The sequence below is a fragment of the uncultured Roseibium sp. genome (genome assembly GCF_947494555.1).
Classification (GTDB): Bacteria; Pseudomonadota; Alphaproteobacteria; order Rhizobiales; family Stappiaceae; genus Roseibium.
In genome coordinates, this window is the sequence record NZ_CANLVF010000003.1 from 861,722 (window position 1) to 907,687 (window position 45,966).

Annotated in this window: 41 protein-coding genes and 2 pseudogenes (1 of these 43 running past the window's edge); 20 read left to right on the forward strand and 23 right to left on the reverse strand. The window is 55.8% G+C overall.

Going from position 1 to position 45,966, the window contains the following annotated elements; genetic code table 11:
* Positions 1-596, forward strand: partial view of a protein-disulfide reductase DsbD domain-containing protein gene (locus tag Q0915_RS18675; RefSeq protein ID WP_298963378.1) — the final stretch only. It extends 1,471 nt beyond the left edge of the window; 596 of the gene's 2,067 nt are visible here — the last part of the coding sequence; its start codon lies beyond the left edge, outside the window; its stop codon occupies positions 594-596.
* On the opposite strand, the gene Q0915_RS18680 is transcribed toward Q0915_RS18675, so the two are convergent.
* Positions 593-1,489 (reverse strand): LysR family transcriptional regulator, encoded by an 897-nt coding sequence (locus Q0915_RS18680; protein WP_298963376.1) that lies wholly within the window; start codon positions 1,487-1,489, stop codon positions 593-595. The genes Q0915_RS18675 and Q0915_RS18680 overlap by 4 nt on opposite strands.
* Before the next feature lie 172 nt (positions 1,490-1,661).
* On the opposite strand from Q0915_RS18680, the gene Q0915_RS18685 reads away from it, so the two are divergent.
* Both Q0915_RS18685 and Q0915_RS18690 read left to right on the forward strand, forming a co-directional pair.
* A complete protein-coding gene (locus Q0915_RS18685) occupies positions 1,662-2,720 on the forward strand; it encodes an SRPBCC family protein (RefSeq protein ID WP_299476901.1) in 1,059 nt (352 codons plus the stop codon).
* A gap of 17 nt (positions 2,721-2,737) precedes the next feature.
* Positions 2,738-4,105, forward strand: coding sequence for a dienelactone hydrolase family protein (locus Q0915_RS18690; protein WP_299476905.1), 1,368 nt, complete (start codon positions 2,738-2,740; stop codon positions 4,103-4,105).
* Positions 4,106-4,701: 596 nt separating this feature from the next.
* On the opposite strand, the gene Q0915_RS18695 is transcribed toward Q0915_RS18690, so the two are convergent.
* A complete protein-coding gene (locus Q0915_RS18695; protein ID WP_366525297.1) occupies positions 4,702-5,241 on the reverse strand; it encodes a Crp/Fnr family transcriptional regulator in 540 nt (179 codons plus the stop codon).
* 56 nt (positions 5,242-5,297) lie between these two features.
* On the opposite strand from Q0915_RS18695, the gene Q0915_RS18700 reads away from it, so the two are divergent.
* The gene (locus Q0915_RS18700; protein WP_298963364.1) at positions 5,298-5,858 is read left to right on the forward strand and encodes a hypothetical protein; all 561 of its coding nucleotides are present in this window, start codon (positions 5,298-5,300) and stop codon (positions 5,856-5,858) included.
* A gap of 65 nt (positions 5,859-5,923) precedes the next feature.
* Here the strand turns inward: Q0915_RS18700 and Q0915_RS18705 are convergent, their stop codons facing one another.
* Positions 5,924-6,127, reverse strand: a complete 204-nt coding sequence (locus Q0915_RS18705; RefSeq protein ID WP_298963361.1) for a heavy-metal-associated domain-containing protein — start codon at positions 6,125-6,127, stop codon at positions 5,924-5,926.
* Between the two features lie 162 nt (positions 6,128-6,289).
* Between Q0915_RS18705 and Q0915_RS18710 the strand changes: the two genes are divergently transcribed.
* From Q0915_RS18710 to Q0915_RS18720, 3 genes are read left to right on the forward strand one after another with little or no spacing between them, the layout of a single operon-like run.
* The gene (locus tag Q0915_RS18710; protein WP_298963356.1) at positions 6,290-8,800 is read left to right on the forward strand and encodes a heavy metal translocating P-type ATPase; all 2,511 of its coding nucleotides are present in this window, start codon (positions 6,290-6,292) and stop codon (positions 8,798-8,800) included.
* Between the two features lie 11 nt (positions 8,801-8,811).
* Positions 8,812-9,204 (forward strand): Cu(I)-responsive transcriptional regulator, encoded by a 393-nt coding sequence (cueR, locus tag Q0915_RS18715; RefSeq protein WP_298963353.1) that lies wholly within the window; start codon positions 8,812-8,814, stop codon positions 9,202-9,204.
* Positions 9,204-9,623 carry a cytochrome c gene (locus Q0915_RS18720; protein WP_298963352.1) on the forward strand — a complete coding sequence of 140 codons (420 nt, stop codon included), beginning with the start codon at positions 9,204-9,206 and terminating at the stop codon, positions 9,621-9,623. The genes cueR and Q0915_RS18720 overlap by 1 nt, the downstream gene beginning before the upstream one ends.
* 49 nt (positions 9,624-9,672) lie before the next feature.
* Here the strand turns inward: Q0915_RS18720 and Q0915_RS18725 are convergent, their stop codons facing one another.
* Positions 9,673-9,828: a hypothetical protein gene (locus Q0915_RS18725; protein ID WP_299476921.1), complete on the reverse strand. Its 156-nt coding sequence runs from the start codon at positions 9,826-9,828 to the stop codon at positions 9,673-9,675.
* Positions 9,829-10,032: 204 nt separating this feature from the next.
* Here Q0915_RS18725 and Q0915_RS18730 point away from each other — a divergent pair, with 204 nt between their 5' ends.
* From Q0915_RS18730 to Q0915_RS18770, 9 genes are all read left to right on the forward strand, one after another.
* Positions 10,033-10,617 carry a cytochrome c gene (locus Q0915_RS18730; RefSeq protein WP_299476925.1) on the forward strand — a complete coding sequence of 195 codons (585 nt, stop codon included), beginning with the start codon at positions 10,033-10,035 and terminating at the stop codon, positions 10,615-10,617.
* A gap of 3 nt (positions 10,618-10,620) precedes the next feature.
* Positions 10,621-11,511, forward strand: coding sequence for a cytochrome c (locus Q0915_RS18735; RefSeq protein WP_299476928.1), 891 nt, complete (start codon positions 10,621-10,623; stop codon positions 11,509-11,511).
* 4 nt (positions 11,512-11,515) lie between these two features.
* Positions 11,516-12,910: a multicopper oxidase family protein gene (locus Q0915_RS18740; protein WP_299476932.1), complete on the forward strand. Its 1,395-nt coding sequence runs from the start codon at positions 11,516-11,518 to the stop codon at positions 12,908-12,910.
* 60 nt (positions 12,911-12,970) lie between these two features.
* Positions 12,971-13,324 carry a hypothetical protein gene (locus tag Q0915_RS18745; RefSeq protein WP_299476935.1) on the forward strand — a complete coding sequence of 118 codons (354 nt, stop codon included), beginning with the start codon at positions 12,971-12,973 and terminating at the stop codon, positions 13,322-13,324.
* A gap of 130 nt (positions 13,325-13,454) precedes the next feature.
* Positions 13,455-13,760, forward strand: a complete 306-nt coding sequence (locus Q0915_RS18750; protein ID WP_299476938.1) for a hypothetical protein — start codon at positions 13,455-13,457, stop codon at positions 13,758-13,760.
* Complete coding sequence (locus Q0915_RS18755; protein ID WP_298963335.1) at positions 13,753-14,217, forward strand: DUF411 domain-containing protein; 465 nt, start codon at positions 13,753-13,755, stop codon at positions 14,215-14,217. Before Q0915_RS18750 ends, Q0915_RS18755 begins: the two co-directional genes overlap by 8 nt.
* A gap of 6 nt (positions 14,218-14,223) precedes the next feature.
* Positions 14,224-14,889, forward strand: coding sequence for a L,D-transpeptidase (locus tag Q0915_RS18760; RefSeq protein WP_299476942.1), 666 nt, complete (start codon positions 14,224-14,226; stop codon positions 14,887-14,889).
* An 8-nt stretch (positions 14,890-14,897) separates the two neighbouring features.
* Positions 14,898-15,377 (forward strand): c-type cytochrome, encoded by a 480-nt coding sequence (locus Q0915_RS18765; protein WP_299477100.1) that lies wholly within the window; start codon positions 14,898-14,900, stop codon positions 15,375-15,377.
* A complete protein-coding gene (locus Q0915_RS18770; RefSeq protein ID WP_299476945.1) occupies positions 15,374-16,120 on the forward strand; it encodes a DsbA family protein in 747 nt (248 codons plus the stop codon). The genes Q0915_RS18765 and Q0915_RS18770 overlap by 4 nt, the downstream gene beginning before the upstream one ends.
* 157 nt (positions 16,121-16,277) lie before the next feature.
* Here the strand turns inward: Q0915_RS18770 and Q0915_RS18775 are convergent, their stop codons facing one another.
* The gene (locus Q0915_RS18775; protein WP_299476948.1) at positions 16,278-16,670 is read right to left on the reverse strand and encodes a DUF302 domain-containing protein; all 393 of its coding nucleotides are present in this window, start codon (positions 16,668-16,670) and stop codon (positions 16,278-16,280) included.
* Positions 16,671-16,808: 138 nt separating this feature from the next.
* Here Q0915_RS18775 and Q0915_RS18780 point away from each other — a divergent pair, with 138 nt between their 5' ends.
* The gene (locus tag Q0915_RS18780) at positions 16,809-18,326 is read left to right on the forward strand and encodes a tetratricopeptide repeat protein (RefSeq protein WP_299476951.1); all 1,518 of its coding nucleotides are present in this window, start codon (positions 16,809-16,811) and stop codon (positions 18,324-18,326) included.
* 190 nt (positions 18,327-18,516) lie between these two features.
* Here the strand turns inward: Q0915_RS18780 and Q0915_RS18785 are convergent, their stop codons facing one another.
* Entirely contained in the window at positions 18,517-19,494 is a 978-nt protein-coding gene (locus Q0915_RS18785; RefSeq protein ID WP_299476954.1) for an NAD(P)-binding domain-containing protein, read from the reverse strand.
* Between Q0915_RS18785 and Q0915_RS18790 the strand changes: the two genes are divergently transcribed.
* Positions 19,483-20,400 (forward strand): LysR family transcriptional regulator, encoded by a 918-nt coding sequence (locus Q0915_RS18790; protein ID WP_299476957.1) that lies wholly within the window; start codon positions 19,483-19,485, stop codon positions 20,398-20,400. The genes Q0915_RS18785 and Q0915_RS18790 overlap by 12 nt on opposite strands.
* A 136-nt stretch (positions 20,401-20,536) precedes the next feature.
* On the opposite strand, the gene Q0915_RS18795 is transcribed toward Q0915_RS18790, so the two are convergent.
* The 6 genes from Q0915_RS18795 to Q0915_RS18820 all read right to left on the reverse strand — a co-directional run bounded on the left by Q0915_RS18795 (position 20,537) and on the right by Q0915_RS18820 (position 28,424).
* Positions 20,537-21,220, reverse strand: a complete 684-nt coding sequence (locus Q0915_RS18795; protein WP_299476959.1) for a hypothetical protein — start codon at positions 21,218-21,220, stop codon at positions 20,537-20,539.
* 179 nt (positions 21,221-21,399) lie between these two features.
* Complete coding sequence (locus tag Q0915_RS18800; RefSeq protein WP_299476961.1) at positions 21,400-21,867, reverse strand: copper-binding protein; 468 nt, start codon at positions 21,865-21,867, stop codon at positions 21,400-21,402.
* 100 nt (positions 21,868-21,967) lie between these two features.
* Positions 21,968-22,333, reverse strand: coding sequence for a copper-binding protein (locus tag Q0915_RS18805; protein WP_299476965.1), 366 nt, complete (start codon positions 22,331-22,333; stop codon positions 21,968-21,970).
* Between the two features lie 38 nt (positions 22,334-22,371).
* Positions 22,372-25,551 carry a CusA/CzcA family heavy metal efflux RND transporter gene (locus Q0915_RS18810; RefSeq protein WP_299476968.1) on the reverse strand — a complete coding sequence of 1,060 codons (3,180 nt, stop codon included), beginning with the start codon at positions 25,549-25,551 and terminating at the stop codon, positions 22,372-22,374.
* On the reverse strand, positions 25,551-27,968 hold the full coding sequence (locus Q0915_RS18815) for an efflux RND transporter periplasmic adaptor subunit (RefSeq protein ID WP_298963312.1): 2,418 nt from the start codon (positions 27,966-27,968) through the stop codon (positions 25,551-25,553). The genes Q0915_RS18810 and Q0915_RS18815 overlap by 1 nt, the downstream gene beginning before the upstream one ends.
* Positions 27,969-28,049: 81 nt before the next feature.
* A complete protein-coding gene (locus Q0915_RS18820; protein WP_298963308.1) occupies positions 28,050-28,424 on the reverse strand; it encodes a hypothetical protein in 375 nt (124 codons plus the stop codon).
* Between the two features lie 697 nt (positions 28,425-29,121).
* Between Q0915_RS18820 and Q0915_RS18825 the strand changes: the two are divergent.
* Positions 29,122-29,405 (forward strand): annotated as a pseudogene (locus Q0915_RS18825) (transposase); the annotation flags it as partial.
* Between the two features lie 877 nt (positions 29,406-30,282).
* Here Q0915_RS18825 and Q0915_RS18830 read toward each other — a convergent pair.
* The 8 genes from Q0915_RS18830 to Q0915_RS18865 all read right to left on the reverse strand — a co-directional run bounded on the left by Q0915_RS18830 (position 30,283) and on the right by Q0915_RS18865 (position 40,091).
* Positions 30,283-31,542, reverse strand: coding sequence for a carbohydrate porin (locus Q0915_RS18830; RefSeq protein ID WP_299476975.1), 1,260 nt, complete (start codon positions 31,540-31,542; stop codon positions 30,283-30,285).
* A gap of 52 nt (positions 31,543-31,594) precedes the next feature.
* Complete coding sequence (locus Q0915_RS18835) at positions 31,595-31,972, reverse strand: hypothetical protein (protein WP_299476979.1); 378 nt, start codon at positions 31,970-31,972, stop codon at positions 31,595-31,597.
* On the reverse strand, positions 31,969-33,633 hold the full coding sequence (locus tag Q0915_RS18840) for a hydrolase (protein ID WP_299476984.1): 1,665 nt from the start codon (positions 33,631-33,633) through the stop codon (positions 31,969-31,971). Before Q0915_RS18840 ends, Q0915_RS18835 begins: the two co-directional genes overlap by 4 nt.
* A 42-nt stretch (positions 33,634-33,675) precedes the next feature.
* Complete coding sequence (locus Q0915_RS18845) at positions 33,676-35,031, reverse strand: amidohydrolase family protein (protein WP_299476987.1); 1,356 nt, start codon at positions 35,029-35,031, stop codon at positions 33,676-33,678.
* A gap of 94 nt (positions 35,032-35,125) precedes the next feature.
* A complete protein-coding gene (locus tag Q0915_RS18850) occupies positions 35,126-35,914 on the reverse strand; it encodes a DUF3299 domain-containing protein (RefSeq protein WP_299476990.1) in 789 nt (262 codons plus the stop codon).
* A gap of 1 nt (position 35,915) precedes the next feature.
* The gene (locus tag Q0915_RS18855) at positions 35,916-37,496 is read right to left on the reverse strand and encodes a hydrolase (RefSeq protein WP_299476993.1); all 1,581 of its coding nucleotides are present in this window, start codon (positions 37,494-37,496) and stop codon (positions 35,916-35,918) included.
* A gap of 91 nt (positions 37,497-37,587) precedes the next feature.
* Entirely contained in the window at positions 37,588-39,132 is a 1,545-nt protein-coding gene (locus tag Q0915_RS18860; RefSeq protein ID WP_299476996.1) for an amidohydrolase family protein, read from the reverse strand.
* An 11-nt stretch (positions 39,133-39,143) separates the two neighbouring features.
* The gene (locus Q0915_RS18865; protein ID WP_299476999.1) at positions 39,144-40,091 is read right to left on the reverse strand and encodes a hypothetical protein; all 948 of its coding nucleotides are present in this window, start codon (positions 40,089-40,091) and stop codon (positions 39,144-39,146) included.
* Between the two features lie 469 nt (positions 40,092-40,560).
* On the opposite strand from Q0915_RS18865, the gene Q0915_RS18870 reads away from it, so the two are divergent.
* The gene (locus Q0915_RS18870; RefSeq protein ID WP_299477002.1) at positions 40,561-40,884 is read left to right on the forward strand and encodes a potassium channel family protein; all 324 of its coding nucleotides are present in this window, start codon (positions 40,561-40,563) and stop codon (positions 40,882-40,884) included.
* 233 nt (positions 40,885-41,117) lie between these two features.
* Here Q0915_RS18870 and Q0915_RS18875 read toward each other — a convergent pair whose 3' ends face one another.
* The 3 genes and pseudogenes from Q0915_RS18875 to Q0915_RS18885 form a co-directional block, all read right to left on the reverse strand.
* Positions 41,118-41,750 carry a tyrosine-type recombinase/integrase gene (locus Q0915_RS18875; protein ID WP_298987165.1) on the reverse strand — a complete coding sequence of 211 codons (633 nt, stop codon included), beginning with the start codon at positions 41,748-41,750 and terminating at the stop codon, positions 41,118-41,120.
* A 342-nt stretch (positions 41,751-42,092) separates the two neighbouring features.
* Positions 42,093-43,019: a DMT family transporter gene (locus Q0915_RS18880; RefSeq protein WP_299477007.1), complete on the reverse strand. Its 927-nt coding sequence runs from the start codon at positions 43,017-43,019 to the stop codon at positions 42,093-42,095.
* Between the two features lie 592 nt (positions 43,020-43,611).
* Positions 43,612-45,966, reverse strand: a pseudogene (locus tag Q0915_RS18885) (hypothetical protein); the annotation flags it as partial.

Here is a 45,966-nt window from a genome sequence, read left to right on the forward strand (position 1 = left end):
TTCTGGGTCTGGCACTTGCGGCGACTGCGGTGTGGCTGCTGTTCGTTATCGCCGGCGTCTCAGGGAAGGTCCTCGCCCTGGTCGTTGCCACAGGGTTGGCGGGCATCGGGGCGGTACTCTGGGCCGGTCGCGGGGACGCAAACGGGTCGGCCTTTGTCGGCACAGCGATCGCAGCGCTCTCGCTTGCTCTCATGGCAAGTCCTGCCATTTTCTCTGCCGGGGGTGGATTTGCGTCCCAGGCTGCGACGGCAAATTTCGCGAATTTCAGCGTTGCGGAACGCGATCGCCTTGTGTCCGCCGGAGATGTCGTGTTCGTGGACGTGACGGCGGACTGGTGCATCACCTGCCAGGTGAACAAGCGCCTCGCTCTCAGCGACGGGAACGTGCGGGCTGCGCTGGAGGCCGAAGGCATCACGCCGCTCCGGGCGGACTGGACCCAGCGCGACGACGCGATCCTGTCTTACCTGACGAGCCAAGGGCGTTACGGCATCCCGTTCAATGCCGTCTATGGGCCGGGCGCGCCTGACGGCATAGTGTTGCCGGAACTGCTAACGCCCGGCGCCGTCCTCGACGCGCTGCAAGAGGCGCGGGGTTAGGCCCCCCGGCCCTCGATCAGGTCCAGCTTGTCGGACACTGCGTCGTAGAGGTACTCCCGGAACCGGCGAAGCCGGACGCTGTCGCGCAGGTCCGGGTGGGTAAGGACCCACAGCGAGGTATGTGGCACGGCGCGGGCGCTGGGAACCCGTCGAAGATCCGGTTCGAGGTCACCCATCATGCAAGGCAGATAGGCCATTCCGAGTCCCCGTTTTGCGAACGCCATCTGCACGAACACGTCGTCGAAGCTGCCCATTACCGGCATGGGTTCCAGCCCGGCGGAATGGACCCATTTCGGATACTCGACCACATCGTCCCAGCCCAACCATTTGGCGTTACGGTTCACGCCACTGAAGACATGCGCATCAATATAGTCGGCTGATGCATACGCACAGGACGCCTGAGTCGCGAGGTTACGCCCAACGAGATAGTTGGGGGGCGAGTTGCCTTGTGACGTGAAGCGCATTGCGATGTCGGCCTCGCGCTTGGAAAGGTCGAGCAGATCCTCGGTCAGTTCCAGGGTCAGGTTGACGAGAGGATTTTGCTTGACGAAGCGCGTGAGGTCGTCGGTCAGCACGCAGACCGCCATCGGCAGGGGCAGGGTGAAGCGCACGTCCCCCGACAGTTCCGAGTCCCGTCCCGCAACCGACCGCTCAGCGGCGTGCATGGTTTCCTCAATCTTCTGCGCGGAGACCACGAGCTCTTCCCCGGACGGCGTAATCAGCAGTCCGTCGGGCGTGCGGTCGAAGAGCCGGGTCTTCAGTGCGAATTCCAGCGCATCCATGCGGCGCGACACTGTCGAATGTGCGACCTTGAGGTTTTCGGAGGCCCCGCGGATCGAACCGGCCCTGGCCACGGCGAGGAAAACCTTCAGGTCATTCCAGTCAACTGACATGCGTTCGGGGTCTCCTCGTCGTCTGAAGTGCAAAAATGGATGAGTCGTCAGTTACATGGTCCTAGCAATATTGACTGTTCCAATTTTCGTCCAGTGTGGCGCAAAAAAGGAACGTGCGGTGCGTTTTCAAGTAAGCTAGCACGATGGCGCAGGTATTAACAGGAGGTTTCCCATGCGCCTGATTTCCACTTTCGAGACGACAGCCGCCGTCATCGCGGTCGTGACAAGCCTGGCCGGCGCTGCGACGGTGACCGCCGCACAGGAGATGCCGCCGCGCGTCGTCGGCGCCGTGTTGGTCGACGAACTGACACTGGCGCCGATGCAGTTCGAGATCGAAGTCGAATTGGCCGCATCGCCCACGGACGTTTTCGCCTTCGTCTCGGACAGCATGAATGTTGGCAAAATCATCGACGGCGTTGCTGGTGTCGAGGTTTCTGGTGACGGCATGATGCGCGACTTGATGTTGGCCGACGGCACGGTGGTGTCGGAAACAATCAAGGTGAGCGACGCCGGCCAGATGTCCTTTGCCTATAGCCTGCCCGCCGAGAACCCGATGGGTCTGTCGAACCACCTGGCCGTGATCCAGGTGCGCGCCGCCGACGAGCGCGGCGGGTCGGTTCTATCCTGGCAGCAGTATTTCGACGGAGAGGCTTCGGCCGACGCGTCGGCGCTCTACCTGGCGGCGGCTCAGCGGTTGGCAGAGCGGTTCGGCGGTTACATCAGCGGAGAGCACAGCGGCTTCGCCGAGGTGACGCTCTCACATACCCGGACTTTCGACGTCCCCGCCACGGTGGTCTGGGCGGAAGTTGCCGAGAACTACGCGAATGCGCACGAATGGGCCAGCGTAATCCAATCGATCGAGTTCGAAGATGCCGATGCCGGCGCGATCGGTGACGTCCGGTCGTGCTTCATCCCGGGTCTCGGGGGCGCCACGCGCGAAGTGATCACGCGATACGACGAAGACAGCTTCACGTATGCCTACACGATCGAAGAAGGAATGCCGCCCTTCGTGACGTCGAACGAGGCGGTCTGGAGCGTGACGCCGGTCGACGAGGACACCTCGGAAGTCAACGTTACGATCACCTTCTCGACCGCGCCGGGCGTGCCGCCGGGGGCCATCGCCTTTGCCAGGTCGAACTTCTTTTTCTTCGCAGGGCTCGGGATCGAGGATCTCAGGTACTTCCTGGAAAACGGTGAGCCGCACCCGCGCGAAATCGCGTCACGCTCTTGATCGGAAAGGCGCAAGCCATGGCATTCCTCAGATCACCACTCACGGCACTCTGCCTTGGCCTTTGTCTGACCGCCGGGGCCCCGACCGGGGCCCTGGCACAAGCAGAGCCGACGACGCTTTCGGTCGAAGCGGGCGGCAAGGAACTGACTGCGCGAGTCATTCGTCGCGCGGCGACCGACAACGCCTCGCTGATCGTCGGATTGCACGGCTACGGAATGAATGAAGGACAGATCGAGACACTCGTGAATGTCGAACCCGCGTCGAGCAACAGCTTTGTTGCGCTCCGGGGGCCGGTCCCTGTGGAGGGCGGAGGACACGCCTGGTTTCCCGTCGATGACAGCCAAGTTTACGCCTTGAGCCAGCCTGCCGACTTCACGACCAACGCTGATATTGTCGCGGACGCGATTGCGGCCCTGACTGCGGAACTCAGTGCGGACCCGCGTCAGGTCTACGTCGTCGGCTTCAGCCAGGGGGCGTCGATGGCGCTCGGACTTGCGCTGACGCACCCCGATCTTGCAGCGGGGTACATCGCGTTCGCTGGTAGCCTTCCGCCTGAAGTGCGGACTGAAGACTGGACTATCAAAAACGGTGCCCCTGTGCTTATCGGCTATGGCACCCGCGACTCGCGGTTCAGCGCTGAGGAGCTTGACGCCACGATCGCGGCGCTGTCGGAGGCGGACCTGTCGGTTGAATTGCAGACCTTCGCCGTCCCCCACGTTGTCAGCGGTGCCGGGCGCCGAGCCATCGCGGCCTGGATCGACGACCGCATCGCCGGACGACCGGTTGCACAAACCCGTCCGCTGCCGCTTGCGGTGACCGCAGCCCCCGATACCGGCGAAGACCCTCAGGCGATCATCGCCGAAGCGCTGGCCGCCGCCGAGGCGCGGGGCGGATATTTCGGGAACCCGGACGGCGATCTCGTGATCTACAAATTCTTCGACTTCAACTGCTCGATCTGCCGGATTGCGCACCGGCAGATGGGTCGTTTCCTTGCGCAAATGCCCGACAATACCCGCGTCGTCGCGGTGGACGTGCCGTTGATCGGGCCAGGTTCACGCGAGGCGACGGCACACACATTCTCGATCGTGTCCCCTGACGATTACAACCGCGCCTACCACGCGTTGATGGTCGGGCGGGGTCAGTTAAACGGCGTGCGGGCCTTGCGCGAACTTGAGAAACTCGGAATCTTGCCAAGTCTGACCGACTCTCAGGAAGCCATCGACGCCTACCAGAACGAAATGCGGATAAACACAGCCGCGATGCGCGCTCTTGGGATACAAGGAACGCCGGGCTTCTATGTCCGGCTTGCAGATGGTCGCGAAGGGGCCTTTACCGGCTGGGATGCTGCCGCGATCGCCGCTTTCATAGGTGCCACACTCGAATAATCAGGCAGCAAGAGAGTCACGTTTCCACGACCGTAACCGTCATTTTCAGAGCGCAAATCAGGTGCACCAAAAGCCTTGCTTGCAATGAGACGACGCTGTGAATCAAAGCGCCAGTGCTTCAAAAAGTGTCTTATTGGGCAGCAGCGTTTATTGGCTTGTTCTGCTCCCAACGCGGGCAAATACCTTGTGGCGCGAGTCTACATCTGCGGATCGTAATAACATTCATAAGCAAAGTGGACCTTTATGCAAAACACTGAAAAAATCCGCTTCCCGCCCAATCCGTGAATTTGCTGCCTTTCGAATAAATGTCAGCTTTCGGGCTCAGGTTGCAATGTGTCGATCGTCCAAAATGGCGGGGCAATGCAGACAGGGGGATATATCTGGTCTGGGGCCGGAAGAGGACATTCGGGTTTTGTCTTTGGGGACTGCGAAAGCGGCCATTGGTGATGAAAACAGTGAAGGTCTGCTTCGAGACCATCCAAGACCTTCGGTGCGGCGCGCTGAACTCGAAACTCGGGTGGCCAACGGACATTTGATGCGAATCGAGCAGATGTCCGCTTCTAATTTCTGTATGTTTAAGTGCGATCGAGTAACGCTTATTTTCTTCGTCGTTTCGACAGTTCACGATAAAGTGCTTCCGGGGAGACACCGATTTCCGCGGCAATGTCCTTGGTCCGTCTTTCAGGAGAAGTGCCGGAATTGACCGCCAGCCAGAAATCGAGGCGATCAGCTACCTTTTTCAAGCTCCGGACTTCCGTGTTTAACCGCGCACGTTGAACGGAATGAGAAAGACTGGCCGCCCAGTTTTCTGCCCAGCTTCGATTTGATGCAAGGCGGTCCTTGAATGCGTCCGTCTCAAGCTGCGCGACGGTGCTTCGGCATCGGGCGATCGCATCGCAATGATAGGTTTCAGAATAGACAGAGGCCTCCGCTAAAACAGCGTCCCGGCCTGCACTTTGCAATACGATTTCGTTCCCCGAAGGGGTGACCCGAACTAGGTCGATTTCACCATCCAGGATCAGAAAAACACTCAACACGTTGTCGCCAGTATGAAAAAGGCAATCGCCCCTCTCACACGATCTGCGGACTGCGTCTGAGAAAACCAGTGAAAGCCAATCGGACATGATTGCTATCATATGTGCCTATGCGCCTTCGGGGTAGACCTTGGAGACCATTACAAGGAGCCAACCTTATGAAAAACCTTCTGATGCTGCCGATTTTCCTGACGCTCACCGCAGGTCAAAGCCTCGCTGAGACGTCAACGCACAGTCACTCTGCGGCGCATCAACACCAAGCTTCACAGATCGGCGCGCCAAGTGAGCCGGGTCAGGGTGCATTTGCTTCGATCCAGGAAATCGTCGAGCTCTTGCTCACAGATCCCGAAACCGAATGGGAACGCGTTGATCTGGAAGCCTTGCGCGGCCATCTGGCCGATATGGACAATGTTACGCTCCGTTCAATCGTTGCCGTGGAACCTCTGGCCAACGGGGCTCGCTTCACGGTTACATCCAAGCAAGGCAGCGTGCGCCAATCCATCAAGAACATGGTTCTGGCACACAGCCATGAAATGTCCGGGACTTTCGGTTGGAACTTGAGCGCGGAAGAGATTCCTGACGGAGCCATTTTGACGGTAACCGGAACAGTCGAAGATGCGCCCAGGATCCAGGGCCTTGGTTTTATCGGTGTCATGACGCTCGGCATGCATCATCAAAGCCATCATCTGGCAATTGCTCGCGGACATAATCCTCACTGAAGCTTGACTGTCTTCAGGCTTGGCATGGGCGCACTCGCCGAACGTTCCCTGTGCAAGTAACCGGATCAATTTGAAACGAGTGTCGTAGGTTCGTAGCCAGCGTCCCGGATAACACGCAAGATGTTATCCGGTTGTCGCAAGCTCGAGATTTCGACGATGCGTTTTTCAAGGTCGCACGCAACGACAGCCGCCGGTTCTGCTGCCAAGACCGCCTTCTCGATCGCCATTACACAATGGCTACAGCTCATATCCGGAATGCAGAGTTTCATGATGTACCTCCTGCCTCAAACCTCGAGGGTTATGGAGGTTCTTGCTAGGGGAAGGTCAACAGGTAGAACTACTTACAGGTTTTTTCGATAATTTCTGTTGACCTTCCAGCGACTGGAAACCCCATGTGAGGAGCAATCATCAACGTCACATTGGACCATGACATGTCCTCGAAACAGAAACTATCCTTGTCCGTTCAGGGGATGTCCTGTGCGTCCTGCGTCGGACGCGTGGAGCGCGGTCTTTCCGAGATTGAAGGGATCACGGACGTCACAGTGAACCTCGCGACTGAAACCGCACATCTGACCGCGGACACCGCTGAGCAGGCTTTGGACGCGATAACCAAACTCGGAAAGATGGGATATCCGGCACGAACGGAAACTCTGGTTCTCAACATAGGGTCGATGTCGTGCGCTTCCTGCGTGGGCCGCGTGGAGAATGCTCTGAAGAACGTGCCGGGCGTTGTCGAGGTGAGTGTCAATCTGGCTTCAGAAACCGCGAGCATCACCTATGCCGAGGGTGCTTCGACGCCTCAGGCGCTAATGGAAGCCTCGGGCGCTGCCGGATATCCGGCGTCACTTGCTGAAGCAGGAGCAACGCGTGTCCGCACTGAAAGGAAGCAAGAGGAAGCGCAGGATCTCTTTCACAAGATGACCGTGGCGGCGGTTTTCGCGTTTCCTGTCTTCATTGTCGAAATGGGCAGCCACGTCATTCCGGGCATGCACCATTGGATCATCGCGACGATTGGGCAGCAAACGAGTTGGGTGCTGCAATTCCTCTTAACCACCATCGTCTTGGCTGGCCCGGGACGAGGTTTTTACTTGAAGGGGTTCCCGGCGCTGCTCAGGGGCGCTCCGGATATGAACAGCCTGGTCGCAGTCGGTACCGGCGCGGCATACCTGTATTCCGTCGTTGCAACGTTCCTTCCATCATTGATCCCGGATGCAGTCAGGGCTGTCTACTTTGAAGCGGCAGCCGTCATCGTGGTCTTGATCCTGCTTGGGCGGTTCCTGGAAGCCCGGGCCAAGGGGAGAACCGGTGCCGCGATTCAAAAACTGCTTGGTCTTCAAGCGAAGACGGCGAGAGTACTGCGGGATGGTGAGCAGATTGAGGTTCCCATCGACGCCCTGGCGATAGGTGACACGATCGTCGTGCGCCCAGGGGAACGTATCGCAGTTGATGGCGATGTGATTGAGGGGTCATCGCATGTCGACGAGAGCATGATTTCCGGCGAGCCTGTTCCAGTTGAAAAGGCAGTTGGTGCTCAAGTCACTGGAGGCACGGTCAATGGATCGGGCGGCCTGCAATACACGGCGACGAGGGTTGGGGCAGACACGACGCTATCGCAAATCATCCGTATGGTGGAGGAAGCTCAGGGTGCAAAACTCCCGATCCAGGGACTGGTCGACAAGATTACCCTTTGGTTTGTTCCGGCTGTGATGATCGTTGCCGCTCTCACCGTTGTCGCATGGCTGATCTTTGGTCCGGAACCGGCGCTCACCTTTGCGCTTGTTGCGGGCGTTTCGGTTCTGATCATTGCCTGTCCGTGCGCCATGGGACTGGCCACACCCACGTCAATCATGGTCGGAACGGGCAGGGCAGCTGAAATGGGTGTCTTGTTCCGGAAAGGCGATGCCCTTCAACAACTGGCGGAAGTCGGTGTTGTTGCGCTCGACAAAACCGGAACAGTCACCGAAGGCCGGCCGGAACTGACCGATATGGTACTGGCGGACGATTTTGACTGCCAGGATGTGCTGGAAATGGTTGCTGCCGTTGAGAGCCGGTCGGAACACCCTGTCGCAGAGGCGATCGTTCGCGCGGCGTCCGTTGAAAACAAGAGACGTCTGGATGCTGAAGACTTTGTGTCGATCACCGGACACGGTGTAAGCGCTCTGGTTTCCGGGAAGAAAGTTCTGGTTGGTGCCGATCGTCTCATGCTCAAGGAAAACGTCGCGATTGGTCATCTGCGGGATCGGGAAGAGGATCTTGCGAGACGCGGCCGGACAGCACTCTTTGCGGCAATTGACGGCCAGGTTGCGGCTGTGATCGGGGTCTCCGATCCGGTCAAACCGTCGAGCCGGGATGCCATCGCTGCCCTTCATGCACAGGGGCTCAAGGTGGCAATGATTACCGGTGACAAACGGGAAACAGCCGAAGCGATCGCAGTGGAAACAGGCATCGACACCATTGTCGCCGGCGTACTGCCGGATGGCAAAGTCGCCGCTTTGAACGACCTTCGCGGCGGTGGAAACAAAATCGCCTTTGTAGGTGACGGTATCAACGATGCACCCGCTTTGGCCCACGCGGATGTCGGGATCGCAATTGGAACTGGAACCGACGTCGCGATTGAATCTGCGGATGTGGTCTTGATGTCGGGCGATTTGCGCGGCGTGGTCAATGCCCATGAGGTGTCAAAACGCACCATGCGCAACATCAAGGAAAACCTCTTTTGGGCCTTCGCATACAACACTGCCCTCATTCCGGTGGCCGCAGGTGTGCTTTACCCCGCTCTCGGGGTCCTTCTTTCTCCGGTTCTGGCAGCGGGCGCGATGGCACTTTCCTCCGTTTTTGTGCTCACCAATGCACTACGGTTGCGGGGCATCAAGCCATCCATGGATGAGAGTCGCGAGCGACATGAGCCGGCGCGGGAACACATCCCGGTAGCGGCGGAATAAGGAAGATGGTGATGAACATAGGAGATGTTTCCCGCAAATCCGGTCTCCCAGCAAAAACGATCCGATACTATGAGGACATCGGCCTCGTCACACCACCACGCAGCGAAAACGGCTACAGAGCATTTCGTGAAACAGAGCTGCACAAGCTTGCGTTCCTTGGAAGAGCTCGTGAGCTCGGTTTTACGATCGAAGATTGCCGGACCCTCCTGGCTCTTTACGAAGACGACGGCCGGGAGAGCTCTCAAGTGAAACGGGTGGCGCAAGACCATCTGCACAAGATCGATGAAAAAATCGGGCAATTGCAATCCATGCGCGGGACCCTTGCGCATCTGATCGACGAATGTGCGGGGGACCATCGCCCGGATTGTCCAATCCTAGAAGATCTCGCAGGAGAACAGAGCTGATGCCACGGAAGCTCTTGCTTTTGATGTGCGTGGTGCTGATTGCGGCCGGAGGATACTTTCTGTTTGAACGATCATCTGATGAGCCGTCGGTGGAACAAGGTCAGGCGATGGTCGAAGTCGTCATCCCGCCGCTGGATGCGACAACGAAACTCGGCGAGCGGCTGTTCAACGAAAGCTGTGCAAGTTGCCATGGCGCGAATGCGGCGGGCCAACAGGGCATCGCTCCACCACTTGTGCACAAGATCTACGAACCGGGTCATCACGCTGACGGTGCGTTTTTTCTTGCCGTCAAGCAGGGTGTTCGGGCACATCATTGGCCATTTGGCGACATGCCACCTGTTGAGGGCTTGACCCAACGGGATGTTGAGCGGATTGTTGCATATATTCGGCTCCTTCAAAGAGCCAACGGCATTCAGTAAAGGTCCAATGAAACGCTTTCTGCCAATATTCTTGACCAGGTTTTTGATGTCAGTTGCCGTGCTGATGCTTGTCGTCGGCGGGGCTACGTTCAATCACCCAGTGGCAGGCCATGATCACTCTGGTCATGAACATGCGGATACGCTCGATCATCATCATGGCACCGGCCAAAGTGATATCGAATACACAGACACGCAGACAGTTCATTGTGGTGCCAACCTTCTTACTTTGACCTGCGAATTTGAACCGATTGCTCCAACCGGTTCCGGTGACCTTGAGCCCGTTGAAGCGGCCTTTGTTATGTCGAAATCGAGTACCGTCGAGCCTCCACCCCCACGCCTCTTCTCCTAGTCCCAGTTCAAAAGCGGTGGCCCAGGTCACCAATAGTCTGGAAACAGGAAAGAGAAACCAATGAAACTGTCCGTAATTTTAGTTTCGGGCGCGCTTGTCGTGACAGGCGCTGCCGCCGCCGTGGCACATGGCGGTGCCACTGGAATCGTGAAAGAACGCATGGACTCCATGGGTGCCATGGGCAAGGTGATCAAGTCGCTGTCTGCAATGATGCGCGGTGAAACCGAATATGACGTGGACGTCGTTCGCAAGGGGGCGGAAATCCTTCAGAGCCATTCCGGCGAAGCGCTGACAAAGCAATTCCCGGAAGGCAGCATTGAAGGTCCTTCGGAAGCCAAGCCCGAGATCTGGTCCAACTGGGAAGAGTTTTCTGGAATTTCCGGACAACTGGAATTGTTCGCAACCGCTCTGGGCGAAGCCGCTGGCAACGGACTTTCTACACCGGGAGCGGGCGGCGGCATGATGGGCCAGGGCAACATGATGGGCGGTCAGAGCGGCATGATGGGTCAGGGCACCATGATGGGCGATCCATCCCACATGCAGAATCCCGAGATGCTCGCCCAAATACCGGTGCAGGGGCTCTTTGCCATGACAGCTCAGACCTGCTCGGCCTGTCATACAAAGTTCCGCATCGAGAAGAAGTAACCCGTGCGGATCTGGCTTGTTGGCGCGTTCTCCGCTCTTGCGATGGCAGGAGCGGGGTTCGTCGGGCTGTATCTCTGGCCAATCGGGAAACCGGTCGAACTCGCGGCTGCGAAAGGTGACCCGCAGCGCGGTGCATATCTCGCCCGCATGTCCGGGTGCATTGCCTGTCACACGGATTTTGAAGGCGGTGGCAAACCGCTTGCCGGAGGGCTGAAACTTCCGACCGACTTTGGCACTTTCTATTCACCGAACCTGACCACCGACAAGGAGAACGGCATAGGCGCCTGGACTATGGAAGACTTTGCCAAAGCGGTGCGCCAAGGTGTCTCACCGGATGGAGACCCCTATTATCCATCTTTTCCATACCCGTTTTATGCCAAGTTGTCCGATCAGGACGTCGCAGATCTATGGGCGGCATTTCAGACTGTTCCTCCGGTAGCTGAAACCTCCAAGGCGCATGTGATGGTCCCACCATTCAACATCCGGTCCGGCCTGAAGATCTGGCGTGGTGCATTTCTTGATCCCAAGCCGTTTCGACCGGAGCCTGACAGGAGCGAGGCGTGGAACCGGGGCAAGTACATCGTTGAGGGTCCTGCCCATTGTGGTGCGTGTCACACGCCTCGAAATCTCCTTGGAGCGAGACAGGCAGATCTGTTTCTGGAAGGTGCAGACAAATTACCCGATGGCGGCAAATCGCCACCCATCACCAGCGCTGCTTTAAAGGAGGGTGGCTGGACGATAAGCTCCTTGTCCTATGCATTGCAGACCGGGGTAATGCCTGACGGCGATGTATTCGGGGGCTCGATGGGAGAGGTTGTGAGGGACGGCACGGCGTTTTTGTCTGAGGAAGACAGAAAAGCAATCGCGACCTACCTGCTGGAGAGAGACGAATAAGACCATGATCAGTAGACGAAGTTTTTTGGCAACCACGGCCGCCGCGACGACGGCCATTGCCGGGCACCCTTTGTTCAGCGTTGCGCATGCGGATGATGGTTTCCTCGAGATCACCGCTGGTCCGACTTTGAAGAAGCTCTATCATGAGGACGCGAAAGCCTCCGATCTTTGGCTCTATAACGGCAAAACCCCGGGTCCGGAAATCAGGGTGACGGTCGGTGAACGCGTGAAGGTGCGCCTCACGAACAATCTTGAAGAGCCGACGTCCATCCACTGGCACGGCATCCGGATCGCCAATGCAATGGACGGTGTTTCTGGTCTCACTCAGGAACCTGTTCAACCGGGCGAGACGTTTGAATATGACTTTGTGGTTCCCGACGCAGGGACATATTGGTATCACGCACACAACAAGAGCTGGAATCAGGTTGCGCGCGGGCTTTATGGTCCCCTCATCGTCGACGAAGCGACTCCGGCCTTCGATCCGGAACATGATCTGACATTAGTAATCGATGACTGGCGTCTTCAAAAGGACGGCAGTCTTAATGTCGCGAGTCTTGGTCATTTGATGGACTGGAGCCATGGTGGCCGGTTCGGAAACTATCTCACGGTCAACGGCAGAAGCCGTCCGAATTTCGAATTGAAGGAAGGGCAAGCCTATCGGCTCCGACTGATTAACGCTGCCAACGCAAGGATCTTTTCGATCGCCCCGGAAAGTTTTGGTGCGTTGGTTTTGGCCTATGATGGTCAACCACTTCCGAAACCTGAAAAACCTGCTTACTCGCCCCTGCTGCTCTCACCGGCGCAGCGAATGGATCTGTTGGTGACACCGGAAAGGGATTTCGCGTTTGAAGAGCTATCGGGCGACACTCCCTATCCTTTTGCGTTCTTTAAGGTTCAAGGCCGTCAGGACACCAAGAAAGCGTTCCTCCCATTGGTACCGAATCCAATCCCGGAGCCTGACCTCACCAACGCGAAGACATACACAATCGACATGACCGGCGGCGCCATGGGGCGCATGGTCGAGACGGTCTACAATGGCAAGGTCCTGACGGGTGAAGACTTTCCGAGAACCGGACAGCTCTGGGCATTCAATGGTGTCGCAAATCTCGCGGAAGATCCATTTTTCAAGATAAAGCGCGGCGAGAGCGTCATTCTTGAAGTGCTCAACGACACCTCATTTCTGCACGCGATGCATATCCATGGCCATCACTTCAGGGTCATCGAACGGGAAGGCGCGACGATCGATGACGGTCAACCCTGGCGGGATACATTTGCAATTGGCCCAAGTCAAAGCGCCAGGATTGCTTTTGTGGCAGATAATCCGGGCAAGTGGCTGTTTCACTGCCATATGCTGGAACATGCGGCAGCAGGCATGAACACCTGGTTTGAAGTCATTTAATCACTCGTCTGTGTTCGGCGTGTAATGGTGTTCGCGGCGAATTTGGAGTATTGACGCGGTATGCGCAGTGTTTTGATCGCATTGTTGATCATAATATTCTCAGGGGTTCATACGGCCGCTGCATTCGGCGCTGCGCACATGGAACCGGGCGTCATCGCGCATTCGGCTGCGACCGATCATGATCAGACAAAAGCCGCTGACAAAAGCCACTCACACCATATGAAATGCTGTGAAAAGGCCAACAACACGGATACCGATCTAAAACTTTCGGGCTGCGGCGCAGACTGTGTGTCTTTCGTTGCAAGCAGCATGGACGTGCTGTTCACTTCATCGGTCTCACCGGAAAACAGTCGCGTTCTTTTGTTGCTCGCCGTTCTCTCCCTGCCTCAGGACCATCCTCCCAAACGGGTTTGATGCTTCGAGCCGGAGTGCGTTTTTCGCACTTCGGAAAGGTCAATGGTTTGGAAGGACGAATGGTGAATTCCCGAAATTTGCTGAAGTTGTAGGTCGGCACCATTCGCCTTGAGAAATAGGCAAATGCTCAATGCGCATTCAGGAAAATGGAAGCCGGATTCCGGCGGCGGTGCCTCGTGTGAAGGCCAGGACCGCTGACGATAGTCCGGCGAAAAAGCGCGTCAGCGGACATACCCTCTTCATGATGGCCTGTTGTGCCGCGATGGTTGCTGGAACCGCCATCATTTTTGCATCGGCCCCGGCAGGTCAATCACTGACAGAAACGCTGCTTCTAGCCGTGCCCGTTCTAGGGTGCCTCGGCATGCATGTCGTCATGCACCGGTTCATGGGCAGGTCGTGCCACGACGCGGAAAATAAGGATCAGAATAATGACTAAGAAAGCTCTCGCTGCTGTTGCCCTCGCAGGGTTGATTTCACTCTCCGGAACGGCGCTGGCCGAGGAAGACAAAACCGTAACAGTGTTCAAGACGCCCTGGTGCGGATGCTGTCAGGTGTGGACGGACGCCGTTGAAAAGGCCGGGTACCACGTCATCGTGAAAGACATGGAGGATCTGTCCGCGATCAAGAAGCAGGCGGGGGTTCCGGCTGAAATGGAAGGCTGCCATACCGCGGTCATCGGGGATGACCGCAAATATGTGATCGAAGGACATGTGCCCCTTGAGGCAATCGAAAAGATGATGTCGGAACGGCCGGACATCCGCGGAATTGCCGTCCCTGGCATGCCGCAGGGGTCTCTCGGCATGGGGTATGATCCGTCTGCCAGGTACACGGTCTATTCGTTGAGCGCCAAGCCGTCCGAAACGCCGCAACCTTACATGACCACAGGTGAATAGGTCTCCATGATGAACATCTCAAGGAGAACCTTCCTTGCAGGGTCGGCGAGCCTATCCGGGCTCGCCGTCAGCGGTTGCGTCTCTAGTACCTCCGATCCCGAGTTTTATATCCCGTCTCAGGACCCTGCGTATCTGTCCATGTACGGGGCCATGCCGGAGGAACGGTTTCCGCTTCCCGCAATCAATCTGAAAAAGGTGCCCGACCAGTACTATCGACAACAGGTGGATTACTCGACCAGTGAACGGGTCGGAACACTCGTTGTCGATACAAGCAACTATTATCTCTACCTCGTACAGGAGAACGGCAAGGCCATGCGCTATGGCGTGGGGCTGGGCCGGGCCGGGTTTGAATGGTCCGGCCGGGCCAGGATTGCCCGCAAATCCGCCTGGCCCAAGTGGACACCGCCTGACGAGATGATCGAGCGGGAACCGGAACTCGAAAAATGGAGCTGGCGGAACGGCGGGATGCCACCCGGTCTGGAGAACCCACTCGGGGCGAGGGCCCTTTACATCTTTCAGGGCAACCAGGACACGCTCTACCGGCTCCATGGAACCGCAGAATACTGGACGATCGGGTCAGCGGTTTCCAGCGGCTGCGTGCGCCTGATGAACCAGGACATCATTGATCTTCATGGACGGGTTCCGGTTGGAACGCCGATTGTGGTGCTGTGATGGGCAAGGTGTTGAAACGCAGGAATCTGCTGGCAGGAGCCTTGATCCTGGGGGCAAGCGCCGCAGGTCTATATGTGCTCAGCGGCGGTGTCTCGGCGGGGACACAGCTGCGGCCGGATGATGCTGCTCTGACGCGTCTGGGAGGCGAGATTTACGTCCAGAGCTGCGCGTCCTGCCACGGTGCCGCGCTGGAAGGTGAGGAAGACTGGCAATCCGCAAATGCCGACGGGACGCTCAAGGCACCGCCTCACGACGAAACCGGCCACACCTGGCACCACGCCGACGAGTTGCTGTTCCGGATCACAAAATTCGGAACGGCAAAAGGAGCGGGGATCGAGGATTTCCAGTCCAACATGCCCGCTTTCGAAGACAGCTTGAGCGACCGGGAGATCATCGCTGTTCTCTCCTGGATCAAGGCCCAATGGCCAGACGAAATCAGAGAACGGCACGACATGATGAACGAACGGATGAGGAACTTGAACCAATGAAACGTCTGCTTCTGAAACTCTGCATTCTGCTGGTCGCGCCCTTGTCGATGGCAGTGCCTGCGCTCGCCGATACAGCGGAAACGCTCTCCGAGGAGCGGATCAAGGAACTGGCCCTCGAAGCTATTCTGGAAAATCCGGAAATCATCGAGCTGGCAATCCAGCGCCTGCAACAGGTTCAGCTCGAACGGCAGCAGGCTGCGATAGCGGCGACGCTGGAGTCTCGCCGGACCGAACTGGAGCGCGACCCGAATGCACCTGTTCTGGGGAACCCGGATGGGGATGTCACTTTGGTTGAGTTCTTTGACTACAACTGCCCCTATTGCAAACGAGCGAAGCCGATTGTCGCGGCCTTGCTTGAAGCTGACCCGAATATCCGCGTTGTATTCCGGGAGTGGCCTGTCCTGAGCGAAGGCTCGGTTTATGCGGCGCGTGCCGCGTTGGCTGCGCGCCAGCAGGACAAATACGAGGAATTCCACTGGGCTCTGATGGCCTTCAGGGGCCGCGCGGAAGAGGCGTCGGTTCTTGAAATAGCCGAGGACGTCGGCCTCGATATCGATCAGCTTCAGTCCGACATGCAGGCCGACGACGTGGACGATCACATCCGACTGTCCATGCAATTGGCCGAAGGCTTGAACATCACCGGCACCCCATCATTCGTCATCGGCAACACGGTGCTGCCCGGCCTGCCCTCGCAGGAGCAGTTGTCTGCTGCTGTCAGTGAGGCGCGAGCGTTAGGTGACTAAGTCAGTGATCGAGGCTGGGTCGGTTGATTCCGGCCCGGAGCGGACATTGGTGTCAATTGCAGCGAATGACCGGAACGAGCCCAGACTTGCAAATTGCTGCAGAGCACGCGAATGGCCGGTATGGTGAAGCTCGAAGGCTTCACCATTTGACGCGCTTCTATTCTCCGGTTGCAACAGCCGAAAATTTCTCCAAGGCGCTCTTCATCGCCAATACGGCCGGATGATCTGAGGCAAGACCATGGGACGGTGCGATAGCTGTTGGGTCATCATAGGTCGCCCAGGTTTGACCGTTGGCATCTTCAAAGAACAAAATCCGTAGCGGCAGATTTAGAGCCATGGTTTGACCTGTTTGCAATGCGCTCGCCCCGATTTTGGGGCTGCCGAAGATTACGACCGTTGTGGGGCGCAGGTCTTTGTCGACCGAGGCGTTGCCAGCAGCAAAGTCGATCGTGTTGAATACCCGCGCGCCTGCGGTTTCAACGGCGTCGGTCAACCTTTCCACCGAAGTTGCGACGTTGGCGTTGCTCGCCACATTGATGCGTTCTGCCATGGCGGTCCCTGCGGATGTCGCTGCGATAAATGCTAGTATGATCAGTGTTTTCATGTTTGGCTCCTCAGTGCTCAATGTCCGAAGGTTCTTGGACAAGGTACCGTCTAGGCTTCATGAACTGCGGTTTCTGGAGGATTTTTGGAGGAATGCACCCTGAGCCAAAATAAAACACAAATCTGGAACTTTCGTTCTTTTACGCTTAATGAAGCGTCCTTTGAGCTCACGTGTTCCGGAGTTCCGGTTGCAATTGAACCGCAAAGCCTACGCGTTTTGATCTTCCTTATTCGCCATAGGGATCGCGTAGTGTCCAAAGACGACCTGGTTGAAGTGATCTGGCAAGGGCGAGCAATCAGTGACTGGGCAATTTCCGGGGCGATCAAGGCTGTTCGGATTGCACTTGGCGACACTGTCCGCAACGATCGTATCATCAAAACGATCCACGGGCGCGGATTTCGCTTTGTTGCTGACGCCATTTCCAAATCCCCGGAAACGGTATCCGTGCCGAAGCCAACCGTCCTTGTCCGCGCCTTTCGATCCAACGGAGCAGACACGAGCCTCGATTATCTTGCCGATGGTCTGACAGAAGATTTGATACACACCCTGTCTCGACACGATGCGTTGACCGTGTTGTCTTACAACACGACCCAAGCGCTTGGAGATGCAGTGCCGGGGGACATCTACGGCGTCACGCACATCATTGATGGCAGTATCCGAGAAAGTGCTACACGCACCCGTGTGAGCGCAGCCATCTTAGATAGAACCGGGCAGCGGCAAATTTGGTCCGAGCGTTTTGATCTTTCTCAGGAAAGCCTTTTGGCAGGTCATGATTTTATCGCGGATCGATTGCTTGCAGTGATTGCGCCCGATCAATCCCGGCCTGTCGGACAGTGGCGCGGTACCCTCAATTCTCAGGCGTACGACGCCTATCAAAAGGGCCGATACGCGTATTTTCGCTATGAACCTCAGGCCTTTGTCGAAGCGCTGTCGCACTTTGCGAAGGCGGCTGAACTGGACCCAGATTTTGCCAACGCCTACGCGCAGCAGGCCTATTGCCGCACGACGCTCTATGTTTTTGGATTGCCCGGCAGTGACAACACGCTGGATGTAGCAGAGGGTCTTGCGCGCGAGGCCATCAGGCGGGACAACAACGCGGCACTCGGATACGCTCGGCTCGGTTGGGTGCTGGGATATCTTGGACGGCCTCAGGAAACCATCGCCGCCTTCGAGGCTGCATTGGCGCGCGACCCAGGAAACCCCGAGTGCCATCTGGCCTATGGCGAGACCATGAACCGCCTTGCACGCCCGCATGACGCCGGGCCACTTCTGGAGATTGTGTTCTCAAAAGACAGTTTTTTGCCGCCTAGTTGGGAGTTCCCACAGGGCCATCACCACCTTTTGTTGGGAGAGCCAGAGGTGGCCATAAGACACTTTCAATCTGTGCTCGATCGCGTCCGACATTTCGTTCCGGCACGGGTTCAAATGGTGCGCGCGCTTTGGGAGGTGGGTGACGTCGACGGTGCAAAGCGTGGGGTCGCGAGGATCAATGAAATCGTACCCAAATACAGCCTTGCCCACTCAAAGCGCATGTTCCCCTATCCTGTTCAGAAAGAAGCGGATGCGCTGACGGCAGCGCTTTCGGGTGCTGGATTGCGTTAAGTTTTATGAGCGGAGCGGACCTTCGCTTGCGCAACTTCAACGCCCGCTTTGTCCGCATAACGGCCATTCGTTCAGCCCGCAACAAACGTCCGCTTCGAGCCCTTCTTCGACATCCACGAGACACCACCAATGGCTGCTTTGTGTCCGCAATAGTCTGGCCTTCCCGAAGGATGATTTTCGGGTGCTGAGATCACTCGTCCGCCATATACTGAACCAGGGCAGTCAATTGCTTGTCGCCGAAGCCTTTGTCCCAAGCGCCCTTTGTCTGCTCGTAGATGAGTTGCATAAACGCTGTCGGGGCATTTAGGGATCCAAACGTCTTCAAGGCATCTTTTTGCGCCAGAGCATAGACCTTCAATGATGCTTCGGCATTGTCGTAGTCTTCAGTGGGAACAGTCCTGGCAAACAGATCGTGGTAGTCATTGACCAATTTGAGCGTCGCGGGAAGCTGGTCAGAATAAACTTGCATCGGAATACCGGCTTTCTTGCAGACAAGTGCGCCATAGATCATCCCGAACATGAACCCCTGGCGCACAGTGAACAGTCCGGCGAACAGCGCAGCCAAAGCAGATGGTTGCTCGCCGACATTTGCCGATTTACCACCCAAGATTCGGATGATGTCGCCGTATTGTTCCCATGCACCGGCGCTTCCGACTGTCAGAATTGTCGTGTCCTCCTTACCAACTCCGGACGGATAGGCATTGATCATGCCTAACATGTAGTTGGCGCCCCTCTCGCCAAGAATCGAAACCAGCGCATCTGCATCGGATGTTTCGCCAGTGCTCATGTCACAGATGGTCTTGCCCTCGAGGGAAGTGCTCAAACCTCCCACCAACGCCATTGTTTCCTTGTGGCTCTTGATACAGATGATTGCGAAGTTGCTAGCGCCGACAGCTTCGTCCGCCGAGGTGCATACCTGTGCACCGGCATTTGCCAACGCCTCGCACTTGCCGGGCGTGCGGTTCCAGACGCTGACTTCGTAACCGTTCTTGAGCAGACAATGCGCTAACGCAGACCCCATGGAACCGAGACCCAGCACAGCAAGTTTCTTCATTCTTTCCTCCATCAGCCGGTAACACATTACCGACCAAGCATGCGACGGAACGGGGTTTTGTCGTAGTTGTAAATTTAGCTTTGTTGTAAGATGATCTAACGTATGGATTGGCATACGCTACCCTCGCTGACATCGCTCAGGGCTTTTGCTGCCGCGGCAGAGCATCGAAATCTGACCAAGGCCGCGAGGGCGTTGAATGTGACGCATTCCGCGATCAGCCAACAAATCCGCGGATTGGAGCGGCGTCTTGGAACCCGGCTCATCATCCGCACGCAACACGGAATCTCATTGACCACGCAGGGTGAGTATCTTTGTACGGGGTTGCTTGAGGCCTTTGCCGCGATGGCCACCTTGACCGAGAATATGTCAAAGGCAGAAGCGGTGAGACCTCTTCTGGTGTCTGCCACGCCAATGTTTGCCAGTGCCTTCCTTATGCCCCGCCTATCCGACTTCATGGACGATAACCCGAATATCGAGCTTAGGATCCAATCGACGATCGAGGCGGTCGACCTGAAACCCGGAGGCGTTGATTTGGCGATCCGATATGGAACCGGGCATTGGCCTGGTCTTCAATCGAAGCTTTTGCTACCCGGCTGTCTGACGGTTGTCGCCTCGAGGGACCTGATCGGTGATCGAGTGTTCTCCGACCCTTCCGAGCTTCTGGACTTTCCATTGCTCCAGGAACACGCCTCGATCGAGTTTGATTTGTGGCTTGAAAAAGTGGGCATTTCGCCGAAAACCAAACGAAAGGTCATCCGCTTACCGGGCAATATGCTGCTTGACGGCATTCGCCGGGGTGACGGTATTGGTGCGACGGTACCCGCGTTTATTGCAGATGAATTGAAATCAGGAACACTCGTAGCATTGTTCGACGATCCCATTCCTGAAATCGGCTATTATCTGGTCACGCTGCCCGGAACATTTCGGCCAGCATCAAAACACTTCATGCGATGGCTTTCTCAATCAATGACCGAGTATGAGAGAAACTTGTACAGATGGAAGCCGGCCCATTTGCTTTGAGTATCGCAAAGCAGTCATTGACCCGATGTCAGCAAAGTCCGCTGAGCAGTCGTTAGTTCAAGTTGCCGCGAACGTCTGCTCACCGCCCGTTCCGTCCGTTCGCGGCGTTGCAATAGCCTTCACAGTTCACCAGCTTTCACCGGCCCGAAGTGGCCGCTGCGCTGCCTTGCCTGAGAAGGCCGAACCCTCGCCAGAGTGCTCCGGCATCCGCCTGGGAAATCAGACCCGTTGCACCCAACAGTTTAGAGAGGATCATGCCGGTCCCGACATTCACGCCCAAATTGATGACGCCGTTGATGAGCGCTTCGTCACCGGTGCGCATGAGTTGTCTGCCCGCGTGACCATAAAGACGCGAGTAAAGCTCGTTCCCGGATCCGACGCGCACGATGCCGCCGCCAGGCAAGCCACCTCCGGTCGCGATCAGGAACCCGCGGGTGCGCATATGCGGATGCGGATGCGGCCTGAACCGCGTGACTGCAAAATTGCTGCCGTTGAGATACACAAGGACTTCGGAATAGGCATCGATTGCCTGAAGGATCTCGCCGACCTTCTCTGTATGGGCTTCCCAGTGACAGTCCGCGAGCACCTTCGCGACCGATGCGACGACTGATGCAAAGTGTTGCTGGGGATTGTTGAATTCGAATAGCCGAATGATGCCCTGGATCCGGATGTCGATGTGCGGCGGCCGAACAAGCGTTACCAGATGCTGATGGTTGTCACGCAGATCCTGGTAAGTGACACAGTTCGAGAACAGTCTGCTCAGGATCTGCTTCAAGTTGCGTTCACTGGATGCAGTTGGAGCATAGATTATAACCGGCATGAACGACCCCCAATGTCTCGTGTATTCAGATGGCCATAGACCTTTTCAAATCTGGACGGTAGCAGTTGCAACTCATTTTGCCGTAACGGAAATCACACTGTTGGCTGGTTTCTAAGGTTGCGGGCCAGCTCGTCGAGAATTTTCGGCGCTTGAGTTGATTTTCTTTTGTTGCGTTGATCCTAAAGCACCGGTACGCCGTCATCCGTTGTCGGGGCACCGTCCGGCTTCGCTTCAGGTGTGTGATCAGTTGGTTCATCCGGAACAATCGAAGCGACCCGATAGCTTCCAAGATCGCTCATGGTCAGCATCAGGGTAACCGGCATTCCGGGTTCCAGGTCGGGCGTGACCGCCGCGTATGGGGCGAGGGGCAGGTCCATGGTCATCGCCGGCCAACCTATCCTTTGATTGGCTTCGTGGCTCACGTTGACGCTTCCCTCTGACAAGGAGTTAACGACGCCGCGAAGATGGATCGCACCAACCAACTGAGCGCCGCGTTGTTCAAGCGCCGAATGATTCATATTCGCCGGCGCCTGTTGGGGCAGGACGACGCTTTGAGGCAGGTGGAAACCTGCCAGGACGGTCTGGGCAAAGCCTGTTGTCAGCAGACTTGCAAGACCCAATGCAAGGGAAACGCTGCCTGGTTTCATGTTCTCACCGAGAAGTTTTCAGTTTTTTCGCAAAATGTGCTTTTCGCCAGGCGCTGCTTCCCGGTTCGATTGATCCGGGAAGCAGAAAGCTGGAGGCTGATCAGTTCGGCATCATCGCACCGATGGCATAGAGACCATCATCACCCTTCACCAGCATCAGCGTGACGCTGTCGCCAGCGTTGACGTCACCCATGGTCTGGGAACCTTCGAGCAACGGAAGGTCCATGGTCATTGCCGGCCAGCCGATTTCCGGGATCGGATCGTGGCTGACATTAGCCGTGCCTTCGCCAATCGAGTTGACGACCGCCTTCGTGTGGACAGCCCCCTCCATCTGCTCGGCGTCCATTGTCATATTGGAATGATCCATTCCCGAGTGGTCGGAGCCGTGTTTTGCGTCGGCAAACGCCACAGGTGCAGTGCTGGCTGCCATAAAGGCGGCGAGTGTCAGGGATTTGATCAGTTTCATTGAGTTTCCTTTCTCTGGTTCTCGGTATGATCAAGTGGTTACTCAGCGGGCACGACTGTGCCTGCTTCCGGGGCATTCGCTCTGAGCTCGCGATTAACGCGCTTGAGCGCAAGACGTTTCCAGATCACGAAAATTGCCGGGATGACGAACAGGGTCAGAAGAGTTGCCGTTGCCATTCCGCCGACCATCGGCGCAGCGATTCTCTGCATGATCTCCGAACCTGTTCCGTCTCCGTACATGATCGGGATCAGGCCAGCGAAGATCGTCGCAACGGTCATCACCTTTGGCCTCACGCGCAAAAGGGCGCCTTCGAAGACGACATCCTCGACATCCTGCGTTGTCATGGCGCGGGCTTCACTGGCTGCCGCTTTCTTCCGCTTGTTCCAGGCAAGGTTCAGATAGAGCAGCATGACGATTGCCGTTTCCACGGCGACACCGGCGAGTGCGATGAAGCCGACGATGACGGCCACGGACATGTCGAAGTTCAGGTACCAGAGAAACCAGACGCCACCTGCCAGGGCGACCGGCAGGGCCGCCATGATGATCCCGACCTCAATGACGCGGTTGAACGCCATGAAGAGCATCAAGGTGATGATCAGGAGGGTTGCAGGAGCCACCAGCTTGAGCCGTTCCTGCATGCGCTGGATGTACTCGTACTGGCCTGACCAGGCGATCGAATAGCCGGGCGGCAACTGCACATTTTGCGCGACCACCTGCCGGGCTTCGGTGACATAGCCTCCAAGGTCCCGCCCGGCGATATCGATGAAGACAAAGCCGGTTCTCCTGGCGTTCTCCGATCGGATCATGCCCGGGCCGTCCACGACGCGGATCTCCGCAAGGGCCCCGAGAGGTATATGCGCGCCGGATGGGGTGACCACCGGAAGGTCTCTCAACCTTTCGGGACTGTTTCGCCAGTCCTGCGGATAACGCAGATTGATGGGAAAACGTTCAAGTCCTTCCACGGACTCCGAAACCTGCATCCCGCCGATCGCGGTTTGCACCACGTCCTGGATATCGCGAACGCTCATCATGAAACGTGCCGCGGCGTCCCGATTGACATCGATTTCGATAAACCGGCCACCAACTGGACGTTCAGCATAAGCGGATGCTGTTCCCTCGATGCCCGCGACAGCCGCCTCGACCTCAATGCCGATCTGCTCGATCACCCCCAGGTCCGTCCCGGTGATCTTGACCCCGACAGGGGTTTTGATACCGGTCGCCAACATGTCGATGCGGTTCTTGATTGGCTGGATCCAGACATTTGTGACGCCCGGGATCTGAACGGCCTTGTCCAGCTCGTCTCGAATGCCGTCCATTGTCATGCCGGGTCGCCAATCTGATTGCGGCTTCAACTGGATGGTTGTCTCGATCATCGTCAGCGGTGCCGGATCGGTGGCGGTTTCCGCCCGGCCCAGCTTGCCGTGTACGGTCAGAACCTCCGGAACAGTCGCAATCAGACGATCCGACTGCTGAAGCACCTCCCTTGCCTTGCCGATGGAAACGCCTGGATAAAGCGTCGGCATGTAGAGGAAGTCACCTTCGTTGAGTTCTGGCATGAATTCGGTGCCGATCCGTTGCAAGGGCCACCACATGGACGCAACAAGTGCTGCTGCCAGAAGTGTTGTCGCCCACGGCCAGGCGACAGCCGCGTCCAGAAACGGCCGGTAAAGCCATATGACGATCCGGTTCAGCGGGTTCTTGCTTTCCGGCAGGATCCGGCCCCGAACGAAGTAACCCATCAAAACGGGTACGAGCGTGATCGACAGTATCGCCGCTGCCGCCATCGCATAGGTTTTTGTGAAGGCAAGCGGTTTGAACAGCCGTCCTTCCTGGCTTTCCAGCACAAAGACGGGAAGAAAACTGACCGTGATGATTGCAAGAGAGAAGAACAAGGCGGGTCCGACCTCGGAGGCACATTCACTGACAATCCGCCATCGGTTCTCCTTAGTCAGTTTTTCGTTTTCGATGCGTCTGTGCATCGCCTCAATCATAACAATCGCGGCGTCCACCATTGCGCCGATGGCAATGGCAATGCCGCCAAGTGACATGATGTTGGCGTTCACGCCTTGCAACTTCATGATGATGAAGGCGGCCGCGATGCCGAGCGGAAGGGAAACGAGAATCACCAGCGAAGACCGTATGTGCAGAAGGAAGGTTGCACAGACAAGAACCACGACGATGAACTCTTCCGTCAGTTTTTTCTGAAGATTGTCGATCGCGCGCTCGATAACGCCCGAGCGGTCGTATGTCGTGACGACCTCGACGCCCTCGGGCAAACTGCTGCGCAACTCTTCTAGCCGGGTCTCCACGGCCTTGATCGTCGCCAGGGCGTTCCCGCCCCAGCGCAGGATGACAACGCCGCCGACTGCATCGCCTTCGCCACCGAATTCGCCGACGCCACGGCGCATTTCCGGTCCGAGGCGAATATCCGCAACATCGCCAAGTGTCACGGCTGCCCCACGATCGTTCACCATCAAGGGGGCTTTCGCGAGGTCTTCCAGTTCATCGACATAGCCAGTCGAGCGGACCATGAATTCCGCTTCACCCATTTCGATGACGCTGCCGCCGGTTTCCCGGTTTGCAGCCTGGATTGCGCCTCGTATTTGCGCCAGCGTGATGTCGTAGGCTCTCAGCTTGTTCGGGTCGACAACCACCTGATACTGCTTGACCATGCCTCCGATGGTGGCCACTTCCGATACGCCATCGACTGTTTGGAGCTCATATTTCAGGAACCAGTCCTGAAGGGCGCGGAGCTGCGACAGATCGTGATTGCCGGTGCGGTCGATCAGGGCATATTGGTAGATCCACCCCACACCGGTTGCGTCCGGTCCGAGCTGTGGCGACACACCGTCCGGTAAGTTCGACGCTATCTGACCGAGATATTCCAGGACACGGGTTCTGGCCCAGTAAAGGTCGGTACCGTCCTCGAAAACGATGTAAACATAGCTGTCTCCGAAGAAGGAAAACCCGCGGACGTCACTGGCCCCTGGGACGGCGAGCATCGCCGTTGCCAATGGAAAGGTTATCTGGTCTTCAACAACTTGCGGCGCCTGTCCGGGATATGGTGTACGGACGATGACCTGAACATCGGAAAGATCCGGAATTGCATCAACAGGCGTTTCGCGGATCGCCCAGACACCGGCAACCGCCATCATGGCGGCCAGCGCCAGCATGATGATCCGGTTCGCGATCGACGCGCGAATGATCGCTGCGATCATTACGTGCCCTCCTCTTGACGCAAGCCGATCAAGGTCATCGAGAGGTCCGGATTGCGCCGGAGCAGCAGCGTCGTCTCACGGCTCAAAGGCAGATCATTCGGATCGAGTGCCTCATCGACAACAAAGTCCATTGTCATGCCGGGCATACCGATTTCCGTCATCGGACCGTGCGTGATGTTCGCGGTTCTGGCATCTGCATCAACCGTGTTGATTGTGCCGCGCACTTCCATGGGAGGTGTTGCAGGCTCAGCTTTTGCGAGAACCATCGTCAGACCATCTGGGCGCTCGAAGGTCAGCGATGTTTCAGCGCCAAGCGGGAGCGTTGCAAGGTCCAGAGCTTCATCGATTTGGAAGACCATGGTCATGCCAGGCATACCGATTTCTGTTATCGGGCCATGCGTGATGTTCGCGGTTCTGGCGTCTTTGTCGACGGTGTTGACCGTGCCGCGAACCTCAATCGGAGGAGCCACCGGATCTGCTTTTGCAAGAACCATTGTCATGCCATCCGGACGCTCGAACGTCAGAGACGTCTCCGTGCCAAGCGGCAGTGCTTCAAGGTCCAGACCCTCGTTTACGGCGAAGTCCATGGTCATGCCTGGCATGCCGATCTCAGCGATGGGCCCATGCGTGATGGTGGCCTTGCCGGCGTTGGGGTCGACGGAGTCGATCGTCCCCGATACCACGATTGGAGGGGACGCAGCCGGCTCATCCTGTTTGGGGGACGGAGATGTATCGTTTTCGCCACCTGCTTCACGCACAGCAACAATTGAGAACAGTCCACCGTCATCCTTGGACAGGTCAAACTCCACAGGGACGTCCAGCGGAACTGAGCTCGGATCAAGACCGGCAACATCGAGATCCATCTGCATCGCAGGCCATCCAAGTTCTGGAATAGGTCCGTGATCCAGCGTCAGCTTGCCGTCCTGCGTGACTGCGAGCACCATGCCGGTGCCGGTCGCGTCGATGCCGTCATCTCCGCCGAGCTCAATCAGGCCCAGAAGGCCATCTGCACCACGGGCCGCACGAAAGGCGACCTGTTGTCCCTCGTTCAATCGCTGAAGTGCAACCCCGGCCTGAACTGGAAAGCGGGACGTCATCGCAGGCCAGTCGAGGCTTTCCAGCGTTTCATGGCGAATGGTCGCGACGCGGGCAGCACGATCCAGGGCGATAAGCTCACCAGTTCCGCGCGCCGGAGCTTCGTTGGTCGGTGCCATCCGCATCAAACCGGCGCTGAGCGCGCTCTCGCTGTCGATCAGGAACTGGGCAGAGGCGACGACCTCTTCGCCGGGGGCAAGCCCCTGGACGACCTCGGTCCGCCCGCCATCGCCGAAATTGTCGCGCAGGCCAGTCGTGATCAACCGGGGTTTGAAGGTGCCTTCACCTACTTTGATGATTGCCCGTTCTGCGGCTCCAGTTCGAATGATGGCTTCGGTCGGCACGGTTACCGCTGTGCGCGTCGCGTTCGGAACGAGCGTGACATTGCCGAACATGTTGGGTCGCAAATGTCCGTCGGAGTTGTCGAAGCGAAGCCGGACTGGAAGGGTCCGTGTTTGCGGGTCCAGTTCAGGATAGATGTAGTCGATCTCACCTTCAAAGGTTTGTCCCGGAAGATGCTCGAAACGGGCAATCGCCCGCATGTCTTCCGATAGCCGGGCGATGTCGCGCTCGAAGACGTCGACGATTAGCCAGACCTCGTTGAGGTCGGTGATCGACATGGCCTGGGTTCCAGGCTGCAAGAACATGCCGTCAGCGGCACCCAGGGCAATCACCACGCCGTCGCGCGGGGCTTCGACCTTGATGCTTCGGGCGACTTCCCCACTTTCTTCAATCTCGGCAATCTGCGCCTCGGAAGCGCCGTGGCTCCGCAACTTGTTGCGCGCCGCTTCGAGGGACAGGCCATTGCCGTTTTTCAGGGATCGGAGAAAGTCGAAACTGGCGACACCGAATTCAGGCGAGAAAAGTTCGAAGAGAACCTCGCCTTTGTTCACCTGATCGCCAACGGCCCTCACATTGAGAGTTTCGATCCATCCGTCGACGCGCGTATGCACGTGACTGGTGAGATGTTCATCGTAACCGACGAACCCGACCGTTTCGATCCGTTGCGAAATTTCGCCGACGCGCGCAAGAGCGGTTCGCACACCGATCGCGTTGATTTCGGCGGCTGACAACTGCACCTCGGCCGGGTCGCCGGACGGTTCCTGACCGGCATAAACCGGAACCAGATCCATCCCCATCGGCGATTTGCCGGGACCCGGTTGCCGAAAGTTGGGGTCCATTGGGGCCACCCAATAGAGAATGTCGGCTTCGCCGGATGCAGCGTCGTTGGCTGGATTTAGATAAAATCGCTCAAGAAACACCCCGCCTGCCACGCCTGCGGCAAGGGCCAGGATGCTGAGCGCGGAATAGCGTCCACGCATGGTAACCTCTGATTTGCCATCGCCAACAAGCCGACGGCCGGTTCAACAACGAAAGCTCGCGGACTTCCGCGAGATGGCGCTTCAGAGGAATCGTGGAGGGCGTTTGGGGAGAGTGATATCTGCCACATGCAGAACATCAGGTGGCGACTGAGCAAAGCTCAAGACGCGCAGAGCAGGGGCAAGACCAGCGGTGACTCCGTCGAATGTGTAGCCGGCGCAAAGCGCTCCTCCGCAACACCTGTCGTTTCCGGAGGATCCATGGTCATGGGTCCCGCCCTGCATGTCGGCGGCAGCATGCTTGGCCATGTTCTCGCATGGCATGCTGGCTTGCACTGCCGTCGGCTCGGCAGCCTCGGCCATCTGGTGCTGCATCGGTACACGCGCAACGGCAATCATAGCGAACGCCAAAAACAGCGTCGCTGCGATCTTGCTGAAATGTCGCGCGGTTTTGCTCATCGGTGGCGATATAATCGAGAGAGCCGAAAAAACAAGAGCGGTAGGCGCTCTAAAGTCGATCGAAGAGCTCAAAGTCGGGGTGATGACCACAGTTTTCTTGCGGCAACCACCGGTCTTACGCACTCAAAGCGATGAGGAGCATTTTGGGGAATGCTGCGACTTCTGCAAAGGCGGTCTCACCAATACCAATGGCTTCGTTCTTGTTCCAACTCCTAGAACGTTGATACACTAGGGCACGGTGTCGGTCCTTCTTCGCTGCCATTCGATAATTCTACGCGCCACAGACTTTATTCTGATTGCCGACAATTTCACTTAGCAGCCATGAACGTCCGCTTCTAATGCGTTTGACGGTCTTTCGCGGAACTCACGAAATGAATATCAAACCCGTCCGAGATTGAGACTTTTGCTTATGGTCTTGGGTTCTAGCTTCCCGAGCCCACTAATCCAAACGATTAAATACTATCGTGGGAACAATGTAATTTTGCCACAATCTAAAATATCTTGTGCGTCGCACTATACTTAATCGAGTACTTTTAATTCGCTTCGAAGAGTAGTTCGATCACTAAATGGAAAATTTTACCATTGATAATTTTCACTTTATTAATCACGCTATTTTGCGCTGTGGTCTTGATCCTTGAACCTGGTCCGATTTGAGTGCGAATTCTTGGGTTCATTCTAATGAAAGAGGAGTGTCCCGATGCCGAGGAAACGATTTTCAGACGAACAGATTGCTTTCGCACTCCGGCAGGTAGAAGCTGGCACGACAATTGGCGAGATTTGTCGAAAGGTGGGTGTTGCTGGGGCAACGTTCTATTGATGGAAGAAGGTTTATGCCGGAATGGGCGTTGCGGAGATCCGGCGACTTAAGCATCTCGAAGACGAGAACTTGAAACTGAAACGCCTCGTGGCCGATTTGAAGCTGGACAAGACCATGCTTCAGGATGCTTTGAGAAAAAAGTGGTGAAGCCAGTCCGCCGTCGCAAAGTTGTCCGGCATTTTTAGGGTGTGTTTGAGGCGTCAGAGCACCGTACATGTAATGCTATGGGCTTCGGGCGGCTTCTCACAGATATCAATCCAGGCGCGACTGTGAGGTGGAACTTCGCATGCGGCTGTCGGAAAAACCGTTTTCTCCGCAGCGAAGAGTTGGGACTCTTGTTCACAAATAGTTAGAAGTGAAATTAGTCATACTAAGTAAAAAATGATACGCACTTATCCAAACGTACTAAATTAATTTGATGTTTTTCTTGGTTGAATGTTCGTTTCAAATTTGTTCAAAAAAGTCACCTGATGGACTTGGCCTGCCCGGTACCTCAACGATGAATTGACAAGCAACTATCTAAGTATTTGCTTAATGACCAACCTGAAACCCATGAACTCGCGCGATCCGTCCTGAAAGGCATTTGATGGGTTTGGATTGTGATGGCTGAATTTGGCATCGGAGGACCGCTACCACCGTTACCCCCGTCAAAGCGAAATGTGCTTTGTGTTGGTTTTGTTTTCTCGTAAGCAATTGATTTGAATTGGATAAGCGTGAAGCTTTACCCGTGAACACTAATTTTACAGAATACCACCGTGTCAACCCGATATCGCGATATCAACCGTGTATCTCTCAATCGAGTCTGCCAATGTCCGAAAAGGGGCCGCTAGCGGACTGACGGGTTTGGGGTCGCAAATTGAGAAAGGCAGACGACCAACGCCTGCTTGCTATGACATTTCAGGTAAAATCAGCGGGATCTAATCACCCGGGCCTCTACACCATCAAGCCCGCTTTAATTGCCGTCCATCATACCGGCATCAGCTCAAAGACGGAAAACATGGATCGACTTTGGCTTCCGCTGTTGGCTCATCTTGAGCGAGCCTAAAGTGCAAACCGAGCTCGCATTCCAAAGAGAGCGATTGCTTCCTCATTGGGATTCAAGGCCGGATCTTTGATCACTTGAATGCTTGGTGTCACCTGAAGACCTTCGGTAACCTGCAAACGCTGGAATACTTCGAGCGTAAACTGATCATTGAGTTTGGTGCCAAAAGTGTTCTCGTTCGGACGACTCCAGTTTAGCCCGATCCCCAGAAGATCGCGCCCTGGAACACGCTGGTAGCCTAAGCCAATACTTAAGGCCGCCTCATATAGACTTCCTCCATTATGCGCCCAGCCACCGCGCAAAAACGGCAACCATCTGTCATTGATACCCTTCGTTACCGAGAAGTTGACGCCATAGCCGTCAGGCGTGGCGGCACCAGTCCGCTCATCGATTTGCCAGAAAGTCACGTGGGCGTTGTCAATGAAGAGGCGACGTGCACCGCTGGTCCAGCCAATCTCAACGGTCTTGAATGTCTCGAAGTCATTAAAGAAGGTGTCGAAGCCTTTGCTGATATCGGTCGCATCCGCATTGGCATCGGCGATGCTGGCGGAGGCATAAATGTTACTTGTAAGGAATCCGCCTATCATGCCACCGAACGCCCCGTCCGGAAGCCCACCGATCGTTCCTGACCCCGTCTGGAATGCCAGATTTGAAAACCCGGTCCAGGGACTGGCCAACGCATAAACGTCAGTATAATCAGTGACATCAAGAAAGCCTGCGTAGGCAACCCCTTTGCCTCCGAAGAAATTCTGCTGCCAGTAAAGATGTGTGGTCCGCCAACGCTGGTCGCTAAAAACGGAGCTTACCAACCCGGCATAACCTATTTCCGCGTTAAACGCCGTCGGCGCGACCTTTCCGTAGGAATGTCGGTTTTCAACCTTGAAGACCAGCTTGCCCGTATTGGGCCCGCCGCGATCGAAAAGTTCCCAGGTTCCAAGAAAGCGCAACGATCCGCTACCGTTATTGTATTTGCTCAGGCTGGAAGATGCTACATATCCGAGTGCATTGTAATCGATCCCGAAATTAAGACCGATGTTGTCCTTAATCGTCTTCTTGAAAGCATCGAACCTGTTCTGAATATCCACGTTCAGGATATCGGGCTTCTCAGCATCGTCGGTCGCCAAAACGTTAGGAGTTGCATCTGGTCCAGACAAGACATCGTCAACATCTTCTGCTTTTGCTATTGCAGAGCATAGCAAAACCATCGCCGCCAGAAGCAGTGACCGGGTTAGGGTGTTGGGGGCCCCGAAGTTACTCATGCGATAGACCTAATTCTCTGGAGGTCGCCTTCACAGATGTTGCCAAATAAAATCACGGTTTCGCCGGCTTAAGCTGGTCAAGTATGCCACGAGGTTCACTTTCCCCAAGAGAAAACCTCGCAGGGCGAACTTCATAGACCTGATGAATTGAACAGAAGACCGCCTGTGCGAATCTTCCAGACGTTGCCGGTTCGTGAGCGCTGAGATCAGACCGGATGTCTTCGATGTCGATTGCAGTGGCCCGCGCAAACTCTGTAAAGGCAATGAGCCTCTTGGTCTGGCCGGTTGCCGGATTTGGATCACTGCTCTCTTCGGCGGCACCTGGACCCGGCATCGAAATCGCCCCCAGAAAAACCACGCCCAAACCCAGGCCGAGCAACAATAGTCGCAGACCGACCTCGCCATTGCTGCTGCCGCTTCTAAGTGTCATTTTTGGGCCTCCTGCGGTGACCCGCCCGCAGAGTTTGCCCCAGAGCCATCCACCGTGAACGTCGAAATGGCAAACTGCTGAACCCAATCCTCCTCGTTTAGCGGCTTGAACTCACCTCTGTCGCGAAGCTCGAAGCGGATCGGTTGGCCCGCCCACACCTTCTGGAATTCAGAATCGTCAACCACAACCTGACCGTTGACGATGACATAAGGAATTCCGGTGCTTGGCAAGCCTTGTTCACCGGACGTGTAGGTTGCATTATCTGTCACGGTTTCCGGATCGAAAATCGCAATGTCGGCGATCATGCCTTCTTGCATCCGGCCACGCTCCTGCATGGCTTCCAACCCCGTATTTCCGAGATGCATGGCTGGCCAGTAGTTCATCTGGGCAAGGGCAAACATCAAGGGAACACCCTGTTCCCGAGCGAGACGAAGGACTTTGGCGCGGGTTCCGGCTGTACGTGGGTGGCCTTGATATTCTGTGTAAGGCACATCCCAGGAATCAACGCCTTTCCCGGAATAGATCGCGTCGGAGGCAACCGTCATGTGGGGCATACGCAGCCAGTAAGGCAGCCATTTGGTCCGATCCTTACTGAACACCACAACAAGACGGCTGGGATCTTCTTCCGAAGTCTGCTTCCATTCGTCTTCCGTCAGGAATTTGTCGGCGATGGGATCGTACATGGTGTCTTCGTATTCAGCGCCGAAGACGCCCTTGTAGATTTCCGGTTGGAAGAACTCGGACGATATCGACGTTGAGGCCGCATCGTAAGGGTAATATTCGGACCAGACGTTGTAGCCTTGCGCGCGGGCCTTTTGCAGCTTCTCCTCGTTCTCCCACCAGCCGTAGTCGTTGTTGTGGAGAACAATCAGCGGCGCATCGAGCGCCAGGGCATTTGCCAGGATTTCATCAGTGCCGAGTTGTGCTTCCGGGTTGACCGGGTTGCCGTGGAAGCGCACATGCGCCGTCGACAGGCGGCCATAGCGGGCGGCAAGTTCCTGGGCCTTGTACATCTCGAAGGTTGTCACGCCGCTGGTCATGTAGCCGACCGTGGAAGTGAAGCCGAGCGCGCCCTGCCTGTAGGCCTCGTCCATCAGCGAGAGAACTTCATTGAGGTGCTCAAGGTCGCTGCGCGTGTTGGACCAGCCACAGACACCGTCCGCACAGCCATCAGCGCGCAACTGTCCCAACAGAACCGGGGCGTCGGCCCAGTCTGGTAACTCCACTTCCGGGTCGTGGACCTGAAGGCGTACGCCCTCATGGCTTATGCCGGTGCCATAGTTCAGCGGCCAGGCGCCTTCCTTGGCATTGTACCACTCGTCGACCTTGATCGCGCCAATCTCGAGATCCATGCCAGTGGTGACCCCGTCCCGCGCTGCCATCTTCAAGGACAATCCGTCAAGCGCATGGAAATGCGTGTCGATAAAACCAGCGGTCACGACATGGTCCGTCGCGTCGAGAGTGCGCGCTCCGGTAATGTCGTCGGCCGTTATGATCGCTATCCGACCGTCCCTGACACCGACATTCAGCTGCGCATCCAGCATGGTTTCCGGATCCATGACCTGTCCGTTGAGAATGACAAGGTCATAGGTTTCCTGCGCCACAACTGGCCAACTGACCAAAAGAGCTGCGGCACAAATGCTTGAGGCCAGTGTTTTCAAAAGAAGTTCTCCTCCCGCGATAAACCTTCCAAATATGCAATCTCAGGAAAGCGTATTCTTGTGCACCACGCCCCCCTTCATGATCATCCCCAATCCTTCGTCAGGATTCGCCATGAGCGAGATATCCTCCAGAGGATTTCCGTTCACCAGCAGAAGGTCTGCGTATGCGCCTTCTTCTATCAGGCCAAGTGGACCGGCTTTGTAAGGGTGGCGCTTTCCGCTGCGCTCAAACAATTCTGCATTCAGCGAAGTCGCCTGGATCAAAATTTCAACCGGCTCGTAGTATTTTGTTCTTGCGAGAAATTCCTGGCTCTGAAAGGGCCCGAGATCGATCGTTCCGAGAATGTCAGTTCCAAAGGACATCTTGAGTCCCAGTGCTTTTGAGCGTTCATAGCCGTTGGTTGCGCCCGCTTGCGCTTCAAGATATTTCGGCACTGAATCGCCGGTCATGCCAGCCTGTTCTGGTCCGACACTGAACGACAAAAACTGTGTCGAATAGAAAACGTCCTTGTCCTTCATCATTTGCATCGTTTCTTCAGAAGCAAAGAGACCATGCTCAATGGATCGGACGCCCGCCTGAAGAGCATTGTAAATCGCCACATCCGTATAGGCATGGATAGTGGCATAAGTTCCCCAGTGCTCGGCCTCCTTCACAATCGCGGAGAGTTCCTCCGGCGTGTATTCGGTCACATCAAGCGGGTCATGAGCACCTGTGATCGATCCGGATCCCATGATTTTGATTTGAGCCGCGCCGTAGCGCAGAGTTTCCCGAACAGCCTTTTTCACCTCCGGAACACCGTCTGCAATTATGGTCCAGCCTCGCAGGTAAGCTGGGTCCAACTGACCTGCAAAGTGCGGCGACAAATAACTGAGCCGTGGATCAAAGTCTCCGTGACCGGAAGTTTGCGAGATGAAAAAACCCGATGGCAGGATGCGTGGTCCTGGAACCACTCCGCTGTCGATCGCCCGCTTCAACCCAAATGATGGCCCCCCCATGTCACGGATAGTGGTGAAGCCACGCAACAACATCCGTCGGGCGCTTTCCGCTGCCATCGCTCCGGTGTATTCATGAGGTGAACCAAAAATCAGATTTTCTATCGTGTCATTCCACATGATGTGGGTGTGCGCGTCGGTCATACCGGGGGTCAGGACACGGCCGTCTGCGTCGATTATTTCTGCTTCATCGGCTGACAGGCTTTCACCAATCGCCGTGATTATACTATTTTCAACAAGCACATCCATGCCGTTCACAAGGGCCGGGGATTGCCCGTCAAAAATGGACGCTCCGCGAATGAGGATGCGCGGCTTTGTCTGGGCAAAAAGCCGATTGGGAGCAGCCAGTGCGAGGGATCCGGTGGCGATACCAGAAAGAAAATGGCGGCGGTTCATTGAATTCATCGTCCGGACCCCTGTATGGTTTTTCTGCTTCCGCTGTGAACACGAAACTCACTGTTGTAATTCGAAGCCCAAGTGTCCTTACCGATAGAACACTTCATTGAGAGCGCAAGTCAAAAGAACGTTTCGATGAATTGACGCAGACGTTCGCCCGCTTGCGCAGTCCGTTTTCATACCCGCCGTTCAAAGTGCAAGTCTGGGCAATATCCACTTCGGCGACCTTCATTGACCATCGGCTTATCATTCTCGACTGGCCATCGAGGATGTATATCCGGGTGTCGCTGGCTACATTGCGCAACACGCCAGTGACGCGGACTGGCACATAAAGCGATTTCTGTTGCACCAATTCCGGAAGGCTCAGTTGCACTAGTTGATTGGGCGGTGGCGGTGGAACATGGCTACACATCCCTATCTGTGGGACTAGATAGCCAGTTGAAAATCCATCGTCATTCTTGCCAGCGGGAATGAGGTAACCGGTCAGGGAGACCTCTGCGCCGTCCAAGTCCGGGTTGGTTGCCAGGGTCGCGGTCTTCCGGCGGTCGGCAACAACCCATCTCAGCGATAAAAGAGCCTCCACGTCGTATCCGGCAGCCTCTACAGCCCTGCGTGCTGCTGTTGCCCGTTTTTCTATGTCTGGGCGGGTGTCCTCCGTGACTTCGCCACTTGCAAGCCTGGCCTCCAGTCGAACAGCGGTTCTCAATGTTTCGAGGACCTTGTTCTCCATGTCACGAAACGGATCTTCAAAACTTTGCTTTTCAAGATCGGGAAGCTCGGAGAATGTGATCTGGCGCGGCTCGGCGATCGCCATTCCGGCGGAAAGAAGAGAAGCGGTCGCCCAGACTATAAAATGCCTCAAAGCGGGAGCTTCAAATGAAAACACAGACATTTCAGTTCCCGCCCTTTGCAGGAATACCTGGCGCAACATCGGGCATGCCGGTCGAGAACCGGAGATCCCATGCCTCTTCCGTCACCATCTCGAATCGTGGTTTGTCCTCCGGTTCAAAACGTATGGGCTGGCCGGCAAAGACTTCAAGAAGTTCATCATCGCGCACGGTCACCTGACCATTCACAATGACAGCTTTGAAACCGGTCGACGGGATGACGCCCCGTTCGTATGTTGCGTTGTCGGTAACGGTTTCCGGGTCGAAAACAACGATATCTGCAACCATTTCTTCCTGCATCCGCCCACGTTCCTGCATGGCCTTAAGGCCCGTCGCGCCCAGGTGTTTGGCGGCATTGTAGCTCAGGATGGACAAGAGTTGCATGAGCGGGATGTCATTCTCCCGTCCAAGGCGCAGGGTGATGCCGCGCGCTCCGGCAAGGCGCGGATGAGAATTGGTCAGGCTTTCGAAGGGAGTGTTCCATGGCCCGAACACGGGCTCGGCGAACATGGCATCACTTGCCATCGTCGTGCCCTTGAGTGTTAGCCATTTGACAGAATCTTCGGCGGGCATCTTCCACAAAAGAATTTCCTTGGTCGGGTCACTCTCCAATGTGGTTTCATAGGAAGTGTGGGTGAAATAATCGCCCGTGATCGGATCCTGCAAGGTGTCTTCGAACCGGTGTCCAAGTCTGTCGACCCAATTTTCGGGTTTAATGAAGACCGCATTCAATGCTGTTGATCCGGCTGCATAGGGATAGATTTCTCCCCAGATGTTATGGCCTTGGTCCTGCAACCGTTGAAGCAACTCGTGGGTAAGGCGCCAACCCGGATTGTTGTAATGATTGATTGTGGCAGGAGCCCCTAACGCAAGAGCGTTGGCAATAATTTCCTGTGCTCCCAGGTTCTCATGGGTGGCATCATCAGGCGTAAAGCGTGTGTGAGCAGCTGTATGGCGGTCGTATCTGGCAGCTACTTTCTGGACTTCGAACATTTCCCGGGTCGTGACACCATCCCGCATGTACCCAACAGTGCTACCGACTCCAAGCGCACCGTGCTGCAATCCCTTGTCGATAATTCGGAGGATCTCGTTGCCGCTGTCAAAGTCGGCCTTGGTCAGGCTCCAGCCAGAGTTCTTTCGAGTCTCGAGCGCTGCCGCAGGCCCTCTTAGCAAAACATCGTCGCCTTTGAAGCCGTCAATCGCGATTGCCCGTGCCTGTTCGTGGCTTGAGGCGCAGCCATAATTTGCCTGTGTCACACCGTCACGACTTTTGTACCAACGATCAATAATCGTTCCGGCACACCCTTCTTCGATGTCCATGCTGCTCGTGAGCCCGTCTCGCAGGCCAAGGGCATAGCCGATCGGAGCTTGCCAGTGGAAATGTGAATCGATAAAGCCCGGAGCCACGACATGCCCGGTAGCGTCAATTGTTTCGGATCCTGTAAGCGGTCGTTGTGAGATCTCGACGATGCGGCCATTACTTATGCCGACATTCGCCACGTTATCATAAAGGGTTTCGGGGTCCATCACCCGGCCATTATTGATGACGAGGTCGAACTCCTGAGCCTTGGCGCTAAAGGACAGCATTGAAATCGCACCCACTAGCACCGCAAGCCTTTGTAATGTAAACATTTGTTTGCTCTCGAAATTCAGTTGGCTAACCTCACCAGGGATCCATTCAGTGTGCTGTCGCTCTTCGAATGGGTTGTCCATTTGACGCATTCAGAACGAGGGCTCCGTTGCGCACCGAGAAACTGCCGTTAACCAGAACGGTCTGAACACCGGTCGCCGGTTGGTTGGCGTTTTCGAATGTCGCGTTGTCGGTGACGGTGGCCGGATCGAACACCACGATATCCGCGTCCATACCAATCTGGATCCGTCCTTTTTTGCGCATTTGCGGCACGTACGCTTCCAGCGTTTGGGCCGGCATGAGCGACATCTTCCGGATGGCCTCGGAAAGCGACATCAGCCCGCGTTCGCGCACATAGGACCGCAGAATCTTGACGAATGTTCCAGCTGAACGCGGGTGGCTGAAAACCTTGCCCGGTAGCGGCCAGGCATCCCCTTCATAATTGGAAATACCGCCATCATCATTGAAATACGACCAGAATACCGCATCAGACTCAATCAGGATGTCCGGATGCAGGACGGAAGCATCCAAAAGCGACAGATCGGACGGTTTGTCTTCATCCAGAAAGTGCCACGTGATAAAAGTCCCCGGCTTGTTGGCCTGGTAGTCGGCCAGCTCCTCTTCTGTCATCCGGTCTTTGCCGAGCTGGAAGTTCTCCGCGGTCGACGACATGCGCGCGCGCCAATCATCGCCGGAAAACATCGCGGCACCGACCACTGTGTTGGCCGCCCCATACGGATAAGCGCCAATGGAGATGTTGATACCGTTCGCTTTGGCATCGTTAATGAGCTCCAGTGTCGAGTGGATATCTGACAACGAGGTGCTGTTGATATGGCAGAGATGCATATGCGTGCCTGTCAAAGCCGCATTTGCAATCAGTTCCTTGACCGCCTCAAACGAGCTTTGGGGTTCAAGGTTGCTGGCATAGCGAACATGAGTGAAGGTTGCGGCTCCGTACTTTCCGGCGAGCTTGGCCAGTGCGAAATACTCCTTCTGGCCGTATCCCGGTGCGTAGCCGGCATTTATCCCTATTCCCAAAGCACCTTCGCGCAGACCCTCTTCGACAAATTCTAGGATGCGGGCGGTTTGATCCGTGTCCGCGATATCGAATTTCCAGTCATTCCGGGACTGTGCTTCCTGAAAATAGACGGGGGTCGAAAGCGGATCGGTATCCGTGAATGTCGCGATCCGTCCAAAGGTCCAGGCCGCCGAGGCACCGTAGTTTATCGGAAGGTCCTTCCCGGCCTGGCTGGCATACCACTCCCCGATGGGCAGAACGCCGGATTCCAGTTCCAGGGCAGTTGTCACACCCTGCATCGCCTGCATGCGGTAATCACCGATGTTCTGGCCATGGGCGTGCAGATCGATAAAGCCGGGTGACACGACCTTACCAGTCGCGTCGACAATGGTCTCGCCGTCCAGCGGGAACTCGCTGATCGCAACGATCTTGCCATCTTCAATGGCGACATTGCGGATCGCGTCAAGCCCTGATTCCGGATCGATCACACGCCCGTTGTTGATGACGATGTCAGCCGCCGACACAGACAAGCAGCTGGCCAGCAGAAAGGCAATCGGTGCAACTGTCCTGACCATTGGTAAGGTCCTTACTTCTTGAATGCGTTGTAGATGAAGTTTTGAACGGTCGGCGTTATCTTGAAGGTCAAGCCAAAGTCCGGGCCAAAGTTGTCATTCTTCTCAACATAGTAGTCGAACGATGCAGAAAGTTGCACCGGTGTATTTCCCAGTCTGACAACCTTGCGGAGTGTTGCGTTGACGGGAATGGTCCACTGCTCGGCTTCCCAATCGTAACTGATCTTCGGATTGGTTCCGGCTGTCCAGCCATCGCCAAGAAATTTCATTGCGAAGAGTTCTAGTGTCGTAGAGGAGTAGTCCGGTCCGGACCCGGCAACGGTCCATTGGTGTTGCGGAAAGGCAGCAAGAAGGCCTTCCTTGTTCATATAGGCAATCGCTACCTCGGGGCCGAGGCGCAATTGTTCGCCCGACAAGGTCGTGAAGGTCGGAATTGTGCCCTGCATCCCGCCGACAACGATCAATCCGCTGTCGAAGGATTGTCCGACGGCAATGTCAAATCCGACATCTCCTAAAGAGACTTCTTGCGTGAAACCGTTTCCAGCCGAGTTGGGCACAGGCTGATTGGTTGCGAAAGGGATGGCGGGCCGGACGTAGAAATTCCGTGTCCCGTCAGCTGTCAGCGGAAAGGGAAACACGGGCTGAAACAGGAATGTGTTGCCGACCTGATTGTCAGCGTCCGGCAAGTTACCGCTGTAAAACGTCGTTATGTTCTGCAAGGTCAGGGTGGCGAGAGGGGAGTTCGGATTGTTCAGCTGTTGGGCGAGCTCGTCGGACGAAAGTTCGCGCGGTTTTTCAGCGACCGTCTTCAGTTCTGAGACCGTATCGATCTGGTGTGGATTGTCGACAGCATTGAAGGCTGAGCCGACACGCTCGTTCGGTATTTCGTCAGCGGTTGCGACCGTAGCGAAGGCACATGCGCATAAACCCGCAAAAAATATTAAATTCCTGAATTTCAACATCCAGATTCTTCCCCAGCGTAAACTCAAGTTGAGGCATAAAACACGGATTGTAAACGGGTGTTTGGGTCGAAGATGATTACGTATTTTTTCGTAAATTTGGCGATAATGCAGTTTCATAGTCTCTGATCGCGGCATCACGAGAAGAGAGAAATCAAGGAACAGGATCCTGGACTGTATGGGCAGTCCGGTTGTTCAAGGTTTTAATCGCTGGCGTGACCACATGGAAAACCTTCCCGCATTGGAGGCTGCGATAGTCGGCTTCGCTCCTGGCAGGGTGGACAGCATTTATGTTCAAGGCAAAAACTCGGTGCTCGTCTGCTGTTGAGGTACTTGGAACTGCTTCCCTGGGCTTTCAAGGCTGGAGACCGTAATTCGCCATCTTGGCACACGAATCCGAAGTCAGAGCATTGACAATTGCGCAAGTCCGGGGCGAATTTTCCCCGAACCAATCACGTGCGGAGAGACCAACATGCTTGCCTTTTTTCTGAATGCCTTGCGTTTGTTGAAGGCGATCGCACGTTCCTGGAAAGATCCCCATTTCAAGGGTGGCCTGTTGCTGTGCATTTTCATGTTGGCGTCGGGCACTGTATTTTACAGCAGTGTGGAGGGCTGGAACTGGGTCGACTCGCTGTATTTTTGTGCTGTGACCCTGTCCACTGTTGGCTATGGCGATTTGATCCCTCAAACCGACCTCGGAAAACTCTTTACTGTCATCTATATATTCGCGGGGGTCGGCGTATTCGTTGCCCTGTTTGCCCAGTTCGCCCGCGCGCTGATACGGGATACGAAGTAATTGCTCTGCTGGAGAAGAAAAATCCTTGATCGAAAATGTATGAATGTTTTCTTCGTTTAGGTGATCTCGCTAGCATGTCGAACCACAGCCTCCTGCAAACGGCCGCTTTAAGGGGCTAATTGAGAAGTGGTGAACGACCGGAATGGGGGCGCGAAGCTGCCGGATGGCGGCCTTCTGCAATTAGGAAGTTACCATGTTGTGCGCGGTCCCGCAGTGTGCAGGGCCGCACGTTTTCAAATCTCAGTATGTTCCGCTAACTCCAGGGCATCTTCGATGTCCACGCCCAGATACCTGACCGTGTTTTCGATCTTTGTATGCCCCAAAAGGATTTGTATGGCGCGAAGGTTGCCGGTCGCCTTGTAGATCATCGCGGCCTTGGTGCGTCGAAGCGAGTGGGTGCCGTAGTCTTCGCGTCGCAGTCCGATCGCGGTCACCCATTCGTCCACCAGGCGGGCATACTGGCGAGTGCTCAAATGATCGGTATGGTCAACTCTGCTGGGGAACGCATAGTCATCGATCGATCCGCCGCGCCGTTCGAGCCACGCGAGCAAACTCGCCCTCACATCTGGAGTTATTTCGAATTGAACCGGACGTCCGGTCTTTTGCTGAACGACCATCGCTCGGGATCGGATTTCGGTCCCAGTGACGAGCGTTCCAATCTTCATCTTCACGAGATCGCAACCGCGCAGTTTGCTGTCGATCGCAAGATCAAACAACGCACGATCTCTCATGCGTCCCTCGCGATCGAGGAAGAAGCGGATCGCCCAGATCTGACGTTGTTTCAACGGTTTCTTGACGCCGACCTTTCGGCCGGCATTCCAAGCTGGGCGCCCCAATGCATTCGGATCAAATTGTGCAGTACCCATTTCTTCTCTCCTTTGACCAACATTGGTCATCTGGAGAACACGTGAGCTCAACGTAGGGGCCGTGAGCGGACTGTCTGGTGTTTGGAGATCCCCAGGTAAGAGCGGACATGCAAATGTAGCTCGTAAGCAAACGGTTCCGGCCCTTTCCATCAATTTGCATGGAGTTTTCCTTGCTGCGGCTCGGCGCGTCAAAGTTTCCATTCAATTGAGTTTTGATCACGTCGACGCCGCCGCCGAAGATAGTTGACGATTTCAATAGCAGCGAGAGTCAGTAGATCCACTCTCCAAAGGAACTTGATTGCGACAATAGAAAGAGCCTGGGATATCCTGCAATCAGGCCGATCAATGCGGTGCATGGTCCATAGGCGTTTTCTTGAACCGCTGTCGCGTTGCGACCAGGACGCCGCTGACAATCAGCAATGCGCCAACGCATTGATAGATGTGGATCTCCGCACCCAATATGGCGACGGACTCCGCGGCTACAAATATTGGCACGAGATAGGAAAACAGCGAGGATGCCGATGCGCTAATTTCGTTTGTGCCGAAGTTGAGCAGATGGAGATAGAGCGCACCCATGCCAACCCCGACGAAGAGGATTGAACCCCAAACTTGCCAGGAGTAGTCGAACGGTGTTGGCGTACTGGCCTCGTAGGCAATAAAGACGGGCGATAGAACAAGGGTCCCAATGACGAGAAGCACAAACAGACCCTCTTCAGGTTTGGGATGTAAATCCCATTTCTTGAGCAGCACAAGATAGAGACCACGGAAGGTATTGGACGCGATCATCAACAGGAAAGCCAGATGCGGATTGAAGTCGGCAACGTTGGACAGGCTGCCCCGGAAGGCAAAGACCAGGGCGCCTGCAAGTGCGAGCGCGACACCCAGATATTGCACGCCTTGCAGCCGCTCGCGCAGCAGCAGTGCGGAGAACAGGATCGTCAGGAGTGGAACGCTCGTGTAACCGGCCCCAAGATCAATCAGATCGTTCGACCGCAGTGCCAGATAGACCAGCCAAGGCGTGAACACCACGCCCACGATTGCAAGTACCGTTATGCGAAGACTGTTACCGCGAAAATAGCGCCATGGGTTGCCCTGCCTTTTGAGAACGAATGGCACCACGCAAATGGTGGCGATCAGGCAGCGCCAAAAAGCCAGCACAACCGGCGGGACCTCATTTACCGCCAGGTTGCCAAACAAAAAATTTCCGGCACTGACAAGCATGGCCAGAAGCAGTGCAAGATACGCCAGGACAATCTTGTTGTTTTCCATCACGTCAGGAGAACATAGCCTGCTCAGGGCGCAAAGCGCTAAAGCGTATGCAGGGTTTTGTGAAAGGGCGTGTTTTTCCGGAAACCGGAGCTCGGCAACCGGAAATAGATGACAGAGGAGAGTTGCCGACACTGACCGAGTTAACTTCTTTTTGAACGAGGGGCTGGTTCAGTGAAACTTGCTGAGAAAGGGCACATATCAGATGCTGATCATCAGCCGTCGCACTCCAGCGCAGCTTCTCCTGAGCGGGTATCTATTTCAATGAAATAGATACAGTAATTTTACGGGCCGCGACCAGATTAGAGTCTTCAATAACTTCAAAGAAACAAAAACCAAGTCGGGTTAACAGGAGTTATGAAAGTCGGAGGAATCAGTTTTACGGCCGAGTAAACGACATCAATACCAACGTAACATTCAGGTCGTTGTGATCGTTCGGAAACTTGTCCACAGGTCTTGTCTTTTGCGAATGGGACTTGTTTGCCAAGATTATGTGTCACGGCTCGGGGCAAAATATCCCGTTCACATCGAAGAGACCTGACACCCGGCTTCTTTGATAGACCGGGTGTCAGGTGTTTTTGTTTGGGTTGCCGTGTTAGGCGACGAGATCGATATAAGTATAGGTCTCCGGAGTATAGACCCACTCGCCATTGTCGTTGGTGATCAGCGTGATCTCGGTCGGCTGGTCAAAATTGTCATTCTTGTCGAGAACAGCCAGGGTTTCACTGTTGTAGTTGTCAAAGAGAGTCCAGTCGTTCTCCCCTTCGATCCACGTCAGGGTGGCGCCGTAATCAACATTCGATGAGCTATCGGCATAGGACAGTTCGTCGATCACGATCGTGTCGGCTCCGGCGCTGAAGTCTGTGATGTGTGCGGAACCGCCGTTCAGGACAAAAGTGTTTGACCCACCGGTACCTGTCCAGGTGTTGGAACCACCTGTCGAAACGAGCGTATTGTCCTCGTCGCTACCAATGATCGTGTCCCCGAATTCAGAACCAATGAGGTTCTGGACGTCCCAGAGATAGTCCTCGTGAAATCCTTCCAGGTCCTGGGTAACCGTGAAATGGGTGCCATGCGACGGGTTATCTGGGTCAATCGACAGTACCGTCATGTCGGCATTGATGGCGCCGAACGCATATTGATAAGTGACCGTGTCCTCACCCGTTCCACCAAACACCAGGTTGTGGCCAGTTCCCGTGGCGAATAAGTTGTTGCCTGAGAACCCGTAGAACTTCGCACCACCGCCTGTCGCGGCGTTGATCGAGTCACCAGTTACGTCAAAACTGAACAGGACATCGTTGTGTTCGGTCCCCATGTAGGTTTTGTACGTGGAGTCGCCGAACATGTGGTTCCCGTTCCAGGCGCCAAGGAACATGTAGCGTCCCGCACCAATGTCGTCAGAGAAGGAGCCGATGGAAGCGATGTCAGACGCATCTACACTGAAATCATTGGTTGCGTCACCGCTACCAACGGTCAGACCGTCGGAATCCATGATAAGCACGCTCGACAATAACGCTTCCCCGAAAGCTTTCTTTTCGATCGAGCTCAGCGAACCCGAGGTACCGAAAATCTCTGCCGCCGAGGCAAAGTCGACATAGGCAAGCACAGTATTCGAGTTGTAGTCATAGATGGTCAGATCATGGCCGTCCGCTTCGACTTTCACGGCAAGGTTGGTACTGCCTTCCGCGTTCATCGGTAGCAACAGCCTGTCCGTCAACGGGTTGAAATCATAAATTTCCGTTGCCTCGAACACGGGATAGTCCGTGGTCTCGACGACCTGCGATGGGGTGCCTCCCACCAACGTGCTGATAAGGTCTGTTCCGGCCGTGAGCATCATGCCCCAAAGCGGATTGGTTGCGCCCAGTTCTTCTATCGCCCAACCGAAGAAGTTAGAGGTGGTGTCGATGGTGGTATCCGTAACCAGGCCCATCTGCCATTCGGACATGGACGACGTCACAGTGGTTTCCGAAGGTGGAATGTTTCCTATGACAACAGTATCAGTGCCAGAGCCGAGCATTATCTTGTTGGAGTTCGTCGTTCCGTCGAGGTTGTTTTGATCGACAACGACCCAATTGTTACCGTTGCCGAGCACAACTGTGTTGCTGCCCTTGCCGGTAACAATGAAATCATCTCCGGTCCCGCCGAAAATTGTCGATGAGCCGCTGCCGCCGTCAATCCGGTTGTCGCCACCGACACCATAGATGATGTTGTCGCCGCCAACTCCGTTGATGGTATCATTTCCTTCACCACCGATCAGAGTATCACCGTAGTTGCCGCCGGTGATGTCATTTCCAAAGTCACCACCTTTGAAGATGTTGTGAAAATCGTAACTCTTTCCGGTCGCGCTTGTATTGCCCTGCCAATGGTTTTTGGTCACGCCCTGGTAGGTGACATAGTCTTCGGCGTTGCTCGCGTCGATCGCGGTGTAGAGGTAATGTGTTTTCAGATGATGCCAGCCGTTCTTGCCGCCATTGGAATAAACCGGGTCAATCAGACTTTCAGCATCGATCGTCAGCTGATCGGCGTCGGTAACAAGCAGGCCGGCTGAGCGCAGTTCCATTTTGTCGTAGAATGCAAGACCCGTCTGATGCCAGTCCGTGCCGACCAGCAGTTTCTCTTTGGCCATCGCAGTGAAGTCACCATCTCCCCACCGGCCACTTACGGTTGGTCCACCATCCAGGGCATAGCCCGCCAGTGTGTCCAGTCCGAGTGTTTGCAGCCTCGTCCATTGACTGTCGGAATAGAAACTCTCAGAAGAGCTCATTGCAGTTGACGACAGCATTATCGACTGGAATTCAGTCGAGGCCGGGGCAGACCCTGGCTGAAGTGGCTGCACGGCGATCAGGCCGTTGCTGTCCTTGGAGGCCGGAACAGGGCCGAGCGGCAGGGGATGCACAGCAATCAGATCATTGTCTTCCGGCACGTCTGTACCGCATTTCGGCGACGGCAT

Excerpts from the sequence above, each read along its gene's own strand:
- Q0915_RS18680 (WP_298963376.1), bottom strand. The coding sequence starts at position 1,489 with ATGTCAGTTGACTGGAATGACCTGAAGGTTTTCCTCGCCGTGGCCAGG.
- Q0915_RS18685 (WP_299476901.1), top strand. The coding sequence starts at position 1,662 with ATGCGCCTGATTTCCACTTTCGAGACGACAGCCGCCGTCATCGCGGTC.
- Q0915_RS18690 (WP_299476905.1), top strand. The coding sequence starts at position 2,738 with ATGGCATTCCTCAGATCACCACTCACGGCACTCTGCCTTGGCCTTTGT.
- Q0915_RS18695 (WP_366525297.1), bottom strand. The coding sequence starts at position 5,241 with ATGATAGCAATCATGTCCGATTGGCTTTCACTGGTTTTCTCAGACGCA.
- Q0915_RS18700 (WP_298963364.1), top strand. The coding sequence starts at position 5,298 with ATGAAAAACCTTCTGATGCTGCCGATTTTCCTGACGCTCACCGCAGGT.
- Q0915_RS18705 (WP_298963361.1), bottom strand. The coding sequence starts at position 6,127 with ATGAAACTCTGCATTCCGGATATGAGCTGTAGCCATTGTGTAATGGCG.
- Q0915_RS18710 (WP_298963356.1), top strand. The coding sequence starts at position 6,290 with ATGTCCTCGAAACAGAAACTATCCTTGTCCGTTCAGGGGATGTCCTGT.
- cueR (WP_298963353.1), top strand. The coding sequence starts at position 8,812 with ATGAACATAGGAGATGTTTCCCGCAAATCCGGTCTCCCAGCAAAAACG.
- Q0915_RS18720 (WP_298963352.1), top strand. The coding sequence starts at position 9,204 with ATGCCACGGAAGCTCTTGCTTTTGATGTGCGTGGTGCTGATTGCGGCC.
- Q0915_RS18725 (WP_299476921.1), bottom strand. The coding sequence starts at position 9,828 with ATGAACTGTCTGCGTGTCTGTGTATTCGATATCACTTTGGCCGGTGCC.
- Q0915_RS18730 (WP_299476925.1), top strand. The coding sequence starts at position 10,033 with ATGAAACTGTCCGTAATTTTAGTTTCGGGCGCGCTTGTCGTGACAGGC.
- Q0915_RS18740 (WP_299476932.1), top strand. The coding sequence starts at position 11,516 with ATGATCAGTAGACGAAGTTTTTTGGCAACCACGGCCGCCGCGACGACG.
- Q0915_RS18745 (WP_299476935.1), top strand. The coding sequence starts at position 12,971 with ATGCGCAGTGTTTTGATCGCATTGTTGATCATAATATTCTCAGGGGTT.
- Q0915_RS18750 (WP_299476938.1), top strand. The coding sequence starts at position 13,455 with ATGCGCATTCAGGAAAATGGAAGCCGGATTCCGGCGGCGGTGCCTCGT.
- Q0915_RS18755 (WP_298963335.1), top strand. The coding sequence starts at position 13,753 with ATGACTAAGAAAGCTCTCGCTGCTGTTGCCCTCGCAGGGTTGATTTCA.
- Q0915_RS18760 (WP_299476942.1), top strand. The coding sequence starts at position 14,224 with ATGATGAACATCTCAAGGAGAACCTTCCTTGCAGGGTCGGCGAGCCTA.
- Q0915_RS18770 (WP_299476945.1), top strand. The coding sequence starts at position 15,374 with ATGAAACGTCTGCTTCTGAAACTCTGCATTCTGCTGGTCGCGCCCTTG.
- Q0915_RS18775 (WP_299476948.1), bottom strand. The coding sequence starts at position 16,670 with ATGGCAGAACGCATCAATGTGGCGAGCAACGCCAACGTCGCAACTTCG.
- Q0915_RS18790 (WP_299476957.1), top strand. The coding sequence starts at position 19,483 with ATGGATTGGCATACGCTACCCTCGCTGACATCGCTCAGGGCTTTTGCT.
- Q0915_RS18785 (WP_299476954.1), bottom strand. The coding sequence starts at position 19,494 with ATGCCAATCCATACGTTAGATCATCTTACAACAAAGCTAAATTTACAA.
- Q0915_RS18795 (WP_299476959.1), bottom strand. The coding sequence starts at position 21,220 with ATGCCGGTTATAATCTATGCTCCAACTGCATCCAGTGAACGCAACTTG.
- Q0915_RS18800 (WP_299476961.1), bottom strand. The coding sequence starts at position 21,867 with ATGAAACCAGGCAGCGTTTCCCTTGCATTGGGTCTTGCAAGTCTGCTG.
- Q0915_RS18805 (WP_299476965.1), bottom strand. The coding sequence starts at position 22,333 with ATGAAACTGATCAAATCCCTGACACTCGCCGCCTTTATGGCAGCCAGC.
- Q0915_RS18810 (WP_299476968.1), bottom strand. The coding sequence starts at position 25,551 with ATGATCGCAGCGATCATTCGCGCGTCGATCGCGAACCGGATCATCATG.
- Q0915_RS18815 (WP_298963312.1), bottom strand. The coding sequence starts at position 27,968 with ATGCGTGGACGCTATTCCGCGCTCAGCATCCTGGCCCTTGCCGCAGGC.
- Q0915_RS18820 (WP_298963308.1), bottom strand. The coding sequence starts at position 28,424 with ATGAGCAAAACCGCGCGACATTTCAGCAAGATCGCAGCGACGCTGTTT.
- Q0915_RS18830 (WP_299476975.1), bottom strand. The coding sequence starts at position 31,542 with ATGAGTAACTTCGGGGCCCCCAACACCCTAACCCGGTCACTGCTTCTG.
- Q0915_RS18835 (WP_299476979.1), bottom strand. The coding sequence starts at position 31,972 with ATGACACTTAGAAGCGGCAGCAGCAATGGCGAGGTCGGTCTGCGACTA.
- Q0915_RS18845 (WP_299476987.1), bottom strand. The coding sequence starts at position 35,031 with ATGAATTCAATGAACCGCCGCCATTTTCTTTCTGGTATCGCCACCGGA.
- Q0915_RS18850 (WP_299476990.1), bottom strand. The coding sequence starts at position 35,914 with ATGTCTGTGTTTTCATTTGAAGCTCCCGCTTTGAGGCATTTTATAGTC.
- Q0915_RS18855 (WP_299476993.1), bottom strand. The coding sequence starts at position 37,496 with ATGCTGTCCTTTAGCGCCAAGGCTCAGGAGTTCGACCTCGTCATCAAT.
- Q0915_RS18860 (WP_299476996.1), bottom strand. The coding sequence starts at position 39,132 with ATGGTCAGGACAGTTGCACCGATTGCCTTTCTGCTGGCCAGCTGCTTG.
- Q0915_RS18865 (WP_299476999.1), bottom strand. The coding sequence starts at position 40,091 with ATGTTGAAATTCAGGAATTTAATATTTTTTGCGGGTTTATGCGCATGT.
- Q0915_RS18870 (WP_299477002.1), top strand. The coding sequence starts at position 40,561 with ATGCTTGCCTTTTTTCTGAATGCCTTGCGTTTGTTGAAGGCGATCGCA.
- Q0915_RS18875 (WP_298987165.1), bottom strand. The coding sequence starts at position 41,750 with ATGGGTACTGCACAATTTGATCCGAATGCATTGGGGCGCCCAGCTTGG.
- Q0915_RS18880 (WP_299477007.1), bottom strand. The coding sequence starts at position 43,019 with ATGGAAAACAACAAGATTGTCCTGGCGTATCTTGCACTGCTTCTGGCC.